General features: G+C 43.4%; 52 protein-coding genes, 1 tRNA gene and 1 riboswitch (1 of these 54 only partly in view). Of the genes, 20 read left to right on the top strand and 33 right to left on the bottom strand.

The genetic code is table 11. The features are described from left to right. A partial coding sequence (locus FAM09_RS30975; RefSeq protein WP_208025462.1) for a hypothetical protein occupies positions 1-341 on the bottom strand: 341 nt, incomplete at its 3' end. A 574-nt stretch (positions 342-915) separates the two neighbouring features. Here FAM09_RS30975 and FAM09_RS01020 point away from each other — a divergent pair. Further along, positions 916-1,182 (top strand): helix-turn-helix domain-containing protein, encoded by a 267-nt coding sequence (locus tag FAM09_RS01020; protein ID WP_136575217.1) that lies wholly within the window; start codon positions 916-918, stop codon positions 1,180-1,182. Between the two features lie 28 nt (positions 1,183-1,210). Here the strand turns inward: FAM09_RS01020 and FAM09_RS01025 are convergent, their stop codons facing one another. Beyond that, complete coding sequence (locus FAM09_RS01025) at positions 1,211-1,930, bottom strand: head GIN domain-containing protein (RefSeq protein ID WP_136575218.1); 720 nt, start codon at positions 1,928-1,930, stop codon at positions 1,211-1,213. Positions 1,931-2,034: 104 nt separating this feature from the next. Continuing rightward, positions 2,035-2,140, top strand: a riboswitch (TPP riboswitch). A 58-nt stretch (positions 2,141-2,198) separates the two neighbouring features. Between FAM09_RS01025 and FAM09_RS01030 the strand changes: the two genes are divergently transcribed. Beyond that, positions 2,199-4,628 carry a TonB-dependent receptor gene (locus FAM09_RS01030; protein WP_136575219.1) on the top strand — a complete coding sequence of 810 codons (2,430 nt, stop codon included), beginning with the start codon at positions 2,199-2,201 and terminating at the stop codon, positions 4,626-4,628. A gap of 90 nt (positions 4,629-4,718) precedes the next feature. Here the strand turns inward: FAM09_RS01030 and FAM09_RS01035 are convergent, their stop codons facing one another. From FAM09_RS01035 to FAM09_RS01055, 5 genes are all read right to left on the bottom strand, one after another. Continuing rightward, complete coding sequence (locus FAM09_RS01035; protein ID WP_136575220.1) at positions 4,719-5,516, bottom strand: PASTA domain-containing protein; 798 nt, start codon at positions 5,514-5,516, stop codon at positions 4,719-4,721. Positions 5,517-5,748: 232 nt separating this feature from the next. Continuing rightward, the gene (locus FAM09_RS01040; protein ID WP_136575221.1) at positions 5,749-6,057 is read right to left on the bottom strand and encodes a rhodanese-like domain-containing protein; all 309 of its coding nucleotides are present in this window, start codon (positions 6,055-6,057) and stop codon (positions 5,749-5,751) included. 19 nt (positions 6,058-6,076) lie between these two features. Then, positions 6,077-6,868, bottom strand: coding sequence for a PASTA domain-containing protein (locus FAM09_RS01045; RefSeq protein WP_136575222.1), 792 nt, complete (start codon positions 6,866-6,868; stop codon positions 6,077-6,079). 121 nt (positions 6,869-6,989) lie between these two features. Continuing rightward, positions 6,990-7,985: a D-alanine--D-alanine ligase gene (locus tag FAM09_RS01050; RefSeq protein ID WP_136575223.1), complete on the bottom strand. Its 996-nt coding sequence runs from the start codon at positions 7,983-7,985 to the stop codon at positions 6,990-6,992. Between the two features lie 320 nt (positions 7,986-8,305). Next, entirely contained in the window at positions 8,306-8,653 is a 348-nt protein-coding gene (locus FAM09_RS01055) for a 4Fe-4S dicluster domain-containing protein (protein ID WP_136575224.1), read from the bottom strand. A gap of 81 nt (positions 8,654-8,734) precedes the next feature. On the opposite strand from FAM09_RS01055, the gene FAM09_RS01060 reads away from it, so the two are divergent. Together FAM09_RS01060 and FAM09_RS01065 are read left to right on the top strand one after the other, a co-directional pair. Beyond that, positions 8,735-9,733 (top strand): acyl-CoA reductase, encoded by a 999-nt coding sequence (locus tag FAM09_RS01060; RefSeq protein ID WP_136575225.1) that lies wholly within the window; start codon positions 8,735-8,737, stop codon positions 9,731-9,733. A gap of 272 nt (positions 9,734-10,005) precedes the next feature. After that, complete coding sequence (locus FAM09_RS01065; RefSeq protein ID WP_136575226.1) at positions 10,006-11,508, top strand: trypsin-like peptidase domain-containing protein; 1,503 nt, start codon at positions 10,006-10,008, stop codon at positions 11,506-11,508. Positions 11,509-11,660: 152 nt separating this feature from the next. Here the strand turns inward: FAM09_RS01065 and FAM09_RS01070 are convergent, their stop codons facing one another. Further along, the gene (locus FAM09_RS01070; RefSeq protein WP_136575227.1) at positions 11,661-12,932 is read right to left on the bottom strand and encodes an alpha-amylase family glycosyl hydrolase; all 1,272 of its coding nucleotides are present in this window, start codon (positions 12,930-12,932) and stop codon (positions 11,661-11,663) included. A 195-nt stretch (positions 12,933-13,127) separates the two neighbouring features. On the opposite strand from FAM09_RS01070, the gene FAM09_RS01075 reads away from it, so the two are divergent. Together FAM09_RS01075 and FAM09_RS01080 are read left to right on the top strand one after the other, a co-directional pair. After that, entirely contained in the window at positions 13,128-14,357 is a 1,230-nt protein-coding gene (locus FAM09_RS01075) for a 4-hydroxy-3-methylbut-2-enyl diphosphate reductase (protein WP_136575228.1), read from the top strand. 151 nt (positions 14,358-14,508) lie between these two features. Beyond that, entirely contained in the window at positions 14,509-14,802 is a 294-nt protein-coding gene (locus FAM09_RS01080) for a hypothetical protein (protein ID WP_136575229.1), read from the top strand. An 83-nt stretch (positions 14,803-14,885) separates the two neighbouring features. Here the strand turns inward: FAM09_RS01080 and accC are convergent, their stop codons facing one another. The 5 genes from accC to FAM09_RS01105 form a co-directional block, all read right to left on the bottom strand. Beyond that, complete coding sequence (accC, locus tag FAM09_RS01085) at positions 14,886-16,223, bottom strand: acetyl-CoA carboxylase biotin carboxylase subunit (protein WP_136575230.1); 1,338 nt, start codon at positions 16,221-16,223, stop codon at positions 14,886-14,888. 105 nt (positions 16,224-16,328) lie between these two features. Continuing rightward, positions 16,329-16,823, bottom strand: coding sequence for an acetyl-CoA carboxylase biotin carboxyl carrier protein (accB, locus tag FAM09_RS01090; protein ID WP_136575231.1), 495 nt, complete (start codon positions 16,821-16,823; stop codon positions 16,329-16,331). Between the two features lie 171 nt (positions 16,824-16,994). After that, on the bottom strand, positions 16,995-17,561 hold the full coding sequence (gene efp, locus FAM09_RS01095; RefSeq protein WP_136575232.1) for an elongation factor P: 567 nt from the start codon (positions 17,559-17,561) through the stop codon (positions 16,995-16,997). Between the two features lie 155 nt (positions 17,562-17,716). Next, complete coding sequence (locus FAM09_RS01100) at positions 17,717-19,693, bottom strand: M56 family metallopeptidase (protein ID WP_136575233.1); 1,977 nt, start codon at positions 19,691-19,693, stop codon at positions 17,717-17,719. Between the two features lie 113 nt (positions 19,694-19,806). Continuing rightward, entirely contained in the window at positions 19,807-20,181 is a 375-nt protein-coding gene (locus FAM09_RS01105) for a BlaI/MecI/CopY family transcriptional regulator (protein ID WP_136575234.1), read from the bottom strand. A 241-nt stretch (positions 20,182-20,422) separates the two neighbouring features. Between FAM09_RS01105 and FAM09_RS01110 the strand changes: the two genes are divergently transcribed. From FAM09_RS01110 to FAM09_RS01120, 3 genes are all read left to right on the top strand, one after another. After that, positions 20,423-20,926, top strand: coding sequence for a TlpA family protein disulfide reductase (locus FAM09_RS01110; RefSeq protein ID WP_136575235.1), 504 nt, complete (start codon positions 20,423-20,425; stop codon positions 20,924-20,926). A gap of 200 nt (positions 20,927-21,126) precedes the next feature. Further along, positions 21,127-22,056, top strand: coding sequence for a malate dehydrogenase (mdh, locus tag FAM09_RS01115; RefSeq protein ID WP_136575236.1), 930 nt, complete (start codon positions 21,127-21,129; stop codon positions 22,054-22,056). A gap of 314 nt (positions 22,057-22,370) precedes the next feature. Beyond that, positions 22,371-23,135 (top strand): discoidin domain-containing protein, encoded by a 765-nt coding sequence (locus tag FAM09_RS01120; RefSeq protein ID WP_136575237.1) that lies wholly within the window; start codon positions 22,371-22,373, stop codon positions 23,133-23,135. 88 nt (positions 23,136-23,223) lie between these two features. On the opposite strand, the gene FAM09_RS01125 is transcribed toward FAM09_RS01120, so the two are convergent. The 4 genes from FAM09_RS01125 to FAM09_RS01140 form a co-directional block, all read right to left on the bottom strand. Next, positions 23,224-24,234 (bottom strand): glycosyltransferase family 9 protein, encoded by a 1,011-nt coding sequence (locus FAM09_RS01125; protein ID WP_136575238.1) that lies wholly within the window; start codon positions 24,232-24,234, stop codon positions 23,224-23,226. A gap of 22 nt (positions 24,235-24,256) precedes the next feature. Next, positions 24,257-25,489, bottom strand: a complete 1,233-nt coding sequence (locus FAM09_RS01130) for an MFS transporter (RefSeq protein ID WP_136575239.1) — start codon at positions 25,487-25,489, stop codon at positions 24,257-24,259. Positions 25,490-25,492: 3 nt separating this feature from the next. Next, positions 25,493-26,473, bottom strand: a complete 981-nt coding sequence (locus FAM09_RS01135; protein WP_208025463.1) for a DedA family protein — start codon at positions 26,471-26,473, stop codon at positions 25,493-25,495. Positions 26,474-26,540: 67 nt separating this feature from the next. Then, positions 26,541-28,052, bottom strand: coding sequence for a dicarboxylate/amino acid:cation symporter (locus FAM09_RS01140; protein ID WP_136575240.1), 1,512 nt, complete (start codon positions 28,050-28,052; stop codon positions 26,541-26,543). Positions 28,053-28,253: 201 nt separating this feature from the next. On the opposite strand from FAM09_RS01140, the gene FAM09_RS01145 reads away from it, so the two are divergent. From FAM09_RS01145 to FAM09_RS01155, 3 genes are all read left to right on the top strand, one after another. Then, positions 28,254-29,966 carry an amino acid permease gene (locus FAM09_RS01145; protein ID WP_136575241.1) on the top strand — a complete coding sequence of 571 codons (1,713 nt, stop codon included), beginning with the start codon at positions 28,254-28,256 and terminating at the stop codon, positions 29,964-29,966. Positions 29,967-30,230: 264 nt separating this feature from the next. Further along, entirely contained in the window at positions 30,231-30,953 is a 723-nt protein-coding gene (locus tag FAM09_RS01150; RefSeq protein WP_136575242.1) for a YebC/PmpR family DNA-binding transcriptional regulator, read from the top strand. Positions 30,954-31,055: 102 nt separating this feature from the next. Further along, positions 31,056-31,466: a thiol-disulfide oxidoreductase DCC family protein gene (locus FAM09_RS01155; RefSeq protein ID WP_136575243.1), complete on the top strand. Its 411-nt coding sequence runs from the start codon at positions 31,056-31,058 to the stop codon at positions 31,464-31,466. 131 nt (positions 31,467-31,597) lie between these two features. Here the strand turns inward: FAM09_RS01155 and FAM09_RS01160 are convergent, their stop codons facing one another. The 3 genes from FAM09_RS01160 to FAM09_RS01170 form a co-directional block, all read right to left on the bottom strand. Then, positions 31,598-31,909, bottom strand: coding sequence for a hypothetical protein (locus FAM09_RS01160; protein ID WP_136575244.1), 312 nt, complete (start codon positions 31,907-31,909; stop codon positions 31,598-31,600). A gap of 12 nt (positions 31,910-31,921) precedes the next feature. Then, positions 31,922-32,713, bottom strand: coding sequence for a PhzF family phenazine biosynthesis protein (locus tag FAM09_RS01165; RefSeq protein WP_136575245.1), 792 nt, complete (start codon positions 32,711-32,713; stop codon positions 31,922-31,924). Positions 32,714-32,871: 158 nt separating this feature from the next. Next, positions 32,872-35,265 (bottom strand): alpha-ketoacid dehydrogenase subunit alpha/beta, encoded by a 2,394-nt coding sequence (locus FAM09_RS01170; protein WP_136575246.1) that lies wholly within the window; start codon positions 35,263-35,265, stop codon positions 32,872-32,874. Positions 35,266-35,491: 226 nt separating this feature from the next. Here FAM09_RS01170 and FAM09_RS01175 point away from each other — a divergent pair, with 226 nt between their 5' ends. The 3 genes from FAM09_RS01175 to FAM09_RS01185 all read left to right on the top strand — a co-directional run bounded on the left by FAM09_RS01175 (position 35,492) and on the right by FAM09_RS01185 (position 37,820). After that, positions 35,492-35,929, top strand: a complete 438-nt coding sequence (locus tag FAM09_RS01175) for a DUF1573 domain-containing protein (protein WP_136575247.1) — start codon at positions 35,492-35,494, stop codon at positions 35,927-35,929. A 13-nt stretch (positions 35,930-35,942) separates the two neighbouring features. Continuing rightward, a complete protein-coding gene (locus FAM09_RS01180; protein ID WP_136575248.1) occupies positions 35,943-36,389 on the top strand; it encodes a DUF1573 domain-containing protein in 447 nt (148 codons plus the stop codon). 237 nt (positions 36,390-36,626) lie between these two features. Further along, the gene (locus FAM09_RS01185; RefSeq protein WP_136575249.1) at positions 36,627-37,820 is read left to right on the top strand and encodes a pyridoxal phosphate-dependent aminotransferase; all 1,194 of its coding nucleotides are present in this window, start codon (positions 36,627-36,629) and stop codon (positions 37,818-37,820) included. Between the two features lie 64 nt (positions 37,821-37,884). Here the strand turns inward: FAM09_RS01185 and FAM09_RS01190 are convergent, their stop codons facing one another. The 8 genes from FAM09_RS01190 to pnuC form a co-directional block, all read right to left on the bottom strand. Beyond that, entirely contained in the window at positions 37,885-38,115 is a 231-nt protein-coding gene (locus FAM09_RS01190; RefSeq protein WP_136575250.1) for a hypothetical protein, read from the bottom strand. 177 nt (positions 38,116-38,292) lie between these two features. Beyond that, the gene (locus FAM09_RS01195; RefSeq protein ID WP_166436988.1) at positions 38,293-42,315 is read right to left on the bottom strand and encodes a cobaltochelatase subunit CobN; all 4,023 of its coding nucleotides are present in this window, start codon (positions 42,313-42,315) and stop codon (positions 38,293-38,295) included. After that, the gene (locus tag FAM09_RS01200) at positions 42,302-42,673 is read right to left on the bottom strand and encodes a DUF2149 domain-containing protein (protein ID WP_136575252.1); all 372 of its coding nucleotides are present in this window, start codon (positions 42,671-42,673) and stop codon (positions 42,302-42,304) included. The genes FAM09_RS01195 and FAM09_RS01200 overlap by 14 nt, the downstream gene beginning before the upstream one ends. Before the next feature lie 16 nt (positions 42,674-42,689). Continuing rightward, a complete protein-coding gene (locus FAM09_RS01205; protein WP_136575253.1) occupies positions 42,690-43,247 on the bottom strand; it encodes a MotA/TolQ/ExbB proton channel family protein in 558 nt (185 codons plus the stop codon). Positions 43,248-43,281: 34 nt separating this feature from the next. Next, positions 43,282-45,516 carry a TonB-dependent receptor gene (locus FAM09_RS01210; protein ID WP_166436989.1) on the bottom strand — a complete coding sequence of 745 codons (2,235 nt, stop codon included), beginning with the start codon at positions 45,514-45,516 and terminating at the stop codon, positions 43,282-43,284. A gap of 211 nt (positions 45,517-45,727) precedes the next feature. Next, complete coding sequence (locus FAM09_RS01215; RefSeq protein ID WP_136575255.1) at positions 45,728-46,078, bottom strand: hypothetical protein; 351 nt, start codon at positions 46,076-46,078, stop codon at positions 45,728-45,730. Positions 46,079-46,644: 566 nt separating this feature from the next. After that, on the bottom strand, positions 46,645-47,238 hold the full coding sequence (locus FAM09_RS01220) for a hypothetical protein (RefSeq protein ID WP_136575256.1): 594 nt from the start codon (positions 47,236-47,238) through the stop codon (positions 46,645-46,647). A 129-nt stretch (positions 47,239-47,367) separates the two neighbouring features. Further along, positions 47,368-48,009 (bottom strand): nicotinamide riboside transporter PnuC, encoded by a 642-nt coding sequence (gene pnuC, locus FAM09_RS01225; RefSeq protein ID WP_243751554.1) that lies wholly within the window; start codon positions 48,007-48,009, stop codon positions 47,368-47,370. Positions 48,010-48,180: 171 nt separating this feature from the next. Between pnuC and FAM09_RS01230 the strand changes: the two genes are divergently transcribed. From FAM09_RS01230 to FAM09_RS01245, 4 genes are read left to right on the top strand one after another with little or no spacing between them, the layout of a single operon-like run. Beyond that, positions 48,181-48,507 carry a hypothetical protein gene (locus tag FAM09_RS01230; RefSeq protein WP_136575257.1) on the top strand — a complete coding sequence of 109 codons (327 nt, stop codon included), beginning with the start codon at positions 48,181-48,183 and terminating at the stop codon, positions 48,505-48,507. A 3-nt stretch (positions 48,508-48,510) separates the two neighbouring features. Then, the gene (locus tag FAM09_RS01235) at positions 48,511-49,602 is read left to right on the top strand and encodes a caspase family protein (protein ID WP_136575258.1); all 1,092 of its coding nucleotides are present in this window, start codon (positions 48,511-48,513) and stop codon (positions 49,600-49,602) included. A 12-nt stretch (positions 49,603-49,614) separates the two neighbouring features. Further along, the gene (locus FAM09_RS01240) at positions 49,615-50,868 is read left to right on the top strand and encodes an ABC transporter ATP-binding protein (protein WP_136575259.1); all 1,254 of its coding nucleotides are present in this window, start codon (positions 49,615-49,617) and stop codon (positions 50,866-50,868) included. Continuing rightward, positions 50,865-52,412, top strand: coding sequence for a hypothetical protein (locus tag FAM09_RS01245; RefSeq protein WP_136575260.1), 1,548 nt, complete (start codon positions 50,865-50,867; stop codon positions 52,410-52,412). Before FAM09_RS01240 ends, FAM09_RS01245 begins: the two co-directional genes overlap by 4 nt. Here the strand turns inward: FAM09_RS01245 and FAM09_RS01250 are convergent. Beyond that, complete coding sequence (locus tag FAM09_RS01250) at positions 52,391-52,672, bottom strand: DUF3592 domain-containing protein (RefSeq protein ID WP_136575261.1); 282 nt, start codon at positions 52,670-52,672, stop codon at positions 52,391-52,393. The two genes, FAM09_RS01245 and FAM09_RS01250, sit on opposite strands and share 22 nt — an antisense overlap. A 300-nt stretch (positions 52,673-52,972) precedes the next feature. After that, positions 52,973-54,823, bottom strand: a complete 1,851-nt coding sequence (locus FAM09_RS01255) for a UvrD-helicase domain-containing protein (protein ID WP_166436990.1) — start codon at positions 54,821-54,823, stop codon at positions 52,973-52,975. A gap of 263 nt (positions 54,824-55,086) precedes the next feature. Here FAM09_RS01255 and FAM09_RS01260 point away from each other — a divergent pair. After that, positions 55,087-55,160 (top strand) — tRNA-Met (locus tag FAM09_RS01260). A gap of 346 nt (positions 55,161-55,506) precedes the next feature. On the opposite strand, the gene FAM09_RS01265 is transcribed toward FAM09_RS01260, so the two are convergent. The 3 genes in view from FAM09_RS01265 to FAM09_RS01275 are tightly spaced (at most 47 nt apart) and all read right to left on the bottom strand, a layout consistent with a single transcriptional unit that may run on beyond the window. Continuing rightward, positions 55,507-56,487 carry a DUF5007 domain-containing protein gene (locus tag FAM09_RS01265; RefSeq protein ID WP_166436991.1) on the bottom strand — a complete coding sequence of 327 codons (981 nt, stop codon included), beginning with the start codon at positions 56,485-56,487 and terminating at the stop codon, positions 55,507-55,509. Positions 56,488-56,534: 47 nt separating this feature from the next. Further along, on the bottom strand, positions 56,535-57,221 hold the full coding sequence (locus FAM09_RS01270) for a hypothetical protein (protein ID WP_136575263.1): 687 nt from the start codon (positions 57,219-57,221) through the stop codon (positions 56,535-56,537). A gap of 31 nt (positions 57,222-57,252) precedes the next feature. After that, positions 57,253-57,671, bottom strand: partial view of a RagB/SusD family nutrient uptake outer membrane protein gene (locus tag FAM09_RS01275; protein ID WP_136575264.1) — the final stretch only. The gene runs 1,159 nt beyond the window's last position; only the last 419 of its 1,578 coding nucleotides appear in the window; its start codon lies beyond the right edge, outside the window; the stop codon is at positions 57,253-57,255.

Genomic DNA, 57,671 nt, shown 5'->3' on the forward strand with positions numbered 1-57,671 from the left:
GGCGGACGCAGGTTCGATCCCTGCCTTCGCAACAAAGGAAAAGGCTCTGTAACAGGAGCCTTTTTTATTACTCTGATAGTATCATTATTGCGATGAGGCGCGGTAAACGTGGGCTCATATCCGCCAGCTGGCGGACGCAGGTTCGATCCCTGCCTTCGCAACAAAGGAAAAGGCTCTGTAACAGGAGCCTTTTTTATTACTCTGATAGTATCATTATTGCGATGAGGCGCGGTAAACGTGGGCTCATATCCGCCAGTTGGCGGACGCAGGTTCGATCCCTGCCTTCGCAACAAAAGAAGGAAATCTACATGCAACTCTGTGTGAATATGAATTACTTGCACTTTATTTTATTGAAAAAACAAGAACGGTTCATTTAAAAAGAAGAACACTTTATTGAAATAATTGAATACATTTTTCAATAAACAACCCCAGTTCATTGAAAAACCCAACTGCTTTTTTCAAGACCAAATTCTGTTTTTGAATTCCTGAAACATTTCCTTCAACAATCAATTATGTATTTTCAATACATAGAAGAAGGATTTAATAACCTTATCAATAAAAAATTATCAATATGACTATAAGCCCTTACATAAAAACAAACCCACCCCACTAAGGGGCGGGCATCATCGCCTTTTCCTTTTATACATCGAACTTCGTCAGAAATACTTTGTTCCTGTCACCTTTCTGGTTTGAAAAAGCTTGTTGTCTGATATTGAGATGTGGAGTTTCTACCGCCAACGGTATCGTATAAATGAAATTAATAATTCAGCCGTCGTTTAGCAACGGTTATCTATCATTGAAGTTACTATTTTTTTACTTCCATGTACTTTTTTAAGGACATTTATTATAGGACATATATCTTAGCGCCCCTTTTCAGGTATTTTAAAATAAGGGATTCCTATCTTAATTGCGTACATGCGAAAACGAAGACCGACAGCAAAGCGGCCCATAGCCCAGGAATTAACTGCTGCCGAAACCGAGAAGATGCTCAATAAAATTGGGAAAGTATTGAAGCATAAACGTCAGGCCAGAACAACGCTTGAAAGCTTTTCGTATGAAATTAATATCTCCAGGAGCGCCATGACCCGGTATGAAGCCGGTGGCGATATGTATTTAAGTACTTTTTTGAAATTACTACACGGGTTGGATATTAAACCTGAAGACTTCTTTAAAGATGTATAAACTATTAATATATTTTATCAGTAATATATTATCTTCCTTTTTTTGATATGCTCCCGCCCCCGCTGGCTGACTTATATTTTATCACGGGGTTTCCTTTATAATTCACATCACTGCCGCCACTGGCCTCTGCTGCCATTTCTTTGGTAACCGTTATACCGGCATCACTACCGCCACTGGCTTGTATAATGGCATATTCTGCCGTTAGATCAAAACCTTTGAATTCACTTCCCCCACTGGCATCTACTTTTACATTCACCACATTACCTTTTATGTTCACATCACTACCGCCGCTTTGATCAATGGTTAAATCAGTGACTGCTATTCTCCCGGTGAAATCGCTTCCCCCTGTCAACACCATTTTCAACTTATCACACTTCAATTCTCCCTGTATTATAATATCCGACCCACCAGAAGCCCGCAAACCCGTTAACGACTTCACCGCCACATACGCCTTTAATTTCCGGTTCTTCCAGTTCCAACTCATTATACCTGCATCTAAAAAGATCTTCAGCTCGCCATTTTCAACAACAGTTCTCATTTTATCCCGATGAGCAATTTCCGTAGCGCTTACCACCAACCCCTCTTCGGCACTCTGGGTAATATAAACATCAATACCATCAGAAACTTTAATGGACTGAAAGCTACTTACCGTGCGTTTTTCGGCATTGGCGTCATAGATCACCTTTTCCTGGCTATAAGCCATGAAGCTGATTAATAACAAGATAGAGGCCAACAGGCTTTTAAACATACATCGGGGGTTTGCTGGTGAAACGGGCAACAATGCTAATATGTTACATTATTCTTAAAAAATATTTGTTCGTATCTTTGTAGGCTCTTTCAAAAATAGAGAATTTCAGTTTCCCGGGGTGCTCTTCCGCCATTGGCGGGATGGCTGAGAAAATACCCGTAGAACCTGATCAGGGTAATGCCTGCGCAGGGAAGGTAGTTCCGTCATTTGTCTACGCTTCGCTTTCGCAGCATTTCTCTCAAACCATTTTTTGAACAAACTGATCAAGATGAAAAAAATGCTTTTGGGGATTTGCTACCTGTTATTAAGTCAATGCATCGCTGCACAGATCAGCGGCAAAGTAACAGATGCTGCATCCTCAACACCTATTGCCTCCGCAACCGTTGAACTGAGTAATGGAATGTCAACACTTACCAATGAAAACGGATCATTTGAATTCAGGAAAGTTAAACCGGGTAATTATACCGTTCATGTTACCTCGATAGGCTTTCAATCTACCTACCAGCCAATTACTTCAGGTAATACCGTAAACATTAAACTGCAACGGTTGAATCTTTTTTTACAACCGGTTGAAATAAAAGCTACCCGCGCCGATGATAAAGCGCCTTTCACTAAGAACAATCTTTCTAAAAAAGAAATTGAAAAATTAAACCTGGGCCAGGACCTACCGTTCATATTAAATCAAACGCCTTCAGTAATAGTGAACTCCGATGCAGGAAACGGTATTGGTTATACGGGCATCCGCATTAGGGGCAGCGATGCTACGCGCACCAATGTTACACTCAACGGCATTCCGTTTAATGATGCAGAATCACAAGGTACTTTCTTTGTTAACCTGCCCGATTTCACTTCCTCTGTCAATAGTATACAGGTGCAACGCGGTGTAGGTACATCATCGAATGGTGGCGCCGCTTTTGGCGCTACCATCAATTTAAGCACTAATGAAACCAATACTACTCCGTATGCCGAAGTAAATAATACTTATGGTTCATTCAACACCTGGAAACATACGGTTAAAGCGGGTAGCGGATTGATCAACGATCACTTTACCATCGATGCCCGGGTTTCCAAAGTTTCGAGCGATGGGTATATTGATCGCGCTAACAGCAAGCTGAAATCATTTTATTTATCCGGCGCTTATTTAAATAAGAACACATCTGTTCGCATGAATGTGTTCTCAGGTAATGAAAAGACCTACCAGGCCTGGAACGGTATTCCTGAAGCGAAGCTGCGCAACAATAAAACCGAGCTCGAAAAACATTATTATAACAACCTGGGCTCATTATATTTTACACAGCAGGACTCGGTAAATCTTTTTACTGCTGATCCCAGGAAGTATAATTATTTCACATACGCCAATCAAACCGATAATTACCAGCAGGACCATTACCAATTGTTCATCAATCACGACGTCAATGGCAACCTGGCTATCAATACTGCTTTCTTCTTAACACGCGGCCGAGGTTATTATGAAGATTATAAACCGGTAAGATCTTATGACGATTATGACTTGAACGATGTAGTGATCGGCTCTGATACCATTCGACATACCGACCTGGTTCAGCAACAATGGCTTGATAACTATTTCTATGGTGGGGTATTTTCTCTTCAATACAAAGAAGGAAATAATCAACTGATCGTTGGCGGTGGCTGGAACCGCTATGACGGAAAACACTATGGTAATGTGATCTGGTCGGCAATGGGTGGGGTTCCCAATGGCTATCGCTGGTATAATACAGATGCCTACAAAACAGATTTGAATGTATACACCAAATATCAATTGGAGGTGGCAGAGCATTTACAAGCATTTGTCGATCTGCAATACCGCCGCGTATCGTATTATATCGGTGGCTTTAAAAACAATCCTGCCTTATATCGACGCAACAAGTGGCATTTTTTCAATCCCAAAATAGGCCTTGCTTATTCGAAGAACGATTACCAGGTATACGCTTCTTATTCGCAGGGAAAGAAGGAACCCAACCGCGATGATTTTGAAGCAGGCAGCAACCAGCAACCGAAGCCGGAAAAGTTGCATGACTTTGAATTGGGTGCAGAAAAGAAAAATAAACTCTTCAACTGGTCTGCCACGTTGTATTACATGTTGTATAAAGATCAACTGGTACTAACCGGTAAGATCAATGATGTAGGTTCTTATACCCGCACCAATGTTCCCAACAGCTATCGCCTGGGTTTAGAATTACAAGGTGGCATTCACTTCACGAACTGGTTCAATGCCGCAGCCAATATAACGTTCAGCGAAAACAAGATCAAGGACTTTACTGAATATTACGACGATTATGATAACGGAGTTCAAAAAGCCGTACCGCATGGAAACTCAGACATTGCCTTCTCCCCTGCTATCGTTGCATCAGGCATGTTGAATTTCATTCCCGTCAATAATTTAGAGATCAGCCTGGTTTCGAAATATGCAGGCCGTCAGTACCTCGATAATACTTCTAACAAAGCACGCAGCCTTAATTCATATTACGTACAGGATGCCCGCATCAGTTATACGTTGCGGAAAGCTTTGTTTAAAGAGACTGCTTTGGTTGTGCAGGTAAATAATGTGTTCAACAAAAAGTATGAGCCTAATGGTTATACATACAGCTACCAATATGGCGGCTCGGTGATCACCGAAAACTTTTATTACCCAATGGCAGGCGCCAACTTTATGATTGGTTTGAATGTAAAGTTATAAGTGGGTGAGAATATAACTATAAACAAAAGCCCTGTTCATTGAGAACAGGGCTTTTGTTTATAATAAACTTCTAATAACTATTTCAAATACCTACGGCCTTACCCCGGCACTATCAACTCGTTGCCGCACGGGTTGCTCAGCCTGCACCCAAAGATCAACAAGCTGTCCCTGGCGTATACGTCTTACACTGCCGGTGGGCATTAAATGATCCGGCGCCTGCTTATAAACATACTGGTTGGGATCGGCGCCTGCCGGCATAATAATGCCTATGTTCAATCCGCTCGATTCCAGGATGGATTTAGCTTCTCCCAGGGTAACACCGAACAGGTCCGGCACCTCCAGCTCCTCTGTACCAGTTCCGATCCCAACTACCAGCACAATACCGCTTCCCATTGGTATTTTGGTGCCGGGCTTAATAGGCTGGCCTTTGTATTGCTGTTCCTTTACACTCCGGGCAATATCAGGTACGAACAATGTATCTTCCAGTTTCAGTTTCTGTTGCTGCATGGTGATCTGAGCAGCACGTAGACTAAGCCCGATCAGGTTGGGCATTTCTATATCAGGCGCTGCATCGCGGTTAATGGATAGATAAACGGTGCGGTTCATCTTCACCTTGGTTTCCGCATTGGGAAATTGCTTAACCACTGATAAAAGCGCCGCGGTATCGTTGAATACCGTATCCTGGATCTCTACTTCAAATCCCTGCGCTTCCAGTGTTTTTTTGGCTTCATCGTACGACATGCCGGCTACGGATGGAACCGCCAGCGTTTTATCGTGGCGGGTGATCCAGGATAAAGATTGAAAGAAAATAAAAAATAATAAAAGCAGTATGCCAATACCCAACAGGATATTAGCCCACAGTGGTCTTCCGGTAATGAATTTAAACACAGGTGATATTGATTAAATTATAAAATCAGGATACAGATCTCACTTGTGCCCCTTAAATACAGCTGCACGCTTTAAGCTACAAGCTGCAAGCAAATACAGCAGAAACCCATAAGCTAAAAGCTGTAAGCAATACAATTTCTCTTTCTGGCTCCTCGCTCATTTCCCACTGCCTGCTGGCTATTGCACTTTGCCCTTCTCTTTATGCCTTGTTGCCTCGATGCCCTGTTGCCATTTACTGCCCAAACTTCGACTGCCAGGCCAGCATACCGCCTGCCAGGTTCTTGGTATTGGAAAACCCAAGCGTTTCCAAAATAAGCGCCGCTTGTCCGCTGCGGTTACCGCTGCGGCAATACACGATCACTTCTTCATTCTTCAGGTTATCCAGTTCATCAACCTGCATCATTTGCACCTTTCCTAAAGGAACCAGCGTACCGCCGATATTAAATTCAGCGCGCTCATGTGGTTCGCGAACATCTACCAGGTTTAACTGCTCGCCCCTGTCAAGGCGTTCTTTTACTTCTTCTGGAGTTATATTTTGCATAAATGCTTATTTAAAAATTTTATTGTTCTACTGGTTCCGGAACTTCTCCGGCAGGTAGCCTAACCGGCTTATCGGCTTGCAGCCAAAGGTCAACTGATTGCCCCTGGCGAATGCGGTTTACCCGGCCGTCGGGCGACATGTGTTCAGGGCTTTGCCGGCCAACAAACGCGTTCGGGTCAATGCCGGGAATTACTGAACCTACATTCAATCCATTCGACTCAAGCAATACCTTGGCATCATTGTAATTCAATCCAACGAGGTCGGGCACACTAAAATCTTCATGGCCCAATCCACTGCCCAGTATTAATACAATCGGGCTTCCCTGTGGAACTTTTGTTCCTGCTTTAATGCGTTCGCCATTATATTGTTGCTCCAGTACCGAGTTCTTTGCAAAATCAGTACGGTATAAAGTGTCTTCCAGTTTCAACCCGTATTGATTCATTGAGATCTCTGCACTGCGAAAACTCAACCCTTCCAGGTTGGGCATTTCAATAAGGGGTGGTATCGCTTTGTTAATGGTAAGATATACCGTACGGTTCACTTTTACAAGAGCTTCGGCATCAGGAAACTGACGCAATACCGATAAAGGTTTTGCCGTATCATTATAAATTGAATCCTGTAACTCTACTTCAAATCCTTTGCTTTCCAAAATTTGCCGGGCCTCCGCAAACGATTTACCAGTTACGGCAGGAATGGTAAGGGTTTTATCATGCCTGGTAATCAAGTGAAGCGATTGCAGGAACACAACTACCAGTAAAATAACAATGCCTATTCCTGTTAGTATGTGCACCCAAAGGGGTTTCCCTGTCATGAATTTAAACAAGGTAGTATCTGTTTGTTTGTTCGTCAATTATATCGTCAATCGTGAATCGTGAAACGGCAATCATGAATCATTATCACATTAGCACATTCCCCTTCTTACTTCCGACTTCCTACTTCTTACTTCTTCTTTCCAATGCATCTTCAATCAATGCCGAATAGAAATCCTTCAACGTCCATCCCATAGCGCGTACCTGTTGGGGTACTATGCTCGCTTCACTTTGTCCCGGTACGGTATTAATTTCAAGCATATACGCTGCCTGTTTGGCTTCGTTGTATATAAAATCAATACGTACTACACCGCGACAGTTAAACAGCTCATATATTTTTTTGGCTGTGCTCCGCACTTTTTCCGCAATGGCTTCATCCACCTGCGCCGGTGTAATTTCTTCACTCATTCCCTGGTACTTGGCTTCATAGTCGAAGAAATCTTTTTTCGACTTCACCTCGGTGATCGGGAGGGTGATGATCTCTTTGGGCGATTTAAACACCCCAATCGTAAACTCCCGGCCGGCGATAAATTCTTCTACCAATACCTGGTCATCTTCTTTAAACGCTTTATCCAGGGCGCCAGCCAGGTCTGCTGCGGCATTCACCTTGCTCATTCCAATGCTCGATCCGCCGTTATTGGGCTTCACAAATACCGGTAAGGTCAACTGGCCCAGGATCTGTTCGGGGGTAACCGGGCTGTGTTTAAAAATATGTACAGATTTGGCAACATTTATGCCAGCAAAGGCCGCTACGGCCACAGTATATCTTTTATTAAATGTTAGTGCAGAAGTTGCTGAATCACAGGAGGTATAGGGCAAACCAGTGAGGTCAAAATAGCCTTGTAATTTGCCATCTTCACCGGGTGTGCCGTGTATCCCGATCAACACCGCGTCAAATGTTAATTTTTTGCCATCAATGATCAGGGAGAAGTCTTCCCGGTCAACGCTTATTTTATGGCCATTGCCGGCATCATAAAACCAGCCCTGAGGGGTAATATCAATTTTGTATACGCTATACTTGTCTGTATCGACATTCTTTTCAATAGTAAGCGCACTTTTATAGGAGATTTCAGCTTCTGTAGAGTACCCACCGGTAACAAAGGCAATATTGGGCTTCATGTAATGGTTGGAAAATTTTTTAGCAAATAAACGAAATTAAGTCGGAAAGTCAGCACCGGGGAAAGTGGTTGGGCCGTAGGCCCGGGCAGTAAGTTTTGTACCCCCAAATTCAATAAAAAAGGTGAAGGTCGTTAATCCTTCACCTCAATACGGCAGGAAATATCACCCGCCACTTACAAGTAGCACAAAGGCTACATTACTATTCTTATAGAAAGTTAGGAAATCTATTTGGCCCTATCAAAATTTTTTTGCCAAAACAAGTCCAAACGCTGGTTTCAACCAAAGTAAAGCCGTCGAACTTTACAGATTTCTTCACATTTCTAGATGTGCAGTTTTTCTTTTTTAGCCATCAGCTCTTCTACTGTTTCAACATACATTTCATCAGGCACACAGCAGTCGACCGGGCAAACGGCTGCACATTGCGGTTCTTCATGAAAACCCTGGCATTCAGTACATTTATTAGGAACGATATAATAGGTATCTACACTAACAGGTGCATTTGGCGCATCGGCATCAATTACACTTCCATCCTTTAATACAAAAGCTCCTTTTACAGTAGTGCCATCTGCAATCCTCCATTCTACCCCACCTTCATATATCGCATTATTAGGGCACTCGGGTTCGCAGGCTCCGCAGTTAATACATTCTTCCGTGATTTTTATAGCCATAACTTGCTGAATTTTATACCTGCCTGCAAGCAGTCAGGTGAATTGAATACAACTATTTTTGCACAACAAATATAAGGTGGAATGAATTTACAACAACGAATCGTTTTATTGAACCGGTTAGGTGAATATATTTTACAGAACAATGATAACTGGCAGGCAACCAAGGAAAAAGCCGGTTTGCAGAACCCCTGGTTCATCCCCGAATTTATAGATCTGGCTTCCCGGAACATCGCCCTCGCTTTTTTGCAAAAAGACAAACTTACGGCCTGGGCGAACCAATACAATATCCCCACTGACAATGCCACGCCCAAAAACATAGGCATCGTCATGGCCGGCAATATACCCCTGGTTGGTTTTCACGATTTTTTATGCGCTTTTATTACCGGGCACCGCCAAACCATCAAGCCTTCCTCAAAAGACGATGTGCTTATTAAACACCTGGTTCAACAACTATATGAGTGGGACGAAAGCACCCGGCAACTGATCACCTTTTCCGAAATGCTGAAGAACTGCGACGCCTACATAGCTACCGGCAGCAACAATTCTGCCCGGTATTTTGAATACTATTTCAGTAAGTACCCGCATATCATTCGCCGCAACCGCACTTCCGTGGCCATTTTAACGGGTGAAGAAACACCGGAAGAACTGGATGAACTGGCCGATGATGTGTATCAATATTTCGGTTTGGGCTGCCGGAACGTTACCAAATTATATGTGCCCGGGCAGTATGATTTTCTGCCCTTGCTGAACGCATTTAAAAAATACGATCACCTCATCGACCTTCATAAATACAAACACAATTATGATTATATGCTGGCCGTGCTGATCCTGAACAAACAATACTATATGACCAACCAATCTATATTATTGAATGAAAACAAAGAACTGTTCTCGCCCATCAGCCAGTTAAATTTTGAATATTATAAACCCGATGAGCGGCCAGAGAACCTGCTTGCAGGCAATGCAGATGTACAATGCATAGTTGGTAAAAATCATCTTCCTTTTGGCAAGGCGCAACAACCTTCTCTTACCGACTATGCGGACGGAGTGGACATACTGAAATTTTTACTGGAATTATGAAAAATTGGCAACGGCAACCTGTAAAAATTACATTTTAAAGCCCAATTACTTACTCATAATAATTTTTAACTTTCTGCTGGCAACCTGGTCATAATTACTTATTACTCCTTACTTTTCAGTAAATTTGAGAAGGGAAGTACGAAGACTTTAGTAAATTAATTGTTAAACCGAAATTACAGCGCTGGTTTAGTATATTTCCTGACGTTAATTTGTTGTTGTCAGGCATATAATTTGAAACAAGTATAAATCTCATAAAAAAATTTACAAAGATTATGAAGTGGAAACAAATACTGGCTATTGTACTCATTAGTGCCTCTACTACCGGAGTTACAATGTGGGGGTATAACCATTTTAGCCATAAATCTGATACATATGTTTATCAAAAAGAAGGGGATACGGGAAAGATCCCTGCGAATTACGCTGGCTTTAATGGCGTGGTGGGACAAAACGGTCCGGTTGATTTTTCCGCCGCAGCAGATGCTGCCATTCCAGCCACCGTACATATTAAAACAAAAGCTACCCGTACAGTAAGCAATAACCTTCCCCGGAATAATCCTTTCGGCGATCTTTTCCCCGACCTGGATGATTTCTTTGGCGATAGAAGCCGTTCTATACCGCAAATGGCTTCCGGTTCAGGCGCCATTATCAGCGAAGATGGGTTTATTGTTACCAATAACCACGTAGTTGACGGCGCAGATGATATTACGGTTACCCTCACCAATAAAAAATCTTTCAAGGCGAAGCTTGTCGCTTCTGACCCCAGCAGCGACCTGGCCGTTATCAAGATCGAAGCCAAAGGTTTACCATTCCTGTTATATGGTAACTCCGATGAGGTGAGAGTAGGCCAATGGGTATTGGCAGTTGGTTATCCGTTAACGCTTGAAACCACCGTTACAGCCGGTATAGTGAGTGCAAAAGGTAGAACGCTTGAAATAAACCGTCGCCAAAGCACCAATCCGGTTGAATCATTTATTCAAACCGATGCGGCGGTTAACCCCGGTAATAGCGGCGGTCCGTTGATCAATACAGAAGGTAAACTGATAGGTATTAACTCAGCCATTGCATCTCCTACAGGTGCCTATGCAGGTTATTCATTTACCATTCCGGTTAATATTGTTAAGAAGATCGTTGCCGACCTGATGAAGTTCGGAACTGTACAACGCGCTTACCTGGGTATCGATTATCCGCGCGACAATATCAGCGATGAAGAAAAGAAACAGAACGGCATTAAAGACGAAGGTGGTGTTTATGTAATGTCTGTTCGCGAAGGTGGCGCAGCTTCTGCTGCCGGTGTTAAGAAAGGCGATATGATCACCAAGATCAATGGCATTCCTGTTGTTACCGGCGCTGAACTGGTAGGTAAAATTGCTACTTACAGCCCTGGCGATAAGATCAGCATTACGTATCAGCGCGCAGGTAAGGAATACACTTCCAACATAACCTTAAGGAATTTTACCGGTACAACCGATGTGGTTAAAACTTCTGTGCTGGATAAATTAGGCGCCGACCTCGATAATGTGTCGAAGGACGATGCAAAAGAATGGAACATCAAAGGCGGTGTGTTGGTAAAATCAATAGGTTCACGTGGCCTGTTAAGCAAAGTAAGGATCCAGGATGGTTATGTGATTATCAAAGCGAATAACAAGGATGTTACCAGTGTAGATGAACTGAGAAAGGTCCTCGAAAACGCCAGCGGTTCCGTGAAAATTGAAGGTATATATCCCGGTTACGAAGGTGTTTACCCCGTCGTGATCAATTTAGATAGCGCCAATTAATAAATAGGGTAATATTAATTCCATATTAAAAGGAGCAAAGGATGTAAATCTTTTGCTCCTTTTCTTTTAGGCGTAAGGCAAAACGCGCAGAAAGCGGAAAGCAGAACGAGAAGCTCGAAATGGGGGTGCGTTATGCGTTTTGCGTTTAATGTTTAGCGTGCCAACACCAGGTACTCCCATCCCTTTAACTGGGGGGAAAAGGATGCATTTACCGTAACCGGTTGTTTGGTGAAAACGTTGGTGAATTTGCCCTGTACTTGTGCGCCCGGCAACTGCAGTGTTATTTCCTGGTCGGAAAAATTTAATACCACCAGTACTTCCTTTCCTTCATATTTCCGCACAAAAGCAAGCACCCGCTCATTATCGTTAGTAGCAAGCAATTGTGGTTTGGCTGCTTCGCCTGTCTGCAGGGCAGGGTGTTCTTTTCGCAAATGCAATAAGGTCTTATAAAAATCATGCAGCTCTGGCGTGCCGTTCCAGTTTATTTCATCCTTATCAAAAAAAGGTAAGCGCTTGCGAAGCGGTAATTCCTGGGCAGTATAAATAAGCGGAATTCCGTTCCAGGTATTGTTAAACACCGCTAGTGTGGCAGCCATATCGCCATACTTCTCATATTCAGTGCCATTCCAGGTATTTTCATCGTGGTTACTGGTAAACAGCAAGGGAGAGGTGCCGGCAGGCAGTTCGTATTGGTAATGGTCCAGGATCTCTTTTAACTGCGTCATGGTATTTTCCTTGCGGAAATACTTTTGGGTGACCGCCATCCAACGCCAGCCATATAAACAATCAAATACAGTCAGGTAAGGCACGTCCATGGTTTCGCCCAGCCAGAACAGCGGTTTTATGGCATCCAGTTCAACGCGGGCCCTGCTCCAGAAATCGAGCGGTACCAGGTGGCACATATCGCAGCGAAAGCCATCGATATCGCATTGTTTTACCCAAAAGCGCATTGCTTCTATCATGGCGGCCCGCATGCCATAGTCGTAGAAGTTCAAATCAATTACATCGTGCCAGTTATGCGTATCGTAAAATGTACCCTCTGCATCTCTTTTATAATATTCGGGGTTTGTCTGCGTCCACACATGGTCCCAACCCGTATGATTGGCCACCCAGTCGATAATGACTTTCAATCCCAGGCTATGGGCTTTTTTCACCAATGAGGTAAAATCGGCCAGGGAACCAAACTCCGGGTTGATGGCTTTATAATCTGAACAGGCATAATAACTGCCCAAGGTTCCCTGTCGTTTTTCCTTACTAATTGGCGTTATTGGCATAAACCACAAAATATCAACGCCCATATCCTTTAAACGGGGCAGGTGTTTGGCAAAAGCATTAAAAGTTCCTTCAGATGTATATTGGCGAACATTTACTTCATAAATATTGCTGTTAACACTCCACGCTACCGATGAAAATCTTCTCTGCATAAATCTCATTCCTGGTTGGTTTAATCAAAAATACGTCATTGTTCGATGGTTTGATTGTTTGATGGTTATGTTCACAATTGCAGGGAACTCCCATTCCCAGTAAACCTTATAACAATCAAGCCATTAGCCATTAAACCGTTAAACAATTCAGCCATTCAACCATCAAACAATCAACTTCCGTAACTTCGCCCTGGCATGAAAACATTTAATGTACCTATTACCTACCGTAGCCCGCTGATCACGGCCATTAAAAACAGCCGCAAACAGCAGGACAAGATGAAGAAGGATTTTACCCCTACCCTGCTTTCGCTTGACCCGTTGCACATTTACCTGGCCCGCCATTTTGGTTTTTGTTATGGGGTAGAAAATGCCATTGAGATCTCTTTCCGCACTATAGAATCGAATCCCGGCAAGCGCATATTTTTATTGAGCGAAATGATCCACAACCCGCAGGTGAATGCCGATCTGCAAAGCCGCGGCGTACAATTCCTGCAGGATAATTATGGGCATCAACTCATTCCATTCGAAGAATTAACTGCCGATGATGTGGTGATCATTCCGGCATTTGGTACAACGCTTGAAATTGAAAGCAAACTGAATGGGTTGGGTATTCCGGTTGAAAAATACAACACCACCTGCCCTTTTGTAGAAAAAGTATGGAACCGCAGCGAGCAGATTGCGCAAAAGGGATACACCATTGTAATTCATGGTAAACCGAAACACGAAGAAACCAGGGCTACCTTTTCACATGCCGCTAACAATGCGCCTTCGGTCATTGTGAACGACATGGAAGAAGCAAAAAACCTGGCGAAATATATTACCGGTGAAAAACCGGCTGATCAATTTTATACCGAGTTTGCCGGCCGGTTCTCAACCGGTTTCAACGCCGCACAACACCTGCAACGCATTGGCGTGGTGAACCAAACTACCCAACTGGCTACCGACACGCAGGCGATAGCCGAGTATCTGAAGCAAACCATTCAGCAACATTATGGTTTAACGCAGGAGAACATTGAAAGCCGTTTTGCCGATACCCGCGACACGCTTTGTTATGCTACCAACGATAACCAAACGGCGGTTACCGGTATGTTGCAAACTCCGGCTGACATTGCCATTGTGGTAGGCGGTTATAATTCAAGCAACACCACGCACCTGGCAGAGTTGTGTGAAGGGCAATTGCCCACGTACTTTATCAATTCTGCCGATAAACTACTTTCGGCAAAAGATATACTCCATTATAATTTTCATACAAAAGAAGAAAACATTTCGGTTGGTTACCTGCCCACCCGCAACCCGGCCCGCATTTTAATCACCAGCGGCGCTTCCTGCCCCGATGCGGTGGTAGAAAGCGTAATTCGCAAGCTGGCCTCGTTTTATGGGGTAGAACCCAGGCTGGACGCTTTAACCAGTCAATTGGCCGGTTAATCGTTCCTTTCGGTGCGTTTATATTTAAATAACTGTCGTATGCAGGATTTCATGACTATGAGTTGTACCCATAGTTAAACCCCTCATTGGCTGGTGGGTCTAAACAAGCGTTCCACGGTTTGGAACCGTGACACGCTTAAATCATATAGTCATGAAATGGGTGCAACTTTTATTGCTGGTGATGCTGATAGGGATGGGAACAACGGCTACGGCACAGCAACGCCTGGTAAACAACCAGGAAATGCGGCAACGAATGAGTGAGCTGCAATTGACGTTAGAACAAAAAAGAAGGCTCGCCGAATTGATACGCCGCGAGCGAATGCAATATTATTTGAACCAGAAAGCCCTGAATGAGATCTTGACGGAGAAGCAAAAGGCTATATTGCTTAACTGGCGGAGCAAACGGGATGGATTGAAATGCGACAGTATAATAAAGAAGAGATGAGTTGGGGGAGTTGACAAGTTAACAGGTTGATATGTTGAAATGCCTTGTAACTTTTCAACATATCAACTTGTAAAATAAATAACCTACACCATCTTGAATGTATCGAGGAACTTGGTGTTGAAATTACCCTTTATAAAATCTTCGTTGCGCATCAGTTGCTGATGGAAAGGAATGGTTGTTTTAACCCCTTCTATCACATACTCACTCAACGCACGGCTCATTGTATTAATAGCTTCCTCGCGGGTGCGTGCTACGGCAATGATCTTGGCGATCATTGAATCGTAGTATGGCGGAATTACATAGCCGGCATACACATGCGAATCGATACGGATACCGTGCCCGCCGGGTTGATGCAGCGTAGTGATCTTGCCCGGGCTCGGACGGAAATCGTTATACGGATCTTCGGCATTGATACGGCACTCAATAGCATGTAACTGCGGCTCGTAGTTCAATCCACTGATGGGTTCGCCACCTGCTATTTTAATTTGTTCTTTAATGAGATCGAAGTTGGTTACTTCTTCTGTTACGCAATGTTCTACCTGGATCCGGGTATTCATTTCCATGAAGTAGAAATTGCGGTGTTTGTCAACCAGGAACTCGATGGTGCCCACGCTTTCGTAACCGATGGCGGAAGCGGCTTTTATAGCGGCCTCACCCATGCGTTTACGCAGTTCGGGCGTCATGAAGGGAGAAGGTGATTCTTCTACCAGTTTCTGGTGACGGCGTTGTATTGAGCAATCTCTTTCGCTGAGGTGACAAACTTTTCCGTAGCGGTCGCCGGCTACCTGTATTTCAATGTGGCGTGGTTCTTCCACAAATTTTTCCATGTAAATGCCGTCGTTCTTGAACGAGGCGCCTGCTTCAGCTTTGGCGGTGTTATAGGCTTTTTCCATTTCTTCCTCCTGCCACACTACACGCATCCCTTTACCACCACCACCGGCCGTTGCTTTCAGAATGATGGGATAACCCACTTCTTTTGCCAGGCTTTTGGCTTCTTCCAGACTTTCCAGCAACCCTTCGCCACCGGGCACCACGGGCACGCCGGCTTTGATCATGGTTTCTTTAGCAGTCATTTTATCACCCATAGACCGGATCTGGTCGGGCGTGGGCCCAATGAATTTTATATTATGCTCGCCGCAGATCTCCGCAAAACGGGCGTTTTCGGCCATAAATCCGTACCCGGGGTGAATACCATCGGCATTGGTGATCTCTGCCGCAGCCATAATGTGCGGAATGTTGAGGTACGAATCGGAGCTTGCAGCCTTTCCTATACAAACAGCTTCATCGGCAAACCGAACGTGCAGGCTGTCTTTATCGGCTGTAGAATAAACAGCAATCGTTTTGATGCCCATTTCCTTACAGGTGCGTATCACCCGAAGGGCAATTTCTCCACGATTGGCAATTAATATTTTTTTGAACATTGAATTTAATTTGAAAATTTTTCAATTTGAAAATTTGAAAATAACCGGGTGACAGAAATGAACTTGCTGTTCATTTTCAAATTGCCACATTTTCAAATTTTCAAATTAAGCTGGTTCTACCAGAAACAAAGGTTGGTCGTATTCTACCGGCGAAGCATCTTCTACCAACACTTTTACAATACGTCCTTTTACTTCGCTTTCAATTTCATTAAAGAGTTTCATGGCTTCGATAATGCAAACTACTTTACCAGCTGTAACATCATCGCCTATTTCTACAAACGCAGGTTTACCGGGTGCGGAACTGCGATAAAAAGTACCGATCATCGGGCTCTTAATGGTTATCAAATTATCGGCAACTGCATCGGCAGTTTTTGTTTTATCGGCAGCAGGAGCAGTTACATGCGCCGCAGTTTGAGCAACTGCAGTTTGCTGTGGCATAGCAGTCATCATAGGAGTATGTACAGGAGCTGCAATGACATTTTGAGCCGGTTCTTCTTTTTGCTTGATGGTTAATTTAAATCCCTTTTCTTCTATCGTCACTTCCCCAATATTAGATTTGTTGATCATTTTGATCAACTCCTGAATTTGTTTAAAATCCATCTGTTAAAAATTTTAAGTTGTCGTTTAAGTCCTGTAGAACAGGCGGCTAAGATAAGGATTACACACTAAATATATCCAAAACCGTTTTTTTAAAATGGAGTTGGGTATTTATCAAAAAAAGAGGACAATGGATATTTGTTCCATTGTCCTGATATTACTTAAGTAAATATATTATTCTTTTACTCTTTCTACATATTCGCCAGTCTTCGTATTTATACGAATCAGTTCGCCTTCGTTAACAAACAGCGGTACGTTCACGGTAGCGCCGGTTTCAACGGTGGCAGGTTTTAAGGTACGGGTTGCCGTATCACCTTTTACACCTGGCTCGCTATAGGTTACTTTCAACACAATTTTATCGGGCAATTCTACACTCATCGGTTGTTCGGTTTCGGTATTGATGAGTACAGATACCTCTTGTGCTTCTTTCAGGAACTGCGGTGCATCTACCAGGGTTTCAGCAAGAGCGATCTGTTCAAAGGTTTCATTATCCATGAAATTGTAGCCAGTATCGTCTTTGTATAAGAACTGGTATGTTTTGCGTTCAACGCGCACCGGGTGAATGGTATCGCCGCTGTTCCAGGTCTTTTCAATACTGCGGCTATTGTCAACGCCTTTCAATTTTGCCCATACCTTGGCAGCAGCCCGGGCAGTTTTATTTTCACCAAATTCAACCACTGTATATAAACTTCCATCCAGTTTAATGATCATGCCACGGCTGATATCTGAGGTATTTGCCATAAATTATTAAAATTTCAAAAGTCAAAAAACAAGTACAATTCTAAAAAGTGGCAGCAAAATTATAGCAAAATTGTCAGGTGGCAAAATGGGCAGTTTCTGCAAAATATTGGGGAATACGGTTTCCGGGGAACGAATTAAAAAGTAAGGCATCCTGTTTATTGGTCCTGGGCAGGCTGCGTGGGGTCCTGTTTTTGGGGCTCGACTGCTTTAGGGGCCGGTTTCGCCTTTTCTACCAATTTTATAGTTCTATAACCGGTTACAATCACGGTTTGCGGTTTCGCCTTACCTGCGGTAGTTGTTTTTGCACTTACCACCGGTTTGGCATCTGACTTCTTACCCATTACAATCACCTCGTCTACTGAATTAATCAAGATAACTGGGTTGGCTCTGAGCGCCGTTTTTGCACTTATTACAGGTTTTACACTGACCGCCATTTTTGCTCTTATTACAGGTTTTGCACTGACCGCCGTTTCTGCATCCATCTTCTTACCGGTTACAATCATCACGGTTGCCGGTTTCACATTATTTGAGGTAGCAGTTTTCATGACGGTGTTGGCATCTACATTATGGCCGATCACAACAACCTCTTTTAACGGTTCTGCCTTAGCTATGGTAACCGGCTTTCCCTCAACAACCGCTACCGGTTTTGGACGACCCCATACCTTTTTTACAGGCGGCGGCGGAGGTGGCATTTTTCCATATTTGGCCTCATACTGTTTGTTTTTGTCCCAATCTGTTAATGCAACCGCTTCTACAATTTTTTTATTCCTGTTTTTTACAATTACCACACACTCGCCGTTATTGTCGGCAACAGTGATGCAATATCCCTTTTCGTTATAGCAATCCTGTAAAGGAGCAGCAGGCGGCAAAGGCATTTCTGGTCTTTCTGCCTTTTCAGGCGCCTCTGGCGCTTCTGGCGCTTCTGGCATTTCAACTTTTTCTGGTTTTTCAGGGGCTTCCGGTCTTTCCTTTATTTCCGGCAACTCCGGAGCTTCGGGCGCTTCTGGTCCTTCCAGTACCTCCCTGTCATCAATAGAAGGTACTGCGGGAGGTGCTGGCGGTTCAGGCAATGGACCATACTTCTGCTCAAATACTTCTTTTTCTTTCGGCTTGGTGAGGTCGTACTTTTCAGTCTTTCCATTCTTTAACCGGATGGTGACCTTGCCTTTATCGGTAACATCGATCGTGTTGATCTCTTTCCATCCTGGCGGTTCTTTAGGCGCTTTTGGCAAAGTATCGGTTACTGCTGCTTGCAAAGTGACCGGTTTATGCCCTTGTGTTGTGTTGCGAAATGCTAACAATACAACTACCAGCAAAGGCAGCATAAATAAGAATCGGATAAGGTGCACGCGGGCACTTTTTGTTTTGTTCATCATGGCTATTCTTCTTTTTAAGGATGAGAAATTAAAATTGGCGGCTATACTAAATGAATTGACTCCTGTAACTTTCAATAACAGGTATTGGTATTGTTTGCGGTCCAACCCTGTTTGCAGTACCTGCTGATCTGCAATAAACTCCAGGTTCTGCCGAATATCATGGCGCAGCAACCAGGCAAATGGGTTATACCAGTTCAATATGCACAACAGTTCACTCCAGATTATATCAAGCGAATGCCGTTGCTTTACGTGAATGAACTCGTGGCGAATGATCTCTTTTAATTCCTGTTCGCTGTGCTGGTGCTGGTTTACATAAATGCCCCGGCCAAATGAAAAGGGTATAACCGGTTCATCAATATGATACAGTTTTACTTTATCATCGTATAATAATACTGCCTTTGACCGCATTTTGAACAATGAATAATATTGAATGAGCAGGCGCACTATCATCAGCAACATGCCCGTAATGATAATTATTATTGTTACCAGCATCCAGTCTATTGTAAGTTCATTTTCCGCCGGCTGCGTCATTTGCGTAATGGCAGGTATGTAATTGATGAAAGCCGATTCCCGTAGTGCAGGTTGTTTCACTATTATGGTAAATACATTTACAAACGGAATTATAAAGCATACCATAGAGTATATCAGCAGGTACCAGCGGTTCCAGTTATAAAAGGTAAGCCGGCGCAGGAAGAGCTGGTAGAAAAGATAGACTATGGAGAGGCTGATCGTTAGTTTAAGGATATATTGTAGCATAATGTTTCGTTTGGGATACTTTGAACCAATTTTTGATTTTGAGATTTAGAGATTTGGTGATTTCCCTGGGTTTGAATTTTCCGAAAAATCTCAAAATCCCGAAATCCCGAAATCTATTTTTTCTTGCTTCCTCCCTTCTCAATCATCTCAATAATATCTTTCAACTCGCCCGGACTTAACTTCTTCTGCTCTACGAAAAAATTCACCAGCTCTTTGTACGAGTTATCAAAATAATCTTTTACCACGCCGTTCATGAAATGCTTTTTGTAGTCTTCCTCCGTTATAGCCGGTTTATACATATAGGTGTTGCCCACCAGCCGGCTTTCCAATAGCCCCTTTTTTTCAAGGTTCTTAACGGTAGAGGCCAGGGTGGTATACGGTGGCTGATGAGGCGAATCCATATTTTCCAAAAACAGCTTTATGTTACCCTCCCCCGTTTTCCAGATCACCTGCATGGCCTGCTCTTCCTGTGCGGTTAACTTTTCCATCTACGAAGTTTTCGTAAACCTACGAATAATTCGTAAATATTGCCAAATCTTTTTTGTTAAATGAACCAGATGACTATCTATCCTGTTCATTTACTGTTATTTTTGAACAATTAAATTTTTTAAGCGGGCTTAGCTTTGAACAGTTTTTTGGGCAAATATTTAGCACCATTCCAAACTACCCGCAAGGCTGGCAGGGGATGAAAAGCCCACCTGGCCAAACGACACAAATAATTATTATCAGATGAAAAACTGGCTATTCCTTTTTACCCTGGCATTTGTTGTAAAACTGGCATCGGCACAAACATTACCACCCGACAGTCCGGCCTATAAACGGTTCCCCACGGTTCCGCCATTTACTATTTTACAGGTCGACAGCACCACATTTTCGAAAGAAAAACTGAAGCACCAGCCTACGCTCATCATGTATTTTAGTCCGGATTGCGACCATTGCAAACACCAGTGGGCCGATATGCAGAAGCGGATGAACGACCTGAAAAAATACCAGATCGTTATGGTCACCTATCAGCCTTTTGAAGAAATGGTTGATTTTTATAAGAAGCAGAAGATTGCAGATTATCCTAATATAAAATTGGGGCGGGACACCCGATTCTTCCTGCCGCCCTTTTTCAAGATCCAAAACCTGCCCTACCAGGCTTTATACGATAAAAGCGGCAACCTGATCACTACTTTCGAGGGCAATGTGAAAATTGATAAAATGCTGACAGCTTTTGAGAAAGCTAAGTAGATGGCTTGATGGCTAATTTGTTTATTGGTTATAGTCTCTGAAATTCAGGAATTCCGACAATATTCAGCAGTCTGAAAACCGAAGTCAACAATCAAGCATTAGAACAATCAATTAGGCAAACAATAAATAAAAAAATCAATATTCTTTCTTCGCGCCCTATTTTTGCGCAAAAATTAGCTCAACACCTTAAATTTTTTCTGATGAAAGTAACTGTTGTAGGCGCCGGTGCAGTGGGTGCTACCTGCGCTGATAATATCGCCCGGGCCGAACTGGCTGAAGAACTGGTATTGTTGGATATCAAAGAAGGCCTGGCCGAAGGTAAGGCCCAGGATATGATGCAAACCGCCGCTTTATTGGGCTTTGATACCCGCATCACCGGTAGTACCAATGATTACAGCAAAACAGCCGGCAGCGACGTAGTAGTAATTACATCAGGTTTACCCCGCAAACCGGGCATGACGCGTGAAGAACTGATCGGCACCAATGCCGGTATCGTAAGAACTGTTTGTGAGAATATTCTGAAGTATTCGCCCAATGCCATCATTATTGTTATCAGTAACCCGATGGATACCATGACCTACCTGGCGTTAACCGCTACCGGTTTGCCCAAAAACAGGATCATTGGTATGGGTGGTACGCTCGATAGCGCCCGCTTTAAATATCAATTGAGCCAGCACCTGGGTTGCAGCCCTGCCGACCTAAATGCAGTGGTAGTAGGTGGACACGGCGATACCACCATGATCCCTTTGATTCGCCTGGCAACCTGGAACAGTGTGCCTGTTACTCAATACCTAAGCGAAGAAAAACAAAAACAAATAGTGGCCGATACCATGGTGGGCGGTGCTACTTTGACCAAACTGATCGGTACCAGCGCCTGGTATGCACCCGGAGCAGCCGGAGCAGCCCTGGTTGAAAGCATCGTGCGTGATCAGAAAAAATTATTTACCTGCTGCGTTTCACTGAATGGCGAATACGGTCAAAAAGACATTTGTCTTGGTGTTCCGGTTACCATCGGAAAGAACGGCTGGGAAAAGATCCTTGACTTTGGTTTGAATGCCGAAGAACAAGCCCTGTTTAACAAAAGCGCCGACGCCGTTAGAAATATGAACGACGTGCTGAAGACATTATAGTATCCCTAAGTTGTAGGAAGTAAGATGTATGAAAAACTACGATCTTACTTCCTATTTCATTTTATTTCTGATTTAGAGATTTTTGGATTTCGAGATTTGTTCATATTTACCGTAATCCCCAAATCTCAAAATCGCGAAATCAAAAAATCAACCATCCACTTCCTACCTCTGCAACTTTCCGACTCAATAGCTATTCGTTAACAACCAGCTCCCCTACTTCAACCTCCCCCGGCATTGAATTTGATGCATATTCATATACCCTCCATTCCGCCTGCAATTTCTTCAACCCATTATTGTACTTCAAAAAGTATAGTATGAAAAATATTTACTACCGTAGTTTTAGAACAGCTTGCATTACAGCCCTGTTATATATAACAGGTACGAACCTTGCCTCGGCCCAGTCTACCATTGATCACTCTAAAGCCGAATACATTCCCAATAATGTGGGGAAGATAATACCCAATGTATCTTACGCAGATCCCCGCCAAAAAACCAGGTATGTGTATGAAACTAACAATAATAACACTCGGCTTCCCGAAGCGGTAGCCCTTAATGAGCTGTATATTACGCCCAGCAATGACGGTATCGTATTACGGTGGCGCACCACCTGGGAACCCGATAATCTTAAATTGTATGAAATAGAATACAGTTCAGACGGAATTAATTTTCAACAGGTGGGCGTAGTTGCTGCCGGCAACTACCTTAACGGGAAAGCCTATGAGTTCAGGCATTACCCGGTAAATGCACGCGACCGGATGTTCTATCGCATTCGCATAACAGATAAAAACGGGCGGTACCATTATTCACAAATGTTATCCCTGGCGGCCACCAGCCCCACACAGAATTATGTATTCCCTACTGTTGTCAATGCCGGCATGGTGAGCGTGTACCTGAATGATTCATTCAAAATGTTGCAGATCGTAAACAGCCAGGGACAAATATTACAAGCCCAGATGTTGAATGGCCGAACAGGAAGAATTGACATTCCATTGAACGCTTCTGCAGAAGGCATTTGTTTTGTGCGCGTGTTAGGACAAGACAGACAAAGAGATATTGTGCAGAAAATTTTTATACGTTAGTTAGTCCTTACCATTAATCACTAAAGCGGTTCGGTCAATATTGGCCGGGCCGTTTTTTATACTTTACCAATTGCATATTACTAAAGAACTACTTACTTAACCGCTGATTCACCTTATTAACAATCTCAGCTATAGAGATCTTCTCCATACACTTAAAATGCCCGAGCGGACATTTATTGTACCCTATTTTAGAACAGGGCCGGCAGTACAATGGCCGCACCTCCATAATATCATAAGGCAGTTTGTCTTTCGGTAATTGCGGTGATAGCTTACCGTAATACGGGTACATGCCAAATTCAGGCACGGTATTTCCCCAGATAGAAATTACAGGCCTTTTAAAAGCAGAAGCAATATGCATTAACCCGGTGTCGTGCGTAATGATCAATTTGGCGCGGCGTACCAGGTCGGCTGATTCATTGATGTTGAACTTGCCGCATGAATTGTAGATCTTATGCCGGTCAATGCCGGCAATTTGTTCGCCCTGATCACGGTCTTCTTTACCTCCTAATAAAATAATAGGATGTTCAATAGCGTTGCACAATTCCTTCAGCTTATGAACAGGTAGCTTTTTGGTATTATGCGCGGCGCCGATCACCACACCGATATAACCGGCCAGGTGCCCGGCGGGAATATCACTTTCTTTTACTTTATCTGTTTCCGGAATAAAATAATCCAGTCCACGGCCATCGTTCTTCACCCCCAGCGACTGCACCGTTTCCAGGTAACGGTCTACAATATGTACATCGGGAAGAAAATTGAGTTTAATTGTGGTGAATACGAACTTCTGAATGTTAAGCTTATTGAAAGAAAATGCTTTTTTACCCAATGCTTTTTTAACCCGCATGGTACGCAGGTTGTGATGCAGGTCAATCACATAATCAAAATTCTCCTGCTGCAGGGAGGCAATCACAGCATCCAGGTCATCTTGCAGGTAATGCAGTTTATCAATATACGGATTGGCTTCCAGCACTGCCCGAAAGCTGGCTTTGGTAAGATAATGGATCTCCGCTTCCGGCAACTGCTTTTTCAGGCAACGGATAACAGGTGTTGTTAAAACAATATCCCCAATGGAACTAAATCTGATAATAAGAATTTTCATATTTTTCTATAGTCCGAACACACTACTCTTCTACGTAATTAAGGTCTTTATGAAAAGTTTCTTCTGAAAAATAAGCTGCTATCAGGGTGATGATCATTACAATGATACCAGTAACGATCCCGCTCTTCACGATGCCCCATTTCCAGGAATCATTAAACAGGTCTTTAAACATCAAATTAATCAACGGCAACGAACCCCGCACCATATTGGGAATGGTGGTGGCAGCGGTAGCACGCAAGTTGGTGCCGAACTGTTCTGCCCCCATTGTAACAAATATTGCCCAGAACCCGGTACTGAAGCCCAGCAGTGTGCAGATGAGGTACATGGCGGTATCGCTGCTGTTCAATGAGCTGAAGAAACAAACACCCATTATAATAGTGAGGCCATAAAACAAATACAGCGCTTTCTTTCGGCTTTTGAAATACTGACTGATGAAACCGATGACGATATCACCGATGGCAATGGCTGCATAGGCAAACATAATGGCCTTGCCGCTATCTATATTGTTGTTACCATACAGGGCTGTGGCAAACCGGTTGCTCAAATTCACCATCACGCCTATTACAAACCAGGTAGGCAACCCTATTAATATAGCCAGGATGTATTTTCTGAAACGGGTAGCATTGGTAAAGAACATGAAGAAATTTCCCCGTTGCACCTTTTGCGTTTTCAGCTGGTTAAACATGCCGCTTTCTGCAACGCTTATCCGCAACACCAGCAGCACCACACCCAGGCAGCCACCAATTTTATAACACAAGCGCCAGTCCTGGCTGAATTCAAAGGTGTAATAGGCAAACACTGCCCCGAATAAACCGATACCCGCCACCAGTGAAGTACCCAATCCTCGCTTTTCTTTTGGCATTAATTCACTTACCAGTGTTATACCAGCGCCCAGTTCACCAGCCAAACCTATCCCCGCTGCAAAACGGGCCCATGCATATTGATCTACCGTATTCACATAGCCGGTTAAAAAATTAGCTACCGAATACAGGAGGATCGATCCGAACAGCACACTCAACCTGCCTTTTTTATCGCCCATGATGCCCCAGATAATTCCACCCAGCAAGAGGCCGATCATCTGCCAGTTGATGATCTTGGTGCTGATGGCCACCATGGTTTTATCGGTGCCGCCCAATGCTGCGATGCTGGGTTCCCGAACTATTGTAAAAAGCAACAGGTCGTAAATATCAACGAAGTAGCCCAATGCAGCTACAATAACTGCAAGGCTAAAAACAGAAGCTTGTTTCAATTGCATTCGTTAGTTAGTTGGAGGTGGTGAAACCTTTTCTTTCTTTTTACCGGAAAACAGTTTTATCAATACGGGGGCGGTAGTTACTATAACAATGCCCAATACTATTACTTCGAGGTGTTTCTTCAGGTCAAAATCGAATTGGGTAAAGATCCATTTTTGTAAGAAATGCCCGGCAATGATCATGCTGAACACCCACGCAATACAACCCACCATGTTAAAGAATGAAAACTTCTTTCTATCCATCGCCACAATACCGGCTACAATTGGCGCAAAGGTGCGCACAATGGGTAAGAAACGCGCCATGATGATAGCGCCGCCGCCATGCTTCTCATAAAATTCATGGGCATCATACAAATACTTCTTCTTGAACAGAAAACGGTCGCGCCAGTGGAACATGGTTGGACCAATTTTTCTTCCAAACCAATAGCCTATGGCATTACCGAGGATACCGGCCACAGAGATCAGGGCGATGAGGATGAACAGATCGAGCCATTCATAGCGTATTCCGGCAATCCCGAATTTTTTAAACAGGTCATCTATCAGTGCCGTGCTGTAAATACCGGCAACAAACAGCAGGCTGTCGCCCGGTAAAAAGAAACCTACGAACAAACCCGTTTCAGCAAATACGATGAACAGCAACAGGAAGAAACCGCCATATACAATGTAGAACATTGGGTTCAGCAGGTCTTTCCAGGTGAATTTCTTATTCAGGGTAATAACATCATTATCTTTCAGGGAAGCGGTGGCAACCGTAAGCGGTTCATGGTGCGCGCTGGTAATGGTCAATGAATCGGCCGGCATTACAGTAATTGTGGTAATACCCGATTTATCAGTTTTGTATTCATTGGTTTGGCCTGCAATCGCTACAGTTATTGTTGAAAGCGGTGTTTCGTATTGATTGGTACATTGGATCCTAATCTGCTGTTGTGCCATTGCTCCGGAAACCACCCACACGCTCAACAATAAAAAAATCAGACGTTTAAACATAAAAATTTAATGAAAGAGTTTTATTTTTTAGGTTTTACACCGGTTCCCGGTACCGGGTAACCGGTAACTAATTATCAACTAATACAGGATCCGTTTGGGCCATTTCAGGTTTCAGTTCGCCTTCCCATTTACTGACCACGCTGGTGGCCAGGGCATTTCCTACTACGTTGGTCATTGTGCGGAACATATCGCAAAAATGATCAATCGGTAAGATCAATGCAACACCTTCTGGTGGAATTTTAAACATGGCGCAGGTAGCGGTTACTACTACCAGCGATGCCCGCGGCACCCCTGCAATTCCTTTGCTCGTTAGCATTAACACCAGTAACATGGTTAACTGGGTGCCCATATCCAGGTGAATACCATATGCCTGCGCAATAGCCAAACTGGCGAAGGTCATGTACATCATGCTGCCATCCAGATTGAAACTATACCCCAGCGGTAAAATGAAAGAAACTATTTTATCCTTGCAACCAAACCGTTCCAGTTCTTCGGTGAGCTTTGGAAAAACCGCTTCGCTGCTGGTGGTGCTAAAGGCAACCAGCATAGGCGAGGCGATGCGTTTTATGAGCTGCCCTATCCGCTTTCCCAGTATCAGGTAGCCTACCGTTAATAATATAACCCACAAAAGGGCGATCCCTATTAAAAAGAACATCAGGTATTTTCCATAGAACCAGAACACCTCCAATCCTTTGGTGGCAATCACCGCTGCAATAGCGCCAAACACCCCCAGGGGTGCAAAGTTCATTACATAGCCCACCATTTTTAAAATTACATGGGCAACGGCATCCAGCGCTTTAACTACAGGTTTGGCGTAGGTACCCAATGCCGACATGGCAACACCAAAAAAAATACTGAAGATAACGATCTGCAGTATTTCATTATTGGCCATGGCTTCTATGACACTTTTTGGAAATACGTGCTCCACAAATTTAGCCACAGAAAACTCGGTTGTTTTGCCAATCAGGTCTTTGGCGCCGGCCGTATCGGCATTGCTTAAATCAACCGCATGACCCGGCTGCGCCAGATTTACAATGAGCATACCCAGTAATAAACTTACCAGTGAAGCGGTGATAAACCATAACAATGCTTTGCCGCCAACCCGGCCAACGGTTTTCAGATCGCCGAGTTTGGCAATACCCACCACCAACGTACAAAAAACCAACGGCGCTATAATCATTTGAACCAGCCGCAGGAAAATAGTAGTCAATAGTTTAATATTATCACTAAACGATTGAATGGCTTTGATAGTCGCCGTTCCATGCTTTGGGCCAACTTTAATTTTATTAAGTGTCAGCTCTTTATTGGTTTCATACGCTTCGCTGGTGTTGGCAACAACCAGCCAGGTGCCGGGCGCTACTTTTGTTTGACGATAGGTAGCAGAATCTTTAACGACCTCAATGGGCTGGATAACTTCTTTCCCTGACAAAACCAGCGTGATCGTGTCTTTTCCTGTATAATCTTTTGCAGAGGAATAGGTTATTTTATGACCAGTACCCACTTGGTGCATCAGGTAACCGACAATGATACCCGCTGCCATGGCTACCAGAATATAGAGCGTGAGCCTGTTTTTCTTCATGTAGTTCGGTTAAAAAGTAATAGGGTGCAATATAATATTAAATGAATAAACCAATTTGCCCGATCATTTATCTTTTGCCTGCGATGTGTAGAGTATTTAGCATATCTTTTAGCTCGTAATTTTAAGAAAACCTTTATCTTTCCGACCTTATACATGATTACAGACAATACTATTCATTCAAAAAAATTCTAACTAACTCTTATGAGTTTATTTGTAAAAAAACCGTTGGATTCTTTATTAAATGAGGCAAAAGATACCAGTGGACACACCCTCAAAAAAACCCTGGGCAAAGGCGCTCTAATAGCATTAGGTATTGGCGCTATTATCGGCGCCGGGTTATTCTCCATTACCGGTGGTGCTGCTGCCAATCAGGCCGGACCCGCTATTACCATTTCTTTCATTGTTGCCGCACTTGGTTGTGCTTTTGCCGGTTTGTGTTATGCAGAATTTTCTTCTATGATCCCCGTTGCGGGAAGCGCCTATACTTATTCCTATGCTACCATGGGTGAATTCGTTGCCTGGATCATTGGCTGGGACCTGGTGCTGGAATATGCCGTGGGCGCCGCTACAGTAAGTATCAGTTGGAGCCGTTACCTGGTAAAGTTCCTTGCCGGATTTGATATTCATTTACCCGTTTCCATGACGGCCGGCCCCTGGGATGGCGGTTTAATAAACGCACCGGCTGTATTTGTTGTTATTTTAATGAGTTTATTGCTTGTAAAAGGAACCAAGGAAAGCGCTACTATAAATGCCATCATTGTTGCCCTGAAAGTAACTGTTGTTTTCATCTTTATTTTCCTGGGTTGGAAATATATCAACAGTGCGAACTACGAAAATTACATTCCTGAAAATACCGGCAATTTTGGTGAGTTTGGGTTCAGTGGTATCATACGTGCCGCGGCCATTGTGTTCTTTGCCTATATAGGGTTCGATGCGGTGAGTACCGCCGCCCAGGAAGCGAAGAACCCGAAAAAAGACATGCCATGGGGTATTCTGGGTTCACTGGCTATTTGTACCATTTTATACATCCTGTTTGCCCACGTTATGACCGGTGTAACCAACTACACCACATTCAAAGGTCAGGATGGTATTGCTCCTGTAGCTGTTGCTATTGATCATATGGGCACAGCCGATGCAGCGGGTGTTGTTCATCCCGATTACCCCTGGTTGAACAAGGCCATTGTATTAGCCATTCTGGCTGGTTATATGTCGGTGATCCTGGTGATGTTGATGGGTCAAAGCCGCGTTTTCTTCAGTATGAGTAAAGACGGTTTGTTACCTAAAGTGTTTTCAGAAGTGCACCCCAGGTTCCGTACACCTGCAAAAAATAATTTGCTGTTCCTGCTCTTCGTGAGCCTGTTCGCGGCATTTGTACCAGCCCGTGTGGTAGGAGAAATGACTAGCATCGGGACCCTGTTCGCATTTATTCTTGTGTGTATTGGTGTTATCATCATGCGTAAAACAATGCCTAATGCACCCCGCGCTTTCAAAACACCGCTGGTGCCATTGGTACCTATCTTAGGCGTGTTCACCTGTTTGTTCATGATGGTATTCTTACCGCTCGATACCTGGATAAGGTTGATCGTTTGGATGATCCTGGGACTTGATATCTACCTGGCATACAGCGTTAAACACAGTTTATTATCGTCGAGAAGTGCGGAAACAATACCGCAGGGTAACAAAGTGGGCGGAATGAGCGGATTGATCCTTTCCCTGTCACTGGGCATTGTTGCCTTTATTCACCACACGTTGACGCAAAAAGATGCTCAAAAGTTTATTGCTGAAGCCACCGCCGCTGGTAAAAAGTTTAAGCCGGAAGAGGTGCCAAATGATAACGGCATCTTCTACTTTTCATTAGCATTTGCCGCATTCCATGTCATATTATTCGCGGCTAAACTGGCCAAAAAGAAATAATAAAATAGCTTCCTACCTGCTTATAAAACAATCCCGCCTTAAAGGCGGGTTTTGTTTTATTGGAGTGAGTTGGCTACTTGCGCCAGTTATTTTATTTTTGCAACCCGTTTAGGAGGTAAAGGGACATAGCTAATTGAAAACGGGCAATGGTGAATAATACTGAAGGCCGCAAGCTGCACGCTACAAGCTGCAAGCAAATACAGGACCGGTAACCGGAACCAGAAACGAACAACAAACCATAAACTACAAACTAGAAACTAATATATGGGTCGGATATTTGAAGTACGTAAGCACGCGATGTTTGCCCGGTGGGACCGGATGGCCAAACAATTTACTCGTATTGGAAAGGAAATTGCCATTGCTGTTAAAGCCGGCGGCCCTGATCCCAGTACCAACCCGGCCCTGCGGCGTTGTTTTCAGAACGCCAAAAGCGTAAATATGCCCAAAGACCGCGTTGAAGCGGCCATCAAGCGGGCATCGGGTAAGGAAATGGAGAATTATGAAGAGATCCTGTACGAAGGATACGGACCGAACGGCGTTGCTATTCTGGTAGAAACTGCTACCGATAACCACGTGCGTACCGTAGCCAACGTAAAGGCCATATTTAATAAAGGCAATGGCACCCTGGGTAACAGCGGCAGCGTAAGCTTCCAGTTCAAGAAAATGGGTGTGTTTAAACTGAAACCCGAAGGCCTTAGCCAGGACGACCTGGAACTGGAACTGATCGATGCAGGCCTGGAAGAAATGGGCGAAGGAACCGGAGAGAATGACGAAACCGTTCTGGTTATCAGGGTAGCGTTCAATGATTTCGGCAATATGCAAAAAGCCCTGGAAGAAAGGAACATCACGCCTATCAGTTCAGAAGTAGAATGGATCCCCGGCACCACCGTGCAATTGGGTGAGGAGCAGGCGCAGGAAGTATTGAAACTGGTTGATAAGCTGGAGCAGGATGACGATGTGCAGAAGGTATTCCATAATCTTCAATAGACAATCTTTCGACTTCGCTCAGGAGCAATTGACAAGAATACATTCTAAAAATCCCGCTTACAGCGGGATTTTTAGTTTACCGGCTCGTAATTTTGTCTTGAAATGATCAGTACTACTTCGAAATACATTGTTCTTTTTGATGGGGTGTGCAACCTCTGCGATAGTAGTGTTCAATTCGTTTTAAAAAGAGATAAGAAAAAGAAATTCCTGTTTGGGTCGCTGCAGGGAAAAACCGGACAGGAATACCTGCGCAAATACCACCTGCCTGCAGATCAGTTTCACTCGTTTATGCTTATTGAAGGGAATGTAGTATATACGCGCTCAACAGCGATGTTACGACTGCTGAAGCACCTGGGCCGCGGCTGGCAACTGTTGTATGCGTTTATCTATGTGCCCCAGCCTATTCGTGATGGCCTGTATAAATTAATTGCGGCTAACCGGTACAGGTTGTTTGGGAAGAAAGAGAGTTGCCGGGTACCTACACAGGAAGAAAGAGATCGTTTTCTGGAATAGCGAGCTAATGTGCAAATTAGCAAATGAGAAAACGTGCAAATGGAATACACGCGTCACGCACATGTTGCACAAAATACCGCACATTCAATATTCCCCAACTTTCTCATTCCTCATTTTTCATTCTTCACTTCTCATTTCCCGTTTCCGTTTTCCTCATCTCTTTTCATCCCCTCTCTTACTTCCCTTTGAATAATCCCTTTAAACTTTTTTTCATTAAGCCACCAGGTGAGCACGGTAGCAATAGTGACCACACAAAAACTACCAATAACAATAAACAGGAGATTTTGAGGTAGCCCCAAACCCAATACCTGCGTTAAAAAAGAAAGCACCAGGATAGCAATGAAAGTCCCCAGAAGAATATACAACAGGTAGTATTTTACCTTGCCTCCCTGACGCTGTTCTTCCCAATATTTTATAAATCGTTTTTCGGTAGCTGTTAGCACAATAATTATTTTTTATAGATCAATCTCCCCTTTCATAAAGAACACACATTGGCCGGCCATCGTTACCCGCTCACCGATGTATTCGCACCATATTTCTCCCCCGCGTTTTGATAGCTGGCGGGCAAACAATGTTTTCTTGCCCAGCTTTTCCGCCCAATACGGTATCAGTTGCGAATGCGCTGAACCGGTTACCGGATCTTCATCAATCCCAACAGTAGGCGCAAAGAACCGTGATACAAAATCGGCCTTGTTACCTTTTGCGGTAAGGATAATTTTGTGCCCAAGCTTTTTCAGTAAGGTAAAATCGGGTTGACAAAGCTGCACGATGCTTTCATCGGCTACCTCTACGAGGTAATCGCGGTGTTTGTGAACACTTGTAATAGAAATGTTACCCAAAGCAGCCGCCAGTTCATTGGGCCTGGTAGTTACGGGTTCCGGTTTCCAGGCAGGAAAATCCATACTGATCTTGTCGAGGTTTCTGGTAACCACCAGTATGCCGCTCTTTGATTGAAAGCGAATGGCAGGATAACTGTAGCCCATTACATGGAATAACACATAGGCGGAAGCCAGGGTAGCATGCCCGCAAAGATTGATCTCCGATGCAGGGGTAAACCAACGGATATCATAATCGGCATCCGGTTTCGACGATGGCACAAAGAAAACAGTCTCGCTGAGGTTGTTTTCCATAGCCAGCCGTTGCATAAGGCTATCGCTGATCCATTGATCAAGGGGAATTACAGCAGCAGGGTTACCTCCGAACAAATGGTTGGTAAATGCATCAACCTGATACAAATGAAGCTTCACAGGAATTGTTTTGAAGGGGTTATTAAGTTCTTAGTTTTCAGTTTTCTGTTCTAAGTTCTATGTTCTTAGTTTTTTGGTTATTAAGTTATTGAGTCCTTTGGCTAGTAACGGTTTTTGCTTTCAGCTTTAGGCTAGTGGCTTGCAGCGTGAACTGTCTTCTACTCAGCCATCATCTCCTGTATCACATCCACAATCTGTTCCACATTGGGTTTGCTGAAATAATCGCCATCGCTGCCGTAGCTGGGCCTGTGCGCCTGACCGGTAATGGTGCGCGGCGATACATCGAGCCAGCGGTAGCCGCCTTGTTCTTCCAATACTTTATTGTACATGTAACCGCAAGCGCCACCAGGCACATCTTCATCAACAAATACAATGCGATTGGTCTTCTTCAGCGATTCCAGAATGAGGTGGTTCACATCAAATGGCAGCAGGGTTTGCACATCAATGATCTCGCAACTGATATCGGCTTTCTCCAGTATATCAGCCGCTTCATTTATAATGCGCAGCACACTTCCATACGACACAATGGTTATATCAGTTCCTTCTCTTATAACTTCAGGAACGCCCAGCGCCACTTTATAATCAACAATATTAGCAGGTAATTTTTCTTTGAGGCGGTAACCGTTCAGGCATTCTACTACAACAGCCGGATCGTTACCATGCAACAACGTATTGTACATACCGGCCGCCTGCACCATGTTGCGCGGCACACAAATATGCATACCCCGCAGCGAATGCAACATCATGCCCATGGGTGATCCGCTGTGCCAGATGCCTTCGAGGCGGTGCCCGCGTGTACGTACAATTAACGGACAACTTTGGCGTCCTTTCGTGCGCCAGTACAACGTAGAAGCATTATCGCTTAACTGTTGCAGGCCGTACAACAAATAATCGATGTACTGAATTTCGGCAATTGGGCGCAGGCCGCGAATGGCCAGTCCTAACCCCTGCCCGATGATCGTGAGCTCGCGGATAGAGGTATCGAATATGCGGTTCTCGCCATATTTATTCTGCAAACCGGCAAAGCCCTGGTTCACGTCGCCGATCTTTCCAACATCTTCACCAAAGGCCAGCACTTTCGGATTGCTGGCAAACAACTCATCGAAGTAATGGTTCAGGATCTCATATCCGTTCATCATCGGCGCATCGTTGGCAAATTGCAACGGCGTAGTGGTTATCCTCAGCGGGCTCTTCGGACTTTCGTCGTACAGATAACTTCCGTAATTCGCATACCCCTCTTTACGCAATTGCTGGTACAGGTCTTTTACCTCTGAAACCAGGTGCGAGTTGCCTGCAGCCTGGATGGTTTTGTGTAAAGCCTGAATTACATCTTTACGCAACGGTTCGCGGTTGGCAGTTAAGCCATTTTTTGCAGCCGCAATGGCGCCGGTTGTATCAACGCCCTGGTTGATCAGTGTATCGAGTAATTCCACGCATTTGTACACCAGTTGTTTAACGGGTACAATGTATTTTTCCCAGGCTTTTTGTTTGCTTTCGCGCACCATTTCTTTAGCCGCTGTTTCAATATCTTCCAGTTCTTCCTCACTGGCCAGGGTATTTTCCAGGATCCATTCCCGCATTTTTTTATTGGCATCCCATTCGCGTTCCCAGGTGAGCCGCTCGGGCGATTTGTACCGTTCGTGGCTACCTGAAGTAGAGTGGCCTTGTGGTTGTGTTACTTCTTCAACATGAAACAAAGCGGGGATATGCGTTTCGCGCATCCGTTTAATAGCCGATTCAAACACTTCGCACATACCGGCATAATCCCATGCTTTTACTTTATATATTTCAAACCCATTGGTATTATCTTTCCGCTGCATACCGCGCATAGCCTCAGAAATAGACCCTTTGATGGTTTGCAGGCGGCGGGGCACAGAAATGCCGTACCCATCATCCCATACAAAAACAGCTAAGGGTATTTGCAACACCCCGGCCGCATTCAGGGCTTCCCAGAAATGCCCTTCCGAAGTAGAAGCGTCACCGATAGTGCAAAAACATATTTCATTGCCGTTGTCGCTCAAATGATCTAAATGTTTCAGCACATCGCTGTTGCGGAACAATTTAGAGGCCAGGGCCATCCCCAGGGCGCGCGGCATTTGACCGGCAGTAGGCGCCAGCCCTGCAGCTATATTTTTACGATTCACAAGATCGAGCCACTCCCCTTGCGCATCTACGATAGGCGTGGCAAAATGAGAGTTCATTTGCCTTCCCCCACTATGCGGATCATGAGCGGTATCGGGATCGGCATACAATTGTGAAAAGAATTCTTCAACGGTGGCCTGGCCGGTGGCAAAAGCAATAGTTTGATCGCGATAATAACCCGACAGGAAATCGCCGGGCTGGAAAAATTTAGAAGCGGCGATTTGCGCTACCTCTTTGCCATCACCAAAAATGCCAAACTTGGCTTTACCGGTAAGTACTTCTTTACGACCCAGTAAACTGGCCTCCCGGCTTTCGCAAGCTAGGCGGTAATCTTTTAGTACTTCCTCCCGAAATTTATCGAAAGAAAGTTTTTCGCCGGCAAGCGATTGATTGTGAGCAGTATTTTCCATGTGACAAAAATATTAATAATCACGCCATTTTGCGGGGTTGTTAAAAAAATGTCATTAGCCCGAAAATTAATTGGCGCGTAGGCCGTTAAAAATGTAATTTTGAACATGTTAGGGTTATATATGTTATTACCTATGATATAATTAATAGCCCTTTTTCCCTCGAAAGTTAACGGGATATTGTGTAGATTAGATGATACAGAACCAAAAACCTTAAAATTTTGTACGCATGAAAAAGATGTTATTGCTGGTTTGTCTTGCAGCCTTTGCGTTCACTACGCAGGCACAAACCGCAACCGATACCAAACCAGCGGAGACTTTACAATTAAAGGAAACCGCTTATAATTTTGGAAAAATTCAGCAAGGTCGCCCGGTTACCCATAATTTTGAAATTGTAAACACAGGAAAAGAACCGATGATGCTGGAGAATGTGCAGGCTTCCTGCGGTTGCACTACCCCTGAATGGACCAAGGATGCCATACAACCCGGCGCTTCTTCCACCATTAAGGTAGGGTACAATGCAGCCAATGAAGGGCCGTTCAATAAAACAATAACCATTCAATACAATAACCAACAAACCAAAGTACTGACCATTTTAGGAACTGTTTATAAAGGGCCTACAACCTCTGCACCTGTAAATGCGTCTTTATCATTATTGAAAAATTAAAAAAAACATACACATGAAAAGATTTGTATTAGCTTTTGCGGCATTGATCATGACTGCCGGAGTATTTGCTCAAACTGCGCCTGCTGCAACTGTTAAAAAAGCTGATAGCTTTATCAAATTCAAGGAATTAGTGCACGATTTTGGAAAAATTAAACAGGGTGTGCCTGTTACATACAACTTTGCATTTTCAAATGTTACCGATAAACCTGTAGTTATTGAATCAGCTACCGCTTCCTGCGGCTGTACAACGCCTGTTAAACCCGAAGCTCCTGTAGCAAAAGGTAAAGAAGATAAGATCACTGCCGGATTCAATGCGGCGGCCGCCGGCCCTTTTAATAAAACCATTTATGTAAAAGTTGCCGGGGTAGATCAGCCCATGGAATTGAAAATTACTGGCGAAGTGCTGAATGCTGAGGAATATGCCAAGTTTGAAAAAGAAAAAGCAAACAAAAAAGGATAATCCTCACTACAAGAAAGTAAACATCAATTTATATGAATGATCCTCACGGCGTTAGCTGTGAGGATTTTTTTTTGAACCCATTGTTCTCTATGCTTGTTTTTGTTTGGTTATAATTCATTGAATTCCATTTTACAGGAAACAGATCTGTCTACAAGAACAGTATTGTATGAAAAATAGATCGTTATAAACCAAAAACATAGCACAAAGAACTTAAAACCGTAACCCTATATTTGCGAAATGCTAACACTTAGTAGTCGCGGCAAGTTGATGCCGCCATCACCTATTCGTAAACTGGTACCGTATGCAGAGGCCGCAAAAAAGAGGGGTATTAAGGTATTTCACCTGAATATCGGCCAACCCGATATTGAAACACCGGAACCTATTTTGAATGCCGTTCGCCATGCCGACTTCAAAGTGCTGGAATACAGTCATAGCGCCGGGAACGAAAGTTACCGCCGCAAGCTGGTGCAATATTATAAGAAGGCGGGTATTGAAGTAGATCATACCCAGATCATTATAACCACCGGTGGTTCAGAAGCCATTTTATTTGGCTTTTTGAGCTGCCTCGACGCGGGCGATGAGGTTATTATTCCGGAACCATTTTATGCCAACTATAATGGGTTTGCCGTTGCCGCTGGTATTAATGTAGTACCGGTTACCTCGAATATTGAGAATGGTTTTGCGTTGCCGCCCATCTCAGCCATTGAACAACACATCACGCCAAAAACGAAGGCGATCCTTATATGCAATCCTAATAATCCCACCGGTTATTTATACAGCCGGGAAGAAATGGAAACGTTGAAGCAGGTCGTCATAAAACATAACCTGTACCTGTTTTCAGATGAAGCATACCGCGAGTTTTGCTACGGTGGTGAGCATATGAGCGCTATGCAGTTGGAGGGACTGGATGAGCATGTGATATTAATGGATACTATTTCCAAACGGTACAGCGCCTGCGGCGGTCGTATTGGCGCTTTGGTAACAAAGAACAGGCAGGTATTGGATGCCGTGATGAAATTTGCGCAGGCGCGGTTAAGTCCGCCCTCCTTTGCCCAGATCCTGGGTGAAGCCGCCGTTGACCTGCCCGACAATTATTTTGATGCAACCAAGGCGGAATACATGAAACGGCGCGATGTGCTGGTAAAGCGGTTAAATGCCATGCCGGGCGTATTGTGCCCTAACCCAGGTGGCGCATTTTATGCAATGGCGCGTTTACCCATCGACGATGCCGATGTGTTTTGTCAATGGCTCCTGGAGTCATTCTCCCACAACGGGCAAACGGTGATGCTGGCGCCGGCCAGTGGATTTTATGGTACGCCGGGATTGGGCAAGAATGAAGTGCGACTGGCCTATGTATTGAATGTGGCCGACCTCAACAGTGCGATGGATTGTTTGCAACAGGCGTTGAAGGAATATCCGGGAAAGAAATAGAAAACACCAATAACAATATGCGAGGCTGTCTTTTATTAAGGCAGCCTTTTGTTTTTGTGATTCCTCATGTTGCAGCACGGTCTATACATCTTCCCAATAACGTTCCTACGATCCTGAAATACCGGTAACTGGTGATCTCACCAACCGTTTTATAGTCCGGTATAAAGCCGGTTCCCCTGCACAGATCCTGAATGGAGATCATTGCTTCCGGTTTGCTGTTACAAGCAACTACCAGTTTTCTGCGCCGCCGGGCGCCCGCTTTGCTTTCCTTAACGGTAACCATGAAATAAGGCATGGATGTTCACTTTCATCCAAATTATTTATTCGTGTTCTTTCGACGTGTAACGATGCTTTTATTTTAAAAACAATAAGGGCATTCTTTTACTTAGGCATAAAAAAACAGATCATCATAACGGTGAAACCCTGTAGTGTATGCGCAATGAGGGTGTTGCATCCGGTTCTCCGGCTTTTATCAGATCCGGTACTTCCTGCTCACTAATCCTGCAGCAACGAAAACAAACTGAAACCCGATGATGAGGAAATAAAAAGAATAATTCACATGGTGGAAAGGTTTTTGTAATTCCGCCTTTATAACTTTTTCTTCTTCCATTTTATATCCCTGCACTTTCTCGGCTTGCTTTTGTCGTTTACCCGGCATTGGTTGATTTACCTGTTTATCCATTTCATTTTCCGGTAGTTTATAATCAGGATCCAATGCCTGCATCTTTTCAACTTTTCTTTTTGCCATGGCTTCGTCTATCGTTTTGTTTGTAGCATTTTCCACCTTTGCTATCCACCTGGTTACATCTGTGGCATTGATGTTTGAGTTGGCTATTGCAATGCCTTTGATGTACTGCTGCAGTTCCGGATGGTCGCAGGTGGTGTAACTGCAACTCACTCCGTTTTTTGCTACATTCTCTACATATATTTTGGCCAGATCGCTCTTTGTTTTTTCATCAGCCTTCCAAAATCCCTTCCTAATGGCTTCCAGCATCCTGGCGCTCATGCTTTGTCTTGCAAAAGGATTATGTTCATTAAAAAATCCGGTGGTGCCTACCTGGTATCTGTCCTTCATCCATACTTCATAAAATTCCTGCCATTTTTCATTTGTTATCACCTCGGGGTATACCACCTGCCAACCGAACATATTGTCAACACTTTTCATAATTTCCCTGGCGCCTGCGTATCCTTCTTTTGTCATTGCTTCTACATAAGCGGGATTAAAGTAACGGCTGCGTAATTCCATGCCCATGAACTTTTCAATGGAAACATATTTTTCATTCCCTTTTTCCCTCAGGTCGGCTACCATCAGGGAGGGAGAAGTTTTTAAACTGTCTACATGTTTTACACCCTGGGCCAATGCACCTGCAAATCCAAAAAAATCATCATTGTCGAGGCTCATATACAATGAGGTGGTGCGGCTATGGATAACCGCGTCTGTTCCGCTTAATGCTGCTTCAAATTCTTTCTCCATACTTTCTCCCCAGATATCAGTACCGTACCCATAACTCATTTTGCGAATGTAGAGGTTGGCAATAGCACTATCATTATCCCACGAGCCGCTGGCGATCGATGCATCAGCCACTGCATTTCCGTATGTGCCCGGTGCTTCGGCAAATACCCTTATCAAACTCCTTTTACGAGCCTGCACCGTGTCCATTCCGGCCGCCACCAATTTGTTATAGATCTTATCTGAATTTATTCGAACAGGGTTATCAGGCTCAGGTGAGTAATATGCCAGTTCCACCGCTTTTGAAAATAATTCTGCCAGCATAGGAAAGTTATCCCGGTATAAACCGGTTGTGCTGAACAGCACATCTACTCTTGGCCTGCCCAATAGCGATCTTGGTATTAATTCTACACCCTCGATCTTGCCCATTTTGTCTCTTTTGATTTTTACACCCAGGTAGGCTATTGCCTGGGCTTCCTGCATCCCCTGGTGCCGTACTGTTTCGCTTCCCCAAACTTCAAGCGCTACTTTATCGGGATTCCGGTTATGCTGTTTAAAGAAATCACTGATAAACGTATTGGCCAACCTTGTTCCCATAGAGTCGGCATAAGCCATAGGAACGGTGCGGGGGTCAAATGCAAAAAAGTTAGAACCGGTTGGAATAGCAGTGGGATTGCGAATAGGATCATTGCCAACATTGGGCTCAATGTATTGTCCGTTCAAACCTTTGATAAGGCTGATTAATTCATGGGCGCCACTGTTAGCCAGATTGGTTTGATACACCAACCTGTTCCCGGGCTTATTGGTCTTTGCCATAATATCAGTAAACCTGGTAAGCTGCCTGCCTGTAGGAGAAATGCCAAAGGTATGCAGCCCGAACGGGGTTGAATGCGTACGGATATCCTCAATATAATGCTGCAGTTCTTCCACCAGTTCTTTCAATGCAGCGGGAGACAAACTTTTCAAAGGGGTGCTCGGCTTCCAGCCGTTTTTCTCCAGGTCTTTGGTAATGCCCAGTTTCGCAGAGAGTTTTTCAATATCCTGTAATACTTTTTCACTGCCGTCGGGATTTACGGCATCTACCTTTTCCCATTGAAGAATCAACTGGTTCAGGTTTTGTAACTCCGGACTAATTCCAGCTTCCCCCATTGCAGGAGTTAGATGATCTATGATAATGCCTGCACCTCTGCGCTTGGCTACGAGCCCTTCGCCTACTACGTCCATGTTATAGAGGTACATTATAGGCAGATCGCCTGCCAGTATTTCCGGGCTGTCATATTCGCTCATACCGCTTTCTTTGCCATCCAGCCATTCCTGGGTTCCGTGTGTACCTGTATGTATGATGGCGTCTGTATTATGTTGCAGCCACAGGTACTGGCAAATGTATTGATGATGCGGCGGAAGATTGGTGTTATGATACATAGCTGCAATTTCTTCAAACTTCGCCCTGCTGGCTTGTGGCATTACAACAGCATTGCCCAACCGGATGGCTGGAATTACAAAATGCAGTTCGTTATTTTTTTGAATGGTCATTATTTGGGCCGCTTCCGGTTTTCCCCATCGGTCATTTACATATTGCTGGTAAGAAACAGGCAATTCAGCCAACCATTTTTTATATTCTGAAACCGGCACAAGAATGGCGCCGCCTTCTTTAAGCATAGCCTCCAGTTCACCGGGGGCATACTTTCCTACATTGCGCCCACGTTTCATAATGAGTTTTTCAATTGACCGTTCATCGTGCAGGTTGGCTCCTGTAATGGTATACCCTTCCTTTTTAAGTGCTTGCAGGAATACAGGAATACTCCTTGTTACATTCAGGTAGCTGGCGCCTACATTGTCTTTGCCGGGGGGATAATTCCAGAATAATACCCCGATCTTCTTTTTACTATTAGGGGTGCGTTGTAAATAAACAAACCGTTTGGCCCTGCTTACGATCTTATCAGCCATAGCAGGGATCACCGTTTTCATAGACATATTGCCCTGTAATTTGTTCCCGCTGATAATATTATTTGGTGCAAGGCCACTGAATTCGGGCATCGCATACTGAAATGAGATCTCAAAACTGCTCAGTCCCTTTTTGCTGGCTCGCCATTCATCAATGGTGGGGCCATAAATATCTATTGCGTTTATGACAGGCACATTGGCTTTTTTTAACAATGGCAAAGCTTCATTGTCAAGGAATTTAAATGTGCTACTGACTACAATAGCTGCCCGGCACTTACCGGTAACAGTATCTATCAAATAATTTTTCAACACGTTGGTAGCAGGAAAGCCAAATACCATCACCGGTTGAAAACCTGCTTTTTCAAATCGGCTCATCATGGCATTTTCCACATTCAATAATTCGGCATGTACTGCATTTCTATACACCATATAAGCGACAACCGGTTTGCTTAAATCAGGCTTGCTTTCTTTTAGCCATTCGTTCCAGGAAGAAACCAGCTTGGTCATTTTTCCGCCAGTATATACCACCAGGCCTTCTTTGATCTTTGCCTTTGGCTTTTCATAGTTGATTTGATTATATCCACGGTACCGCTTCAGCAAATAGCTGATGCAATTAAGGTAATCGGTAGGGGATCCATATTCAACATAGTCATCGATCGCTTTTTCCCGCCTCAATCCTAAATCCCTCATCCTGTCTTCAGAATAACTAAGCCCCGGCTGGCCGGTTGCCAGTTTAATAAAAGGCGTATTAGCGTTGCCGATACTGCCTCCTGATTTTATTTTATTCAGGTAAGGTTCATGCTTTTTCAGGAACGCTGTTTCATGCACATGAAACACCATAATATCTGAACCGGGTATGGCGTCACCCTCCCTGGAATTGCTTTCTGTTCTCACTATTACATCTATTTTGTCAGACAATTCCGGGTACTTCTTCAGAAACAGATCGGCGCCTCTCACCACCGCTTCAGCTTTGCTGTCGGCGGTTACAAAAAGGATGGTAGTTTTGTCGCTGCCCTGCCTGCGGAAGCGATAAGAAAGAAAGGCAATAGCAGCTACGAATAAGCTTACCAGTAAAATACCCGCCAGTTTATTTTTTTTCATCGTTTGTTGGTTGATTGTCTTCAGGTACATAGATGACTGTGCCATCCTGTAATTTATAGGCTACGCCCAAACGCTCGCCATCGCCGCTACCGATGTTCTTTGTCATTCGCCTGATGGTCGTTTTTTCTCCATCCTTTACCATTATCTGCAACCCGTCTTTTCGTTCCGTAGTTATGGTTACCTTGGCCTCAGGGTCTGTGAGGCTGAGGTTGTTCAACGCCATGATAAGCGATACCATAAAACTGATGGCCAGCACGAACCCCAGGTCGAAGAGATTCGCTACCGCCGATAATGGGTCATCACCTTCGCCTGTTGCTGAAAGCAACCCCATACTTTGCCTTTGCTTTACATGTTTCATTTGAATAACTTTTTGGTTATAAACCGGTTTCTTCTTTTTCAATTGCATGTCGTATTTCTGCCAGGTCAATAGCATACCATCTTTCATAATGGCTCACCACGATCATGCATATGGCGCCAGTCATTAATCCCATTACCGTTGCGCCAATGGAGTGCGTTCCGCTTTCTGCCAGTTGTTTGAAGTTGTTATTGGCTAATGAACTCAGGGCAGAACCTAAAGGGATCAACGTACCGCAAAGGCCCAGCGTAGGCCCCAGTTTTACCCAGGTGCGTACCCGGTTGATCCGTTTTTTAAGTTGTACTTCGGTGCGATCATGGTGTTGCCAGTAAGTGGCAGCCGGCTCCTGGTCAACCTGTTTTTTCCATTCAATGATCCCCTGGTAACGCATGGCATTTTCATCAGGTGCTTTCAGGTTATTGATAGATCTAGGTTTTCCCTTTCGTTGAAAACTCTCCATTACCATATTGCCAAGCTGGTACAGTGCATAGGCCATGCCGGCTAACAATAGAATAATAACCGGCCAGATAAGAATGTTGGTTAAAACCGTAATAGCATTTTGCAATGTGTGCGACATAATTGTTGTTTATTGATTTATGTAGTTTGAATTATCAGAACCGGTACGTGTAACGGAGCCCTGTGAATCTTCCAGGCATATTATAGCCTCTTGTTTCATAATAGTTTTCATCTGTGATATTGCTTATGCGAAAGGAAACAATATGTTGTTTTGCTATCTTATAATTGGCGGTCAGGTCAAGCACTATATAACGCGGATACTTCATATATGCTCCGTTCAATACCGGGTTACTGTTGCCGAAATCCTGTGCAAAGCGTTTGCTTAGGTAACGTCCGCTTATTCTTGCTGAAAATGTTTTGAGGTTGTCGAACTCGATCCCATAACCAACATTCAGCGGGGCAACGTTTCTTATCCTGTTTTTTACATCGGGTGTGGTTCCACTTCCTTTTGTAATATCCTCGGCTTTTATGAGGCGGGTGATATTGACGAACACCCGCAATCCATAGTGGTAATTTTTCAATACCCCAAAGTCATAGCTGCCTTCTATTTCAAGTCCGCGGATATTTGCTTTATCAGCATTGGTATATGTCAGATAGCGGTCTATAATTCTCCCATCTGAATATGTTTGGCCGGTCAATTCTGTGAGGGCAATTTGACGCACCCTGTTCTCTACCCGGGTGTTGAAAAAGGTTATGTCGAACGAGTATCCTCTTTTGCTGTTGTTGTATTTGATGCCCGCATCCTGTGTTAAGTTCTGTTCGTTCTTCAGCTCAGGATTCCCGGTGGTGATACGTATTTTATTGTCTGGCAGGTACTCTTCAAAATAACCTGCAATTTCAAAAGCCTGTGCAAACCGGAAAGCTCTACCTATATTGTAATGCCCCGCCAACCCTTCCATAATATTGTATTGAATGCCAACACTGGGACTGATAAAGCGGTTGCTTTCTTTTTTCGGAGTAAGATTTTGAAACAGGGGTGTTGATATTATTCCGAAGTTGATAAAATCGTATCGCATACCCGGATTCACGATCAGTTTTTCATGCAGTAAGGTAATATGCGCCTGAACAAACGGCGCAAAGGTTTTTACATATGACCATGGTGAAGTAGGAGCTTTTGCCGTTACTGCAAAATTTTGTGCGGCGGTTCCCTGGTTCCAGGCACGGGTACGGGAAGTAGCTTCGTTATAATCGAATCCGGCAATAAATTTTATCATTTGCCCTGCAGTGAACACATCCAGCATTTGACCGCCAATCCATTTTACGATCCCTTCACTGCGTTGGTAAGTGGGTGAGGGCGTTACAACGGTCGTTCCATTGTAATTGTTAAAGGTGCTGTTTTCCTCTGCCATCATATAACCCAACAATGACAGATGGTGTTTTTTTATGCAGCCCTTTATGGATATGTCTGCAGTATTATAAATACGGTTGGCTGAACCTTGCTGTGCGTCAAGCGTTCTCAGGTCGCCTGAGCTTTCCAGACCTCTTCCCAGAAATGAAGTCCCGCTCACGTCTACGCGCCATTTGCTGTTGATCTGGTATGCGACGCGCAGGCTGTTTGTTCTATAGCTCAGTTTGGTGCCGTTCCTTTTTTGTCCGTCATACGCTGTATCAAACTCCTTTATAGCGCCGGTAGCGGGGAAGAGTTCTACCTGTTCACTGCCAAGTAATTTCCTGAACAGGTTGCCTTTGCCAAAACGGAAATCTGCATTCCTGTCGAGGAAAGTCCCGGAAAAATTGAAGTCAACTTTGGGAATAATATTTCCGCCTCCCGAATATCCCATTTCCGATGTTTGAAAAGATCCGTAACCACCATATACATTGCCGCTTACTTTACCGGTTGATCTTTTGGTGATGATGTTAATGACCCCGCCCATAGCATTGCTTCCATAGATAGCGCCGGCCGGCCCTTTCAATATTTCAATGCGTTCAATGTTGTTAGGATCGAACAAGGCCAGGTTCTGCGTTCCCGACTGGCGGCCATTGAGCAACACCGTTACTTCCGGGTTGATCCTACCCGGTTCTACCGGAGGCCTGAACCCGCGTATGGTAGCATAGGTTGCCACATTAGGTCGCTGAATAACATCCAGCGCGGCTATCTTTTTTATAACATCCCCTACATCACTGCCGGGGTTCATTACAATATCGTGGCCGGTAATGATGTCAAGCTTTTGTGGCACTTGCTTCTTCCGTAATTCCATGCGGTTAGAAGTAACCAGGATGTCCTGTAACACAGTTATTTTGGTGGTTGTATCTATTTCCTGGGCGAATACCTCAACAGATGCTGCCAATGAGGTAATTGCAATACAAACCCCGGATATTATTTTTTTCATTGATTGTGTATCGTTGATCATTGAATAGTTTTGACAGCAAGGTCATTGCTGTCCTGGGTTCAGCACAGGCAAAAGAATGCCCTGCCCAATAGATTACATTGAGTTTGCTTTCAACTGCTATCTTAGATAGGGGCGCCTGTAACGCATGCAGGGAAGGAGATGATATCATCATCCTTGCTGACAATTCGTTGCTGAAGTGAAAAAGTAAATATCAGGAAATAGAAGGAGGCCCTTTGTTGGATAAAGAGAAGGATCGAATTAGAATGACCGGCAGGTAATAATATCCATTTTTTACTATAGTGACCGGTAATGGGGATACAACCGGAACAACAGCATCGTCGTTACATGTTGAAAATTTGTAAGTGCATATCGGGCAATTGCTATCTGTATTGAAACCCACTGTTGCGGAAACTGTATCCAGTTTTTTATCAGAAGAATTACCGGTTGACTGCGTTGTTGTAGCGTTATGACAATGCCACAACTGTACCGGAGTTACAATAAACGCATATAACGCCAGCAGAATAGCAGCTACATATTGCTTGTATGTACGGGAGGCAGTCAAAATATTAATTGCACTATTGTTGCAAATATATAAATATTAGCATTCAGGGAAAATTTATTTTAAAGCTGGTTGCGGGCAGGTAACCGTTCCAGGTATATGTTGTTAAAAGGAGTCGGGTATAAATTGAATAGTAGGATTCTGACACCGAAGGATACTTCATCCTCATAATAGAGGGTGGAAATAAGATCAATAGCCAAACTGCCAGCAGTAAGCTAAAAGCTCAGGCTACAAGCATTCGGCATTTAAAAAACGGTTCATTCATCATGCCATAATAATTAACCAAGGTAGAAGCATGATGCGGGTACGGATTCAGGAAGTAAGCGTATATATTTTGAAAGGATATACAGGTTTTAAAAAGAGGGGGCCAGATAAAAATAACGCCCCCGGTTAAAATCCAATATCCTTTGAATATCCTGCACCTCTCAAAGCAAATTACATTCCAACTACATTGAAATGCTGCTCTTTCTTTTAGTTATTTTTAACAACTGTTATTTCTTTATCCACGAAGCCCCTTGTTATCGTATTATTACGAAGTCTTGGCTTACTACCCCCCTACGTTATAACGGTTATTTCATTGTAATGCTTTCCTGGTATGTTTTACTCATGGCATCGATACCTTTCTTTTTCAGTTTGCCGTAATCCTTGTCCTTTACGGTTCGGTTAAAAACATAGGTCTTGCCATTCCATCGTTGCACAGGGTATTCCATACCCGGACCGCCAATCAACAGATCGGGATAGCTCATGCTGGAAGTAGTCAGCGCTTCAGGAATGGTACCGGGGAAACCAAGATGCGGCATATAAGTACCAGCAGCATTTTTTATGTAGAGTGTAATGCTGGAACCAGCATTACCTGAGGTAAAGGTATTGCCAAAGACAACAAAGATCTCTTCTTTACCGTCTTTATTCATATCGGTAGGATATACAAAAGCGGCGAAAGGATACTCTTTACTGTCTTTATCAGCAGCGAATGGCTGGTCTTTATTACCGGACAATACAAATCCTGTTTTAGCCGCGACCTGGTTCTGCTCGGCAATCGTGAGTTTTGTTTTTACATTTTTAAAAAGCAGCATCGCGACATCAGTGAGTGAAGTAGTAGATTGTGCATATAGCATACTGCTTGCAAAAAGCAAGACCGGGGTGAGTAGAAGCGTCTTTTTCATGGCAATGCAATTAAGGGATTCATCTATTAATTTAACGAAAAATACCCTCCCCTGCTTTAACCAGGTTATTTCTTGATTTATGTTATGTATCAAAAGAAATAGCCAGGATGTGATGTCCAGGCTGTTTCCTTACTGGTCCTGCTCATTCTTCATTTGCCGGTTCCAATAATAAAGCGCATACAATGCCAGCCCAAGAAATATGATATATTCAATAGAAAGAAAGTAGTAATGGTTTTTAAAAGTCAGTGCAGCCCCTACAACACTTCCTGTTATCCATAAGATCCAACATTCCAATTTCCTTTTTGCCAGCAATAAGAAAGCAGCAATGCTTACCATCATGATGAATGAATTGATGAAAGCATCCGGCGCCGGACCTACAAAGATGGAGGGCAACAATAAATAAAGGTTTTCAGCAAAAAAGCCAAAAGCGATGGTGCCGATAATTATGCTCGCTGCCAGGATGATCCTGTTCCGAATAGAGATGGTTGTGATTATGTTTTCTCCCCTGGTGGTTTTCCAGTTACGCCACCCATAACCGGAAACAATTAAAATATAGACCTGCATGAACAGCTCTATATACAGCCTTATCTGGATGCAAACGATAAAATACAGGACCGCGTTTATTATTCCTGTAGGCCAGTTAAGGATGTTGTTGCGTGAAGCGAGGTAAGTGGACAAAAGACCAAACAAAAAAGTTACCAGCTCAAGATAGCTGACAGGAAGACCTAAAGCCGTAAAAGCGATGTTTTTAATGTCGAAGAAGTGCATCATAGGGTATAATTGTTCCCGCACAAAATACACAATACCTCTATTAAAATCAAAATAACCATCATAACTAATTAGGTTAATAGGCTATCCTGAACAGGTGTTTTCACGGTATTTTATTGAAAGGAAAAAGACAACCACTATCTTTTAATAAATTCGTATTAATAACATAACATCATGGAATCCTTATACCTGCATTTCGATACTCCCCTGGCAGATGCCAATAAATTGGCTGAGGATCTGCAATCATATCTTGCCAATACGCAACAAATAACACTTGCCAGAATAAAAGACAATGATAATGCACAGGACTTCGGAGCAACCTTAGTACTTGTTCTGGGCACGCCCGCTATTCTTGCCATTGCAAAAGGAATACAGACGTGGTTATCAAAAAGAAATAATATTACTATTACCATTAAGAACAGTCAAGGTGAGGTAGTGGCTTCTGGAATTTCTGGCAAGGATATTCCGAAAGTTTTTGAGGGAGCAGAAAAATTAATATAGCTCATGTCTTTGGATAAGGATAAAACCAGCCTGATAATACTGGGGGCGAGTCAGTTCCCGGCTTCCAACCATTTTACCCCTTCCATAGCGTTCTTCAATTCGAAGACAAGGATACTTAATTTCTTTACTGAAACTGTTGGATTACCCAATACTGCCAACAACATACTTGACCTGTTCGATGCGGATATTAACCCCAATGACATTGATGTAAAAATTGAGGCTTTCCTGAACCAGGGAGCCGCTTCTAAAGGAGACGTATTCATTTATTATTGTGGTCATGGTGGATTCGACAGCATGAATGGAGGATTTTTACTGGCCATCAGACAATCCCGGGATACTAACCTGGGCGTTTCAAGCGTAACGGCACAATCCCTGGGCAAAAGACTCGTTACTTCAGCGCACAACAGGAGATTGTTTTTAATAATTGATTGTTGTTTTGCTGCAGAAATATATAACGGCATTTTTCAGTCTCCTGTTGACGGCATGATTGAGAAAAAGATCAGCAGTAATTTTCCCGAGATCGGATTGGCATTGTTATGTTCTTCCTCAAAAGACGATCCTTCGCTGATAGTAAAAGAAAGGAACATAACGATGTTTACAGAAGGGTTGAACGCTGCGTTAACGAATGGCTCATCCACCATAAGGAAAGAATACCTGTCACTAAGAGAAGTAGGCGACCTTACCTACTCTTACATTAAACATCTTAATACTGGCGAAGCTGTAAGGCCGGAAGTACATACACTGATAATGCCGAATGGAGATATTGCTGACGCCCCACTCTTTGGCAACAGATCCTATAAACCAAGCGGCACCGACATTGCTTACAACATTGCAGCAAGAAAGGAAGCGATAGAGGATAGTATTAGAGAAAATGATGTTATGGGCATGAGAAGCTTATATATAAGCTTTATGAAAGATTTTGGTAAAGAACCAAAATACAAGGACGAAAGCGTGTTCATTCCATCAGATGCAAAAGAACTGGAAGAAACAAAACCTTCCAATAAAGAAATAGATCTATACAATGCATATCGACAGGAACGACATAAGATCTATCGTCGGGTATTAGACATTCTTGATAATATTTATCCAGGCTAACCAATATATAAAATGACAGAGTCCGTTGTCATAGAGGCTAGATCATTAATAGATAAGGTAAGCAGTGATCCCATTGCTTACTATCCTTCATTATTGCATTTTTCAAAAAAATATAATCTTGGTACCGATATACATAAGGAAGTGATCTTATTAGGTTCCATAATAAATGACCTTATTGAGACAGATCCAGATAACATTCGGACAAAGGAATACCGGGAGAACATCTACCTGAAATGGAACGACATTATTAATCGCATAAACAACCAGCATAACCTAAAAGTTCATTTCCGTAAAATTGAAGAAAGCTATACTATAAAGCAGAAATTTCTGGATCAAAAACCTGAAGAGAAAACAATATTCTTCTGTAAAGACATTTCCAGAAAAATATCAGATGATTTTTCATTAAATAATATTTCCCTTGACCTACGATTGGGTGAAATAACGGGACTGGTAGGAGAAAATGGAAACGGAAAAACCTCCTTATTAAGAATAATTGCAGGTGAATTAAAAGCTAATCGTGGTTCTTTACAATATAATTTTTCAGGCGCTCCTTGTAATAACTGGATAGAGATAAAAAGATCAATTGGCTATGTAAAACAAACATTATTACCCTGGCGTGGCGTAACAAGTGTTCGTGAACAATTAAAGTTCACCGCAGCGATGAAAGGAATTACAGGAATAAATAATGAGGCCCAGTATGATTTTATCATTTCCCGGTTAAACCTGGAAGGCCATCAGAATAAACTATGGAATGAACTTTCCGGTGGTTACAGACTCAGATTTGAGTTAGCCCGCCAATTGATCTGGCAGCCCAAATTATTGATCCTGGATGAACCCCTCGGTAATCTTGATATAAAAAGCCAGCTTACATTTCTGCAAGACCTCAGGAACCTGACCAACTCTATCAGCAATTCGATGGCGGTCATTATATCTTCTCAAAATCTTTATGAAGTAGAAAAGATCTCAGACCATGTTGTTTTTATGCGAAACGGAAGTGCTGTTTACAATGGGCATGTAGCCGATATCGGAGCAGAGAATAAATATAGGTGTTATGAAATAGATACCAGCGCCAGTATACTTGATCTCCAAAATGCTCTACGCAATCTGCAAGTAAAGGAGATCCGCAGAGAAGCATTCTACAAGCTCATCTTTACCCATGAAAACATTCAATCAGCCGACATAATGCAGGAATTGGGTAAAAGAGATATTCCAGTTCTATATTTCAGAGATATTACGCATTCAACAAGATTATTGTTTGAAAAATGAAGGAATTCGTAAAAAAAATAACGCCTGGGTTTCTCTTCAAATTAGATAACCGCCTGATAAGAAGCAAACCATTATTATGGGCAAGCCGGTTGCACTTTCTAATCTATTACGAACTCCTGTTACTGGCCTTCAATATCAGCATCAGTATTTTTCAGCCCATTGGATTTACGAATATTCCCAATACGTTATGGCTACTGATCTACGGCATAGCATCTAACCTGGTGCTTATCATTTGCTGGATCTACTACCAGGTGTTATTGGATATTATTTACTTCCAAAGTAAAAGGATCCGGTTCCTAAATTGGCGAATAGCCTCCTTGTATTCTGCCGTGTTCCTTTTTATTTCTTTTTCTGCGATCTTCCCCTATATGATCCTAAACAGGAGAATAGTCAACATATTTAATGATAATCATTTTCCTGAATATCAACGTACTTTTTCAGGCAACTATAATTATGCTAATATTGCACTGGTTGATTCCGCGGTGTACCCAACAATCGATACGGCCTCAATATCGCCAATAGATACCGCTTCTTCCATTGATACGTTCTACACCAAAAGATCACATGATTATTATCAGTTAGCCCGTATCCAGAAAAAATATGATGGTATGAACTCAGAGGAAAAGTTCAATATTCTGGTGAGCTTACGGGAAATAGATTTTGTAACATTGGAAGAACTTTCCCTGGATAATTATACTTCAACTCCCTATATCCAATATCGGCTCCCTTACTATAATCTTCTTACCATATATTATAACTACCTGATAAAGAATGACTCTTTCACAATTAAGAAATTTGATATAACAGTTTATCAGCGACAGATTAAGGCCAGGATCGGAAAGAGGGATACAATCATTGAAAGATATTATTTTCTGAGCAGGACTACAAACCAGTTTATTATTTGTGACAGAGCAGATATTTTACAAAAATTGGTGGAATATAAAATAGATGATGCTTTCAGGACTTATTCAGATGGAAAAATTACGAAGCAATCAGCTATAAACCAGGTTTTTGATAATTATGAGAAAGCTGTATCTTATTATAGGGATCGAATTGAAATTTTTCATGCTAGTTTTTTCATAGGTTCCGCATTAGCCATTGCCATCCTGGTTTGTACTGCTTTTATAAGATTATTGGGTACAAAAGCTTTTGCTATTGGCTCCATTATAGTCACCATAATTGCAGGCATTTTGTTTGCTCTCATCAATTACAGCGGTTATGGCGATAGGGAGGACGGGGACGATGTCACCCTTTCTTTATTTACAGGTTTTTGGATAATTGGGTCATTTATTTATTTATTGGGAAATAGAAAAAGTGCAACTAACATAATTTTATTGTTTGTGGGAACCTGTTCTATTGCTATCGGCAATTGGATACTGCCTATACTAGGGTACGAATTTCTTCGGGATCATTTGAACATTCCTTATAAAAATAACGATCAAACAATGTATATACAGTGTTGGTCAAGTTTGATCTTGCTATTCATCTTCGCAGGCATATTTGTTCGTAAGCTGCAAAAAATCTATTGCCAACCCGGTGAGTAAGGAACCACCCGCACAAATGGCTTCCTCCGACTTACCATCACTTTAGACCTAAAGGGAACAATTTCAGGATGCAGGAATATTACAAGCAGGATCAAAAACGGAATGCCGCCATAAATAATAGTGTCGAACCAGATGGATTTAAAAGTATCTACCCTTGCCCCGGCAGGGTTACCCGTAAGGTATCGCACGGGTACTACAGCACCTTCCTGCAAATGATAATATCCCGGTCCTTTGAACCAGATCGTATCTTTCCCGTGCATAAAATATATAACAGAATAAGGAAACCGAATTTGATCAAGCGCCGGTCCGAAGCTCCTAAAAGCGTATATACCTGCTGTCGTTTTCGATTGAAGCAACCAGATCGATTTATGTAATACTAAAGGAGTTACAAATAAACAGAACAGCGCCAAAAAGAATTTTGTGCGGGACATTACCATACAAGAAACATTAAAAAGTAATATTATCCGATAAAGTAATTATTGAGGGGGCGTTCATTCGCATATGAATATACGATGTATTGCCTGACCCGGATTATAATGTATGGTTAAAGTTGATGATCATCATAAATCATCGAAATAGTGATTTAATTTCTTAAGCCGGGAAATGACAGCGCCCTTGGTGCGGCCCAGGTGGGCTGCAATTCTACTGATTGGCGTACCATTATCATAGATCTCTTTCAGTTCATAATCCTGTTCCGGGGTCCAGGGTTTGTATGCATCCTTGTTTGTTTCCCTTCGTTGTATAACGGTATATGCCTTTTCTTTGGGCTTTACAATTTGTTTCTTTGTAGCAGGCGATTGTTTTGACCCACTCTTCTTTTCAGAAGAAAAACTATTATACTCAGGATTGGATTCTCGGGTCTTTACTTTTATTATCTGGGAAGAAGCGGGAAAGTCTTTTGGCACCAGGGCTTCAGGGATATGCAATTTGTTCCTGGTGCGGGTAATAGCAACGTATAATAAATTAATTTCCTCGTTGAGCCGGGCAACGTCGAATGCACCAGACTTATCATTCTTATGCTTTTCTTTTAAGTCTTTCAGTTTTCCTTCAGACAAAAAATCATTCACCAGGTAAACAACATCATACTCCATTCCCTTCGACCGGTGAACGGTAGAAAAGATCATTTCTGCTTTGCTTCTATCCTCATCGCCGGTATGCAGCTCTTTAAGCGATTTTATAATACCATGCACTTCATTACCATATTCCCGAACAATTTCAATCATGGTAGCCAGTTGATGGTCTTCCGTTTTTTCAACATATTCTTCCAGGTCGTCTATATCTTTCATAGAACCAACAAGCTGGTCGCGAATGCGATCATGATTACCATTATACAAACTCAATACGTCGTAGAGCGAAGCGCCGTCATCGGCATACATATAGGAGCTGATATTTCCTTCAAAGTAAATATGCTTCACCTTACTGTTATCGGTAATAAAATCAATAGCATTCAATAGCAAGCCCAAATTGGTTCGGGCAATAGTAGCTTTTACAACCTCTCTTTTACCTGTACCCTTTCCGTCAATAGCAACCGGCTTGCATTCAAATAAATGATTCTTCCAGGAAATAATTTCAGTAGCAAGATTGGCAATGTCTTGCGTAAATCGAAAACTGGAAGACAATTGCAGGGTATCGAAATCGGTTTTATCTAATGAATTCACCGCATGGCGCCAGGAATAGATCTGCTGATGCGTGTCGCCAACAATTACTTTAGTAGCTTTTTGTTTCTTGAAAACATCCAGCATGGCGGCGGAAGCATCCTGTGCTTCATCAAACAAAATATAGTCATACGGCAATGCCGGGTTCGACAATTGAAATTTCTTCAGATAAAAATCATGCGTGATCTCTATTTCTCCCCTATCCATTTTGGCCAGCAGCACCCGCGTGCCATCTTCAATGAATTTATAGAATGACTTTACAAAAGCTTTCGCATTCACATCCACCATGGTGTCGAGGTAATTAAGGTCCTGCACTTTCGCTTTATCACTGTTACAGAAATACGTAACAAATTTATTGATGTGGTTGGCGATCACGAATTCAGCATGCTTTTCACCATTTCCCCTGATGCCAAGGAGTTGACATATTTCGCTGATCTTATATCCTTGCGCCTTTACTTTATAATTATGCTGAAATACGATGTGCTTGTAGGCAAGTGAGTGAGCGGTTTCAACTTTGGTATTGGTAAGGCCGTAATCGGAAAACTTGCGGACAGCCTCCAATTTTACAGATTTATTAAACGCGAGGTACAGGATCCGCGCATTGGCAGGCCGAGAAGCAGCGTACTCGATAATAGTGGTGGTTTTACCGGAACCGGCGACTGCATTGATCCTGAGATCACCGCTGGAATTAATGATAGCGGATTGTTGATGGGTGAGTTCTTGTTTCTTCAGGGAAGTAGTGCCGTTTGCAGTCATAGTACTGAATTTGAAATAAAAAAGGCTCCGCTGCAGAAGCCTTTTACCAGGATGCGAAGATAAGCGTCTAAAGGCATCATTTTGAAGGCTATTTTTACTGCCAGGAGCCAAAATTCGGGGAGGTTTGACCCAAAATGGACCTTTCCCGCCCTTTTTCCTGTAAATAATTGTGACATAAGCCTTAATAAAATTTTCCGGAAGACTAATTTTTTATATTTTTGCACCCCATTATTTCCAGCTACGGTAAGTGGTAAGAAATAATCGGCGGGATAGCTCAGGTGGTTAGAGCGTTGGATTCATAACCCAAAGGTCTCGGGTTCAACTCCCGATCCCGCTACTCAAACAGAAAGGCTTCACGGATGTGAGGCCTTTTTTATTGGATAATGCGTTGGATTCATATCCGCCAGCTGGCGGACTCGGGTTCAACTCCCGATCCCGCTACAAAGAAAGGCTTCACGGATGTGAGGCCTTTTTTATTGGATAATTCGTTGGATTCATATCCGCCAGCTGGCGGACTCGGGTTCAACTCCCGATCCCGCTACAAGAACAGAGAGCCTTCACGAAAGTGAGGCTTTTTTGTTTTAAGGCGTTGGATACAAATCCTCCTGAAAAAAAATGCATCCGGCTTTTGGCAGGATGCATTTCCTAAAGATGATAAAGCGTTGAGATGGCTAAGTCTATGCTCAGTTTGTCCGGGTGACATCTGTCAGCCTTAGCTCGATGATATACGTGCCTTCCATTTTCAGGGTAAAGGCAAAGCGGGGATTAACCGAATACAAGCCGGGTGTAAAACCATCTATGGTTGCAAACCTGCTGGGTATGCGGTAATAGATCAGGTGGCCCCAATCGGTGGTGGGGGTTATATATTTTGCCAGTGGGAAAGGCGCTACTTCAAAGTCGCAGATCATAGCCGTATCGGTGAATTGTACCGGGGTGAATCGGGCATAGTTTTCAAAGGTTGGGCGGTCGCCACGCCTGATGATCTCGCCGGCTTTGGGATTGAAGGGTTTGCCGTTCTTGTCGGAGATCTTCAGGATGATCCGGGCGCCATCGTTAGATACTTTTGTAAAGGTGAGCTTTGGATTTTTATGTGCTGTTGCAACGCCGGTTACATCGTGAAAGGCATTGGAAACATTGTCTTCCTGCAGGAAGATATCTTCGGGAAGCGGGTCCACAATATTGATAGTGCCGAATGAAGGAAACAGTTTGGTGCCATTTACATTGGTCGCCTGCAGGTCGAAGATATATTTGCCCAGGGGAATGTTTACGGAGCCACGGTTAAAGCTGATCTGTCCGCTCACGGGATTGAACTCCATAGGAGTCACAGTTCTCTTTTCCCTTTTCTTATTCAGTTCGGCTACGGTGGTATCGGTTTTAATATCGAAAGTCATTCCGGGTTTGAACATGAGCACTTCATATTCACTGAAAAACTCTTTCGGCGCTGGATCTCCGTTTTCATGGCGCAGGTTCTGCATGTCAAAGGTGATGGGCGGGGTAGAGCCATCGATATCTATTCGCTGCGATTGCACCAGTGGCAGACCGCGCAGGCAATAGATATTCTTATCGATATAGCGCATGGTATCGCTCAAAAAACCTTCCTGTATTTTTTTACAGGCCATACCGGTTATTATAAGAACCAGCAGGAAGTAGATTATTTTTCTCATGGTGTAATATCTTGTTTGTAAGAGAATCGTGATAATGTATGTTCGCATTAAGGCAGCGGTTCGGTATTAAAGAACAACCGGTGAAAGTTGCTCATCACATGGATGGTACCGGTGTTGGTAATAATACCAGTGGTTTGGCAATCATATCCCATGTCCCTATCTTTTGCCGGGATGGTGGTTTGATCGCGCTCTGTTTCGTCGCGTGTGCCGATCACTTTGGTAAAACGGATGTAGTCCACATGATTGATGTAACTGCCGTAATCCTGTGTTCGCCTGAGGTTGATGTAAAACGATGCATTGGGAATGGGACCCAGCAGGTTTTGATAAAACTTCCCTTCCACTGTTAACTGATCGCGGCCCAGGTTGCCATTGAACATATACATCTTCAGCGAGTCCTTCACTTCCTGCAATGGAAGACTGTCGAGCGTATAAATGATATTTTCATTATTCAGCTCAATGGCCCTTCTGTTGTAGCGTGCTTTTACAAACTCATCCACACTATAGTTGGTGCAGGCAAAGAATGTAATGTCGCCATTGACCGTCTCTTTTAGTCCGGCCCTGTCTATTAAATGCACCAGGGAAGAGAATTGGGGTTTTGACTTCAGATAATCGTATGTGGTCATATCGACCTTTGGGTTGTGCGTGCCGCCATCTACTTTATAGCTGTCTTTGTTACAGGATAAAAGACTGCCGGCCATAACGAGTATAAGTAGTGATACTATAATATTTTTCATAATAAAAAGATAATTGAGTTAAACACAATGATCAGATCTTGCCCAGCCAGTAAGAAGTTTGTACCAGGAACCTGTTTTCCTTGAACAGGGAGGGGCTTACCGGCCAATAAAAACCACCTCTCGCAAAACGGCCTTCAGAAAGCCAGTCAACAAAGTTGGGATACATCCTTGTTCTGAGCAGGTCGAAAAAGATATGACCTTCCAGGTACATCTCCTTTCCACGCTCCACAATGTATTCATACATCAGGTCGTCGCGGGTATATGTATCATCAACCCGGTTGGCAGGATGGGAGCCATTGCGCTGCCGCGATTCATTGATCACCTGTATCGCCGTATTGAGGTCATTTTTATAAAGCGCTATCTCTGCCTGCAGCAATTTCATATCGGAGTAGCGAAAGATGACCATATCATTACTTAGATAGGCGTCGAGGTTTTGTGCGGGATTCCGGT

The organism is Niastella caeni (genome assembly GCF_004834005.1).
GTDB lineage: Bacteria > Bacteroidota > Bacteroidia > Chitinophagales > Chitinophagaceae > Niastella > Niastella caeni.

Excerpts from the sequence above, each read along its gene's own strand:
- FAM09_RS01020 (WP_136575217.1), top strand. The coding sequence starts at position 916 with ATGCGAAAACGAAGACCGACAGCAAAGCGGCCCATAGCCCAGGAATTA.
- FAM09_RS01025 (WP_136575218.1), bottom strand. The coding sequence starts at position 1,930 with ATGTTTAAAAGCCTGTTGGCCTCTATCTTGTTATTAATCAGCTTCATG.
- FAM09_RS01030 (WP_136575219.1), top strand. The coding sequence starts at position 2,199 with ATGAAAAAAATGCTTTTGGGGATTTGCTACCTGTTATTAAGTCAATGC.
- FAM09_RS01040 (WP_136575221.1), bottom strand. The coding sequence starts at position 6,057 with ATGCAAAATATAACTCCAGAAGAAGTAAAAGAACGCCTTGACAGGGGC.
- FAM09_RS01045 (WP_136575222.1), bottom strand. The coding sequence starts at position 6,868 with ATGACAGGGAAACCCCTTTGGGTGCACATACTAACAGGAATAGGCATT.
- FAM09_RS01050 (WP_136575223.1), bottom strand. The coding sequence starts at position 7,985 with ATGAAGCCCAATATTGCCTTTGTTACCGGTGGGTACTCTACAGAAGCT.
- FAM09_RS01055 (WP_136575224.1), bottom strand. The coding sequence starts at position 8,653 with ATGGCTATAAAAATCACGGAAGAATGTATTAACTGCGGAGCCTGCGAA.
- FAM09_RS01060 (WP_136575225.1), top strand. The coding sequence starts at position 8,735 with ATGAATTTACAACAACGAATCGTTTTATTGAACCGGTTAGGTGAATAT.
- FAM09_RS01065 (WP_136575226.1), top strand. The coding sequence starts at position 10,006 with ATGAAGTGGAAACAAATACTGGCTATTGTACTCATTAGTGCCTCTACT.
- FAM09_RS01070 (WP_136575227.1), bottom strand. The coding sequence starts at position 12,932 with ATGCAGAGAAGATTTTCATCGGTAGCGTGGAGTGTTAACAGCAATATT.
- FAM09_RS01075 (WP_136575228.1), top strand. The coding sequence starts at position 13,128 with ATGAAAACATTTAATGTACCTATTACCTACCGTAGCCCGCTGATCACG.
- FAM09_RS01080 (WP_136575229.1), top strand. The coding sequence starts at position 14,509 with ATGAAATGGGTGCAACTTTTATTGCTGGTGATGCTGATAGGGATGGGA.
- accC (WP_136575230.1), bottom strand. The coding sequence starts at position 16,223 with ATGTTCAAAAAAATATTAATTGCCAATCGTGGAGAAATTGCCCTTCGG.
- accB (WP_136575231.1), bottom strand. The coding sequence starts at position 16,823 with ATGGATTTTAAACAAATTCAGGAGTTGATCAAAATGATCAACAAATCT.
- efp (WP_136575232.1), bottom strand. The coding sequence starts at position 17,561 with ATGGCAAATACCTCAGATATCAGCCGTGGCATGATCATTAAACTGGAT.
- FAM09_RS01100 (WP_136575233.1), bottom strand. The coding sequence starts at position 19,693 with ATGCTACAATATATCCTTAAACTAACGATCAGCCTCTCCATAGTCTAT.
- FAM09_RS01105 (WP_136575234.1), bottom strand. The coding sequence starts at position 20,181 with ATGGAAAAGTTAACCGCACAGGAAGAGCAGGCCATGCAGGTGATCTGG.
- FAM09_RS01110 (WP_136575235.1), top strand. The coding sequence starts at position 20,423 with ATGAAAAACTGGCTATTCCTTTTTACCCTGGCATTTGTTGTAAAACTG.
- mdh (WP_136575236.1), top strand. The coding sequence starts at position 21,127 with ATGAAAGTAACTGTTGTAGGCGCCGGTGCAGTGGGTGCTACCTGCGCT.
- FAM09_RS01120 (WP_136575237.1), top strand. The coding sequence starts at position 22,371 with ATGAAAAATATTTACTACCGTAGTTTTAGAACAGCTTGCATTACAGCC.
- FAM09_RS01125 (WP_136575238.1), bottom strand. The coding sequence starts at position 24,234 with ATGAAAATTCTTATTATCAGATTTAGTTCCATTGGGGATATTGTTTTA.
- FAM09_RS01130 (WP_136575239.1), bottom strand. The coding sequence starts at position 25,489 with ATGCAATTGAAACAAGCTTCTGTTTTTAGCCTTGCAGTTATTGTAGCT.
- FAM09_RS01135 (WP_208025463.1), bottom strand. The coding sequence starts at position 26,473 with ATGTTTAAACGTCTGATTTTTTTATTGTTGAGCGTGTGGGTGGTTTCC.
- FAM09_RS01140 (WP_136575240.1), bottom strand. The coding sequence starts at position 28,052 with ATGAAGAAAAACAGGCTCACGCTCTATATTCTGGTAGCCATGGCAGCG.
- FAM09_RS01145 (WP_136575241.1), top strand. The coding sequence starts at position 28,254 with ATGAGTTTATTTGTAAAAAAACCGTTGGATTCTTTATTAAATGAGGCA.
- FAM09_RS01150 (WP_136575242.1), top strand. The coding sequence starts at position 30,231 with ATGGGTCGGATATTTGAAGTACGTAAGCACGCGATGTTTGCCCGGTGG.
- FAM09_RS01155 (WP_136575243.1), top strand. The coding sequence starts at position 31,056 with ATGATCAGTACTACTTCGAAATACATTGTTCTTTTTGATGGGGTGTGC.
- FAM09_RS01170 (WP_136575246.1), bottom strand. The coding sequence starts at position 35,265 with ATGGAAAATACTGCTCACAATCAATCGCTTGCCGGCGAAAAACTTTCT.
- FAM09_RS01175 (WP_136575247.1), top strand. The coding sequence starts at position 35,492 with ATGAAAAAGATGTTATTGCTGGTTTGTCTTGCAGCCTTTGCGTTCACT.
- FAM09_RS01180 (WP_136575248.1), top strand. The coding sequence starts at position 35,943 with ATGAAAAGATTTGTATTAGCTTTTGCGGCATTGATCATGACTGCCGGA.
- FAM09_RS01185 (WP_136575249.1), top strand. The coding sequence starts at position 36,627 with ATGCTAACACTTAGTAGTCGCGGCAAGTTGATGCCGCCATCACCTATT.
- FAM09_RS01190 (WP_136575250.1), bottom strand. The coding sequence starts at position 38,115 with ATGCCTTATTTCATGGTTACCGTTAAGGAAAGCAAAGCGGGCGCCCGG.
- FAM09_RS01195 (WP_166436988.1), bottom strand. The coding sequence starts at position 42,315 with ATGAAAAAAAATAAACTGGCGGGTATTTTACTGGTAAGCTTATTCGTA.
- FAM09_RS01200 (WP_136575252.1), bottom strand. The coding sequence starts at position 42,673 with ATGAAACATGTAAAGCAAAGGCAAAGTATGGGGTTGCTTTCAGCAACA.
- FAM09_RS01205 (WP_136575253.1), bottom strand. The coding sequence starts at position 43,247 with ATGTCGCACACATTGCAAAATGCTATTACGGTTTTAACCAACATTCTT.
- FAM09_RS01210 (WP_166436989.1), bottom strand. The coding sequence starts at position 45,516 with ATGAAAAAAATAATATCCGGGGTTTGTATTGCAATTACCTCATTGGCA.
- FAM09_RS01220 (WP_136575256.1), bottom strand. The coding sequence starts at position 47,238 with ATGAAAAAGACGCTTCTACTCACCCCGGTCTTGCTTTTTGCAAGCAGT.
- pnuC (WP_243751554.1), bottom strand. The coding sequence starts at position 48,009 with ATGATGCACTTCTTCGACATTAAAAACATCGCTTTTACGGCTTTAGGT.
- FAM09_RS01230 (WP_136575257.1), top strand. The coding sequence starts at position 48,181 with ATGGAATCCTTATACCTGCATTTCGATACTCCCCTGGCAGATGCCAAT.
- FAM09_RS01235 (WP_136575258.1), top strand. The coding sequence starts at position 48,511 with ATGTCTTTGGATAAGGATAAAACCAGCCTGATAATACTGGGGGCGAGT.
- FAM09_RS01240 (WP_136575259.1), top strand. The coding sequence starts at position 49,615 with ATGACAGAGTCCGTTGTCATAGAGGCTAGATCATTAATAGATAAGGTA.
- FAM09_RS01245 (WP_136575260.1), top strand. The coding sequence starts at position 50,865 with ATGAAGGAATTCGTAAAAAAAATAACGCCTGGGTTTCTCTTCAAATTA.
- FAM09_RS01250 (WP_136575261.1), bottom strand. The coding sequence starts at position 52,672 with ATGCACGGGAAAGATACGATCTGGTTCAAAGGACCGGGATATTATCAT.
- FAM09_RS01255 (WP_166436990.1), bottom strand. The coding sequence starts at position 54,823 with ATGACTGCAAACGGCACTACTTCCCTGAAGAAACAAGAACTCACCCAT.
- FAM09_RS01265 (WP_166436991.1), bottom strand. The coding sequence starts at position 56,487 with ATGAGAAAAATAATCTACTTCCTGCTGGTTCTTATAATAACCGGTATG.
- FAM09_RS01270 (WP_136575263.1), bottom strand. The coding sequence starts at position 57,221 with ATGAAAAATATTATAGTATCACTACTTATACTCGTTATGGCCGGCAGT.